Consider the following 51,660-nt stretch of genomic DNA (forward strand, 5'->3'; position numbering starts at 1 on the left):
TGCCGATTTCATGCGGCCCTATGATCTTATCGAACGTATTCTGACCCGGCATGAGGGACGATACAAACTGTTGGCCCGGTTGGGAAATGAGGCCGAGGATGGCATCAATGCCCTGCTGTCACAGGCGCTGGCCTATGAGGCGACAGAGGTGCCCAGCCTGACCGGCTTCCTGATCTGGATGGAAACCGACGATCTGGAGATCAAACGCCAGATGGACAGCGCCGGCGACCGCATTCGGGTCATGACGGTACATGGTTCCAAAGGTCTGGAGGCGCCGATTGTGATCCTGCCGGATACCGGCAAATGGCCGTTGCAGCATCGGGATGCCTTGCTGGCGATGGATGACACAATGGTGTGGAAAACCGCCGCAGGCGACAGCCCTGCCGCGATGGCCGAAGCGCTGGAAGCGGCCAAGGAAAAACAACGACAGGAACGTGATCGCCTGCTCTATGTGGCGATGACCCGTGCCGAAGTCTGGTTGATGGTGGCCGCTGCGGGCGATTTGTCAAAGGATGATCCGACCTGGTATCAATCGGTGGAGGCGGCAATGAAATCCGCCAATGCCGAACGCCATGATTTTGGCTTCGGTGAGGGCCTGCGGTATGAAAGTGGCGATTGGCCGACACTTGCCACGGTGCGCGACGTCCCAGAGGAGGCCCGCCCCGCGTCGTTGCCCGATTGGGCCACCCGGCCCGCAACGCCGCCACCGCCCCTGCCGGTGACGCTGTCGCCCTCGAAACTTGGCGGGGCACATGCCTTGGCCGGTGAGGCCGGGCAGGATGAAGAGGCTGCAAAACGCTATGGCACTCTGGTGCATGACGCGCTGGAACGGCTGGCCGACCTGCCGCCAGAGGCCCGCAAATCACGCAGCGAAGACCCGGAACAGGCCCGCGCCATGGACGAGGCTTGCGCGGTACTGGACGCTCCGGCGTTGGCGCCCCTTTTGCCCCCGGAACCCTGGCCGAAGTGGCGGTCAGCGCCGATGTCGCGGGATTGGGGCGGATGCATGGGGTGATTGACCGGCTGATTGTCGAAGAATCGCGCATTCTGGCGGTGGATTTCAAAACAAATGCGGTTGTCCCGGCGCGCGCCCAGGACACGCCAGAGGCCCTGTTGCGCCAGATGGGCGCCTATGCTGCAATGCTTAAGCAACTCTATCCAAACCATGAAATCGCCACGGCGATCCTGTGGACCGCTTCGGCCGCGTTGATGCCACTGCCACACGATCTTGTGACGGCGGCCTTGGGGCGCACAACATCACCTTGACGCGCTGCAGCGTGATACCTAGGTTTTCCACCCAAGCCCCCGATAGACGACTCACTCAGGAGAAGACCAATGGCCACAGTTGCCGTAACCGACGCGACCTTTGACGCGGAAGTCAAAGAATCCGATGTCCCCGTAGTGGTGGATTTCTGGGCCGAATGGTGTGGCCCCTGTAAGCAAATCGGCCCCGCGCTCGAGGAACTTTCGGCGCAATACGGCGACAAGATCAAGATCGCCAAGGTTGACGTAGACAGCAACCCCAACACCGCCGCCGCAATGGGCATCCGGGCATTCCCGCGCTGTTCCTGTTCAAGGACGGTCAGGTTGTGTCGAACAAGACCGGCGCCGCGCCCAAGGCCGCGCTGCAAAGCTGGATCGACGAATCGCTCTAAGCTGAGGTCGCGCCAAACGCGCGTTCTGCAATGATTTTGAGGCGCTCAAACTCGACAAGAGCTTGGGCGCCTTTTCTGTTTGACGTGCGGTTCCAATCGGTAAGCAGCTGAATACGCAACAGGAACTGCACGCCCGGATCGTCGGGACCGACGAAATCATACCCGTCGAAAAACGCTGTGATCGCTTTGGGTGGCAGCAGGTGACCATCGGGAATCGCCGTCAGGTCCGCCGCCGTTACCGCATAATTCAGCAGCAACCGGGCAATATCATATCCCACCGGCGCGTGGCTGATGGGCATGAAATCATAGCCGGCAACGTCTTTGCCATCGATCAGGATGTTGTGGCAGTTCATATCGCCGTGTTTGGCCGCAACCCGGCTTTCGCGACCTTCGTGATCGGCGACAAAATCCTGAACAAGATGTGCCAGCTGGATAAATCTGTCTTGGCCGCGAATGCGCCGTTCGCCCGCCGTCATCTGGCCCGCAAGGTGCAGCATGTGCCTGGCCATGAAGCGGGGTTGAAACCGGCGGTTTTGTTGAAAAGTGCCGCGATGATACGCGGCAAGCCAACGCCCGGCCTGGCGCAGATAGGGCTGGTGATCTTCGTGGGTCAGGCAAAGATCGCGCAGGGTGTCACCCGGTTGAAATGTCATCAAACAGGCCTTGATGTCGCGATCTTCCGCCAAAATACGCGGCACCGTGACCCCCGGCACGGGTCCACCGCCCGTTGCGCCAAATGTTGCGCATCCAGCATGCCATTGAATTCGCTGGGATCTTCGGGTCGAAACACCTGTTTCAGGATCAGGGGCGCCTGCCCCGGCGCATCAAACCGCATCACCAGATGAAGCCGATCAGGATTGTCCTTCATCCAATGGCGCGTATGGGCATAGGCCCGCGCATCAAACCCGGCTTGCTCGGCGAGATGGTTGAAAACCTCTTGCGCCAGCTCTTGCAGATCAGAAAACGCGTTCAATTCCGGTCCTTTCCCCTGTACACCCTTGCGAAGCCTCAGGCCCATTCACAAGTACTGGCTAAACGGAGATCTATCCATGCAAGAAAACGAGTTCCCCGGCTGGCACGGCACCACGATCATTGGCGTCAAAAAGGGCGGCAAGGTGGTGATTGCCGGTGACGGCCAGGTCAGCCTTGGCCAAACCGTGATCAAGGGCACCGCGCGCAAGGTGCGCCGCATTTCGCCCGGTGGGTCTGATGTGGTCTGTGGCTTTGCCGGATCGACGGCGGATGCCTTTACCCTGCTGGAGCGGCTGGAGGCCAAGCTGGAAAGCACCCCCGGCCAACTGGCGCGCGGCTGTGTCGAACTGGCCAAGGACTGGCGCACCGACAAATACCTGCAGAAACTGGAGGCGATGCTGATTGTCAGCGATGGCGAGCAGATGTTCGTGATCACCGGCGCGGGCGACGTGTTGGAACCCGAACATGATGTCACCGCCATTGGATCGGGCGGCAATTACGCGCTGGCCGCCGCACGCGGGCTGATGGAAACCGATTTTTCCGCCGAAGAAATTGCGCGCAAGGCGATGGCGATTGCCGCCGACATCTGCGTCTACACCAATGGCAACCTGACGGTTGAAACGATTGGGGGCTGATCGGGTTTTCGCCGAAAACCCGCCCCTCAAACGAAAGGACCCCCATGACCGACCTCACCCCCCGCGAAATCGTTTCCGAACTCGACCGGTTCATCATTGGCCAGGCCGACGCCAAGCGCGCCGTGGCCGTGGCGCTGCGCAACCGCTGGCGGCGCAAGCAGCTGTCGGATGATCTGCGCGACGAAGTGTACCCGAAAAACATCCTGATGATCGGCCCCACCGGCGTCGGCAAGACCGAGATCAGCCGCCGTTTGGCCAAGCTGGCGAAAGCGCCGTTCATCAAGGTCGAGGCGACAAAATTCACCGAGGTCGGCTATGTCGGTCGCGATGTCGAACAGATCGTGCGCGATCTGGTGGATGCCGCCATCCTGCAAACCCGCGAAATGATGCGCGAAGACGTCAAGGCCAAGGCCCATCAGGCCGCCGAAGACCGCGTGATCGCCGCAATTGCCGGGGAAGACGCCCGCGACGGCACCCGCGACATGTTCCGCAAAAAGCTGAAGGATGGCCTGCTGGATGATACAATCATCGAGCTGGAACTGACCGACACCTCCAATCCGATGCCGACAATGGACATCCCCGGCCAGCCCGGCAGCCAGATGGGCATGATGAACCTCGGCGATATCTTTGGCAAAGCCTTTGGCGGCCGTACCGTGCGCAAACGCATGACGGTGCGCGAAAGTTATGACATTCTGATTTCCGAAGAGGCTGACAAGCTTCTGGATGATGAAACCGTGACCAAGGCCGCGCTGGAATCGGTGGAACAGAACGGCATCGTGTTCCTGGACGAGATCGACAAGGTCTGCGCCCGCAAAGAGGCCCGCGGCGGGGATGTTTCGCGGGAAGGTGTGCAGCGCGATCTGTTGCCATTGATCGAAGGCACAACCGTCAGCACCAAACATGGCGCGGTCAAAACCGACCATATCCTGTTTATCGCGTCCGGCGCGTTCCACATTGCCAAGCCATCGGACCTTTTGCCCGAATTGCAGGGCCGTTTGCCGATCCGAGTGACCCTGCGCGCCCTGACCGAAGACGATTTCGTCCGCATCCTGACCGAAACCGACAACGCCCTGACCCTGCAATATACCGCGCTGATGGGGACCGAAGAGGTCACCGTGACCTTCACCGATGAAGGCATCGCCGCGCTGGCAAAGATCGCCGCAGAGGTCAATGAAAGCGTGGAAAACATCGGCGCCCGCAGGCTCTATACCGTGATGGAACGGGTGTTCGAGGAGCTGAGCTTTCATGCCCCTGATCGCAGCGGACAATCGGTCACGGTGGACGCGGAATTCGTGGAAAAGAACCTCGGCGAATTGACCCGATCCACAGATGTCAGCCGCTACGTGCTCTGATCACGACCGATGCCCCGTCACAACAGTCACAACTGGCGGGGCATCTTTCGATCGGCGCGTTACACCGCCGACCAGCGTTCCGCCATCCGGGCATTGTCCATCCCCCAGAGACCGCCAATGCGGTCCGGCGTGGTGATCCGGCTGGACACCGCCTCTACCCAATTGGCAAACATCGGGATCACAACCCCACCATCGTCACGCAACATCATCTGCATCTCGCCATACATCGCATTGCGCTTGCCGCTGTCGATCTCGGACCGAGCGGCCAATAGAAGCTGTTGAAAACGTTTGTCTTCCCACTGGCTTTCATTCCACGGTGCGCCAAATGCATAGGCGGTCGCGAACATCCAATCCTCTGTTGCGCGCCCTGACCAGGCCCCGGCACAGAACGGCGTATTCCGCCAGACCTGCGCCCAATAGGCCGTTGGCGGATGATCCACCACATTGATATGTATGCCCGCAGACCGCGCTGCACCCTGATAGAGCCGCGCCGCATCAACCGCGCCGTCAAAGGCCGCCGTCGACACCGTCAGGTCGATATTCAGCGAGGTCAATCCGGCCTTGGCCAGATAAAAGGCCGCCTTGTCCGGATCATACGGCAATTGCGCCAGATCAGCCGCGAAATACTGATTTGCCGGGCCAATCGGACTGTCGTTGCCAATATGGCCATGCCCCAACAACACGCGATCCACCATGTCCTGGCGATCAATCCCGTATTTCAACGCCCGGCGCAGATTGATATCATCAAACGGCGCGCTGCCGCTGCGCATGGGAAAGGTGAAATGCCGATTGCCGGTGGTTTCGATCAATCGCAGCGCCGGGTTATTTGACACGCGCGCCGTATCCGCCAGATCGACACGGTTGATCGCATCAACCTGACCGGACTTTAGCGCATGCATCCGCGCCCGCGCATCGTTCAGCGCAATGAACTCGACCTCATCAAACCAACCGGCCTTGCCGTCCTTGTAATGGCTGTCCACGCGTTTTCCGATGAATCGCACGCCGGGTTCGAACCGCACCGCCCGATACAATCCGGTGCCAATACCCTGCGCCATCGCCAAGTCGACTTGGCCCGCCGGATATATCAGCAGGTGATAATCCGAAAGGAGATACGGCAGATCGGCATTGCCGGTCGCCAGGGTAAACTGCACCTGATGGCTGCCCAGTTTCTTGATCTCGGTCATCGCCGCAACAATGGGCCGCGCTGCGGAATCCGATCCCGGCGCAACATGCAATTGCAGCGATTGAATGACATCATCGGCGCCAAACGGCTTGCCGTTATGGAACGTTACGCCCCGGCGCAGATTGAAAATCCAGCTGCGGGCATCTGTGCTGGCCTCCCAGCTTTCGGCCAGTTCGCCAACCAATGTGCCGTCGGCGCGCACCTCGGTCAGGGTGTCAAACACCGCGCCCTGCCCTGCGGCCTGCATGAAGATGTCGTTGTGGCGCCGCCCGTCCCAGCCATCGGTCGGATCTGCGCCCGCCAGCCCAACCCGAAGCCGCCCGCCACGCCGGGTTTCCGCCTGCAGCGACAGGCCAGACGCCGCAAGCACACCGGCGGCGGCCCCCTTGCGCAGCAATCCCCGTCGCGTCAATCGTGTCATGTCAATCTCTCCAGGGCGGGCCCCGGCCAAATCTACCGGGTGACAGCGGCCAGCATGACAGCGGCAAGAAGATTTGACCAGCAAAGCCTTGCGGCGCGCGCGGCCTTCGATGGGTATTGCGGGATACGGCCTAACTTTCCGCCAATTGATCCATCACCCGCACCAATTCCTCGCTGATACCGGGTTCCGACATGGCATGGCCCGCATTACGGATCATCCGCAATTCCGCGTTTGGCCAGCGTTGCGACAATTTCCAGGCCGTATGCGGCGGACAGATCATGTCGTAGCGGCCCTGAACAATCACACCGGGGATATGGGCGATACGGTCCATTTGATCCAGAATTTGACCATCATATTCCAGAAACCCGGCATTGATGAAATAATGGTTCTCCAACCGCGAAAACGCCCGGGCATATCCACCGGGCGGCACGCCGCTTTGACCAGAAGATTGAACCGAGGCGAGGGCATTTTCCCAAGCCGCCCAAGCCTGCCCATAACGGGTTTCCTCGACCAAATTGCCGGAAAACAGCCGCTTGTGATATGCGGCAATCATATCGCCGCGCTCATCCTCGGGAATCAGGCTGGCAAAACGCGCCCAGGTCTCTGGCCAGAATTGCCCGGCACCGCCGCCATAAAACCAGTCCAACTCCGCCTGGGTCATCAGAAACACACCGCGCAACACCAGTTGGCGCACCGCTTCGGGATGCGCCTGGGCATAGATCAGCGCAAGCGTCGCCCCCCAGGAGCCCCCAAACACAATCCAATTGTCGACCCCCAGCGTGTGGCGAATACGTTCGATATCCGTCACCAGATGCCAGGTGGTGTTGTGACTGACGCTGGCATTGGGCTGTGATCTGCCGCAGCCCCGTTGATCAAACAGGATCACCCGGTAAACGTCAGGGTCAAAATACCGCCGCATCCCCGGGCTGCATCCGCCACCCGGGCCGCCGTGCAACACCACAACGGGAATGCCAACCGGATTGCCCGATTGCTCCACATAGATCTTGTGGCCGTCGCCTACATCCAGCATCCGCTGATCAAACGGGTCGATCGGCGGATAGAGAAATTGCGCTGCGCGTTTTTGACCTGAGAATTTGTCCATGACTTTCTATATGAGACAGAAGCACCGATTGACCATAGCGAGGACACCATGCCAGAGGCCACTGTAACCGTCGACCCCGCGGAAATCGCTAAATTCGAAGCAATGGCCGCCGAATGGTGGGATCCGAACGGCAAATTCAAACCGTTGCATATGCTCAACCCCTGCCGTCTGGATTACATCACGACACAAATCGCGGCGAATTTGGGCGCGATCTGAAATCACCACGCCCCTTTGCCGGGCTGCGTATCCTCGACATCGGCTGTGGCGGTGGGCTGTTGTGTGAACCGATGGCCCGGCTTGGCGCAACAATTACCGGCGCGGATGCCGCCGCCGGCAATATCCCCGTGGCCCAGGTCCATGCCGACCAACAGGGTCTGGAAATCACCTATCGCCATATCACAGCCGAGGCACTGGTCGACGAAGGCGCGCAATTCGACGTCGTTCTGAACATGGAAGTGGTGGAACATGTCGCCGATCCGCTTGCCTATTTGACCGCCTGTCAGCGGCTTCTGCGCCCCGGCGGGATCGAGATCTGTTCCACCATCAACCGCAATCCCAAAAGCTTTGCCATGGCCATTATCGGCGCGGAATGGGTGATGCGCTGGCTGCCCAAAGGCACACATGATTGGGCGAAATTCATAACGCCGGACGAACTTTTTGATCTCCTGGAAAAATCGCATGTGACGCCGGTTGATCGCAAGGGGTTCGTCTTCAATCCGATCACCTGGCAATGGTCGCTCTCGGCCAGCGATCTCAGCGTCAATTATGTCACCACCAGCGTAAAGCCCGCCTGACATCACCGGGCTCACTGAAGACACAGGTGCCCTGAATACACGGGGTCCCGCACTTCTTCTGTTCAAAAATATCCTGGGGGAAGGCCATCGGCCTGGGGGCAAAGCCCCCCGTTCTTCCACTGCGGCAAAGCCCCCCGCCTTTCCCTGCGGCAAAGCCCCCGTCGTCCTTTGCGACGAGGCCCTGCTAGCCCTCTTCTTCCAACTTCAGACGCAAGTCGCGCAGGATGGGCAGGGCGGCGCGCACCTTGTCCGCGCCCAGATCCGCGACCAGTTCCGTGATCAATGGCGTGATTGCCTCAAGCGCCGCATCGCGGGCCTGCACCCCTGCCGGGGAAATCGTCACCAGTTTCGACCGCGCATCATCCCAATCCGGGCGGATATGCACATAACCGGCGATTTCCAGCTTGTTCAACGTGTTGGTCATCGCCCCACGGGTCACATGAAAGGATTTCGCCAATTGCGCCGGCGTGCGTTCCTGTTTGAACCGCGCCAGATGGTTCAGAACCGAAAAATGCGAAAGTTCCATTCCCTTGGGCAACATCCGGCTCAGCCGGTTGCGCAGCATCTGATCGGCTGTAAACAACTCGGAAAACAGCGCAACAGCCAAGGAATTGGCGTTTTGATCGGCCATCAGGGCCCCTTGAATTTTCGGTCGTGGGTTAAGGCGGGCACCTGCCCGCGCGCTTTGTCCACTGCTTCGCGGTCAAGGTCAACAAAGACAATGTCAGGTTCTTCTCCCGCCTCGGCCATGACCACGCCCCAAGGGGACACCGCCATCGAATGCCCATAGGTGCGCCGCGCCTTGCCCTGACGGATCTGATGCTGCCCGCATTGCGCCGCCGCCAATACCCAGGCGCCGGTCTCTATGGCCCGCGCTTGCAAAAGCGCCTGCCAATGCGCAGCCCCGGTCACCGGTGAAAACGCGGATGGCACCAAAAGAACCTCGGCCCCGGCCTGGGCCAAGGCGCGGTAAAGATAAGCAAACCGCACATCGTAACAGATGCTCATCCCGATCCGGGCAAATGGCGTGTCTACAACCACGGCTTGGTCCCCGGGGCGGTATCCGGCGCTTTCCCGATAGGTCTCGGTCTCACTGACCTGCACGTCGAACATGTGAATCTTGTCATATCGCGCCGCAATGCCACCATCGGGGGCAATCAGAAACGACCGATTGGCGAAACGGCCATCGGGATCATCGGTTTTCAACGCAAGCGAACCAATCGAAAGCCATATCCCGCGCCGCGCCGCCAGATCGCGCAATCCGGTCAGCGTGTGATCATCGGCTTCGTGCTGCAACACGTTCATCTGATGTGTGCGACTGGTCGACACACAATTCGTCACCTCCGGCGTCAGGACGAATCCGGCGCCGTCCTCGACAGCCCGGTCGATCATCGCGGACGTGGTGCGCAGATTTTCAACCGGGTCATCAGTGGACGACAATTGCAGCAGCGCCGCCCGCATCACGCGGCTTTCAGCAACGGATCAAGCTTGCCCGCGCGATCAAGCGCAAAAAGGTCATCACAGCCGCCGACGTGGATATCGCCGATAAAGATCTGTGGCACGGTGCGACCGCCATTGGCGCGCTGGATCATTTCGGGTTTGCGATCCGGGTTGGCCAGGACGTCAATTTCGCTGAACGCCGCGCCTTTCTGTTTCAAAAGCCGTTTGGCCGCGTGACAAAAACCGCAGAGCGGCGAGGTGTAGATTTCAATAGTGGACATGATGCGTTCCTTTACGATCTTGTCCGTAACTTAGTCGTCCCGGCTCACCCTTGCCAGTGCGCCAATGCAGAGCGGACCTGCACCTGACGCACGAAGCACCTCTGCACAGGCGCCAAGGGTCGCCCCGGTGGTCAAAACATCGTCAATCAGCAACACTGGCCGCCCGCCCGCCACGCGGCCGCGCCGCCCCCGATGCATCTGGATCGCCCCGTCGAGGATCTTGCGCCGTTCTGCGCCGCTGAATCGGTCAAGACTTCGGGTGCGGCGCACTCGTTTCAACAGATCCGGGCAATAGGCCAACCCCAATTCCCGCGCCAATGATTCGGCCAGCAGGGCGGATTGATTGTATCGCCGCGACATCATCCGCATCCAATGCAGGGGCACCGGCGCCACCAACATATCCGGCAGGATCAGGGGCCCGACCGCCCGCGCCAGCCATTTTGCCCCCACCGGGGCGATATCCTGACGGTCATTGTGTTTCAGCCCCATCACAATCCGCCGCCCGTTGTCGCGATACAACAACGCCGCCCGCCCCCGATCCCAGGCAGGCGGCGCAGAAATGCAGGAATCACAATGGGCAATCTCTTCTGTATTCTCGCCGGGCAGGGGCACGCCGCAGCAATCACAGACCAATCCACCGGTAAACGGTGTATCGCGCCAACAGGCCCCACACAGACCAAAGTCGGTTTCAACCAGATCCCGACAGATCAGGCATTGGGACGGATAGACAACCCGCAAGGCCGTTTGAACAATCTCACTCATACCACTATCTAGGCCCCTATGCAGCCCCGTCTCACTGATCCTGCGGCTTTGATCCGCAACCGTCGCCGCGCCTCTTTGGATGCGCTGTTCCTGTTTGAATCTGCGCGCGAAGATCTTGAAGATCGCCTCAGCTTGGTTAAGAGAACCTTTACCGCGCCAGCAATTGTCACCGGGCAGCCGGAGATCTGGGGCAATCTGGCGGAAAACACCCGCATTGTTGCCGATGACGACACATTGCCGCTGGAGCCCGGCGCGCATGACGCGATTTTGCACAGCCACAGCCTGCATTGGGCCAATGATCCGGTGGGGCAGCTGATTCAATGTCGCCGCGCATTGAAACCGGATGGATTCTTTTTGGCGTCGCTGTTTGGCGGTCAGACCTTGCAGGAACTGCGTGCCTGTCTGGCCAGTGCCGAGACCGAGCTGACCGGCGGGCTGTCGCCGCGCATCGCCCCCATGGCCGAGATTCGCGATATGGGCGCGCTGTTGCAGCGTGCCGGATTTGCCCTGCCGGTGGCGGATGCCTTTCGATTGACGGTGACCTATGAAACACCGCTGCACCTGATGCGCGAACTGCGTGCCATGGGCGAGGGCAATGCGCTGGACGCACGTCTGCGCCGCCCAACCCGGCGCGCGGTGTTGTTGCGGGCAGCGGAGCTTTACAGCCAGCTTCACGCCCAGCCTGATGGCCGTATCCCGGCAACATTTGAATTCATCGTCCTGACCGGATGGGCCCCCGATGACAGCCAGCCAAAGCCGCTGCGGCCCGGATCGGCCAAGGCGCGACTGGCGGACGCATTGAAAGTACCGGAAACCAAGCTGAAAGATTGACCCAACCAGCCACAGGGTTATCTGTCGCTAAATCGACATCGCGGAGACCGAAATGCCCGACACACGCCCAGCCAACAGCCCGGCTGATCATCCCGCCCTGCCGCCACGAAAAATTGGTGTCTTGCTCGCCAATCTTGGGACGCCGGATGGCACCGACTATTGGTCGATGCGTCGGTATCTGGGCGAATTCCTGTCGGACAAGCGCGTGATTGATTACCCGACCTGGAAATGGCAGCCGCTGTTGCAGTTGATTATCCTTACAAAACGGCCGTTTACCTCGGGTGCGGCCTATCGGACGATCTGGAACAACGAAGCGGATGAAAGCCCGCTGATGACCATCACCAAGGATCAGACCGCCGCGATTGCCACCAGAATGGCGGACCAGTTCGGCGACAGCGTGATGGTGGATTTCTGTATGCGCTACGGCAACCCGTCGACCAAATCAAAGGTGCGGGCGATGGTCGAGGCAGGATGCCACAAGATCCTGTTTTTCCCGCTTTATCCGCAATATGCCGGCGCGACATCGGCCACCGCAAATGACGCGTTCTTTCGGGCGTTGATGGACGAAAAATGGCAACCCACGGCGCGGGTCGTCGACCCCTATTTCGAACATCCTGCCTATATTGATGCACTGGCGCAGTCGGTTGAGCGCAAATATACCAGCTTGGACCAACGGCCCGACATCCTTATCTGCTCTTACCACGGCTTGCCGCAGCGGTATTTGCTGGAAGGTGACCCCTATCATTGCCAGTGCCAGAAAACGACGCGGCTGTTGAAGGAACGGCTGGGCTGGGCCGATACCGACATCAAGACCACCTTCCAATCGCAATTTGGCCCCGAGGAATGGCTGAAACCCTATACCGTGGAAGAGGTTGCGCGCCTGGCCCGCGAAGATGGCAAAAAGAATATCGCGGTCATCGCCCCGGCCTTTTCTGCGGATTGCATCGAAACTCTGGAAGAGATCAACGAAGAGATCCGCGAAAGCTTCGAAGAGGCCGGTGGAGAAAAATTCACCTATATCCCCTGTTTGAACGACGATCCGGCCCATATTGATGCGCTGTCGCAAGTGATTTCTGAAAATCTGGCTGGCTGGACGGTATGAGCGCGCTGCATCTGGGCACGGTCAAGATTCCGGTCACCGATCTGGCGCGATCGCTGCCGTTTTACTGTGATGCCCTTGGGTTGTCTGTGTTGTTCACCGTCGAAAAATACGGCTGGGTCCAGCTTTCCGGCGGACAATTTGGCATCGCGCTATACGAGATCGGCAAATCCGACACCAGCAGGGCACCGGGCGGTGATCTCGATTTTCATATGATTTGCGAAGATCGCGCGACCACCCTGGCCCGGGTGCGCCGACAGTGCCCTGATGCGGCATGGGCGGATCATGTCAGCGGGGCCTATGTGCTGCGCTTTGCCGACCCGGACGGCAATCAGCTGCATATCTTTGCACGTGGCGAGAATGAGGATGACAGCCTGAAAACCTATCCCCAGACATAGAAAAAGCGGCGCCGAGGCGCCGCTTTTCCTTGTAGATGTCAGTCCGAATTACTCGGAAGCTGCAACTGCGATAACAACAGCAAGCAGGATCAGCGGGACAATGATGCCAGCCGACGAAGATGCTTGTGCAGTTTCTTCAACGATCACCGGTGCTTCGATGATGACGTCGTCTTTTGCATAGGAACCAGCGAATGCTGTCGATGCTGCTGCGGACAGTGCCGCTGCGAGTGCGAGTTTCTTCATAATCATATCCTCCAGATATTCACCTGCCGCTCATACCAAACTGGTTGCGGCAAGCACCCAAGACTTACCTCGTACTTTTTCTTTGCAGCTATTCTGGCGAAATGCAAACCGATCTTTGCATGTTCTCGCCGCGCCGCCGCCACATGTCGTCAAATTAGCAACACTTGAGTGCCCACTTTTGTCTGGGCGAAAAGCTCGGAGATATGTTGGTTGTAAAGACCGATACAGCCGTTCGAAGACCGGCGTCCGATTTTGCGTGTGTCGTGCGTTCCGTGGATACGGTAATACGTCCAGCTCAGGTAAAGCGCGTGCGTTCCCAGAGGGTTGTCAGGGCCTGGGCCAACAAAGTCCGGCCATTCGGGATTGCGGATTTTCATCGACGGGGTGGGGCGCCACGACGGGCCTTCCACCTTGCGCACCACCGACGTGCGGCCGCGGCGCGTCAGATCCTCTGTCAGGGGAACCGAGGTTGGATAGAGCTTGTAGGTCGTGCCATTGGCCGACCAATAATGCAGCGCCCGGCTGGTGATATCGACCAGAATTGCGCCATTGCTGAGATCGCTGAAATAAGGCCGCCAATCCAGCGACCGAAAGCTGGAGATATTGCGGCGCACGGCGTGCGAAATATCGCCCTCAAGCTCGGTGCTGCCGTCGTTCTGGGCCAAGACCGGGGTTGCGGCCATTGCAGCAGTCCCCGCCAGAAAGGCCCGTCTGTTCCATTTTTGTGTGGATGGTGTCTTCATATCCCACTCCCTGGGTATGCTGCATTGATCACAGTTATTTTAGTGCGCGAAAGCCGCAGTCGCAAATCAAACCACTGTCAAGACGCGGATCATCGCCGAGGTGGGTTTGAAAGGTCACTTTTTTCCGGCTAAGTCTCGCGTAACCAAATTATTGGATGGTCTCACCGATGAAACGTCTTGCTGCACTTTTGCTTCCGCTTGTTCTGATTCTTGCGGCCTGTACGACGACACCGTCGTCCACGACGCCGACCCTGGGCCCGGACGGCAAGCCGCTGCCAAAGGTGTACAATCTGGGGCCGGGGGCAGAGGGACGGGTTCAATTCCGTATGCTTGATTCGATCAATGCATTGCGCCAGGCGCGCAGCCTGCCACAGGTGTCGCTGAATGCCGCGCTCAACGCTGCGGCCGCGACCCATGCGCGCGACATGTCGGTGCAAAACCGCCCCTGGCATTTCGGATCGGACGGATCATCGCCGATCGACCGGGTGGCGCGTGTCGGATATGCGGGCCGGATGTTGGGCGAAGCGATTTCCGAAACCTACGAAACCGAGATCGAGACCCTTGCCGCCTGGATGGAAGAACCGGGCACCCGCGAGGTGATCATGGCAGCGGACGCGCGCGATATGGGATTCGCCTATTTTCAGGAACCCAACGGCAAAATCTGGTGGACATTGGTGATGGGCGCGCCGGGCAATGCGGGTTTTGTCCCCTCGGCCAGCCCCGCCAACAGCCAATCCATCGAAGACATCGCCGCAGCAGCCATTGATCTGAGCGACGGCTGATCGAATTCTGGTCCCCCACCCGCTGATCAGGGATCACTGGATGGGGGGTCTGATTTGTTTCGTCGCGGTTATGCGCGCAGCATCACCTTGCCTGCGCGTCCCGGTGTCAGCGCTGCGGTCATGGCATCGCTGACCTGATCCAGCGAATAGGCTCCGCCGTCTTCCAGCTTCAGCTCGCCATTCGCCGCCAGCATCACCAATTCCGTGATCAGGCGCTTGCGTTCCTCCGGGGCCATTTCGCTACTGACGCGCGATCCCCAGAAGCCTTTTGCCGTGATGTGTTTCATGATCAACGCCCCCGAAGACAGCGGCATGGGCGCGCCTGTGGCTGTGCCGAACACCACCAATTCGCCGTCAACACCAAGCAGATCAACGAGATCGCCGGAAATATCGCCGCCGACGGAATCAATCGCCGATACCGCACCGGCATCGCCGATCAGCGCCTGTGCCTTTTCCTTCCACCCTTCGGACGCGGTCGAAAGCACGTTGTCGATCCCGAGATTTTCCAGCTCGGCCACCGCAGCATCCCGGCGCACGAGGTTCAGCAGATGAATTCCGCGCGATTTTGCCAGAACCGTCATGATTTTGCCGACGGCGCCATTGGCGGCTGTTTGCACGATCCAATCCCCTTTTTTCGCCTTGAGGCTTTCAAGCAGCGACAGGGCGCTGAACGGCATGGCGATCAGCTGCGCGCCAACGGTATCGCTGATCGCGGCAGGAAGCGGCAGAACCCCTTCGGCGGGGGCGGTGAAATATTCCGCCCAGCTGCCATGAATCCCCGCGATGGCAATGCGTTGACCAATCAGCGCGGCATCGACACCTTCGCCGACGGCGTCAACCGTGCCCAACGCCTCTGACCCGCCGGTTGCGCCGGGCAGTTCGGGTTTATAGCCGTAATTGCCACGGATCGTCCAAAGATCATGGTTGTGGATCGGCGACAACGTCATCTTGACCAGGACTTCGCCTGCCTTGGGGGTGGGTTTTTCGGTTTCTGCGGTTTTAAGCACGTCAATGGGTTCACCAAAGGTGTCGTGTACTGCGGCTTTCATTGTGATTATCCTTGTAAGTTGTCTTGAGTGAGAAGACCGGTCGTTTGTTGTAACGCCTGTTCCAGTGGCGTCTGAGAGCGTGAGAGCTTTGCCAGGATCGACGCCCCGAGCCATTGTGCGTAGAGCATTTGCGCCGTTGCGACGGGGTCGGAAAACCGGGGCAATGACCCTTCGGATGCGCCCTGACGCAAAAGCGTTGCGATACGTTGGACAAATTCGGTGATGCCATCGTTCAGGATCACGCGCATCGCGTCAGAAAGGTCGGCCACTTCGGCCCCCAATTTGACGACAAGACATTGCGTGGCAATGCCTTCTGCCCCGGCCTGTGCCAACCAGCCGGACCAGAATGCCCCCAGCTTTTCCGCGGCGGTCCCCGGTCCATTGGCCAATCGGTCAAACCGATCCAGATAGTCCTGAACATAGTCAGCCAAAAGCGCCTGTCCAAAGGCCTCTTTCGACGCGAAGTAGTAATAAAACGACCCCTTCGGGATGTTGCATTCCGTCAACAGGCGGGCAATCCCGACGCCGCCAAACCCGTGTTTGATCACCAGGGCCCTGCCGGTATCCAGAATATGCTGTCGCTTGCGATCTGATTTGGTTTGCTCATCCATAGGGCGGAGTTAATCAGTAATAGACCGGTCGTCTAGGTATCATCACAGCCATGTGACAAGGCGGTAAACCACGAGGTCAAATCCCGAAATCAAAGGTGTTTTGCGTCTTGGGACAGGCAGCATTGACCGGCTACCCACGGGCCGGGCTCTCTCGGCCAGCGTCCCTTGGCCAGTGCCCTGTTCCAGCCCCTAGGCCAGTTCCCGGTGGTTGGCCTGAATATCATCCCAGGCGCGGTTGATGTCGATCAACCGCCGCTCGCTCAGCCGCACGGCCTCTTGCGGCACGCCACGGGCCATCATGCGGTCTGGATGCCCTTCGCGCACCGCTTGACGCCAGACTTTGCGAATGTCGTCCAGTGGCGTATCGGGGCTGACGCCCAGAACGGTATAGGGATCATTCGGCGCATCGGGCACAAAACGCGCCCGAAACGCCAGAAACTGGCGTTCATCCAGACCAAAGATCATCGAAACTTCGCGCAGGAAATCGTCTTCGGCGGGATGATAGCTGCCATCCGCGACCGCGATATGAAACAGCCCCTCCAGCAGGTCGCACAGCGCGGTGCCGGTCTCATCAAACATCGCACGAATGCGGCGGGCGTAATCGGCGTAACCGGCCACATCCTGCCGGGCCAGATTGAACACCCGCGCGGCCTGGTCCTCATCCTCGGGGGCGATGTGAAACACCTCGCGGAACGCCGTCACCTCGTCCCGGGTGACAAGACCATCTGCCTTGGCCATTTTCGCGCCCAACGCGATCACCGCAATGGTAAAGGCGACACTGCGCTCTGGTGGCGTGCGCAGCTGGTCAAACACCTGACTAAGCGGCGCGCCACTGGCGAGGGCCGAAATCGCGGCCGATATGCGGGACCATATGGACATGGGCGAATGTTATACCTCGGTTTGATCTAAGTCAGTGTGACAATCACAAAAATTTTTGCATCAGCACCAGATCAATCCAGCGCCCGAATTTATACCCGACCTCGGGCAGGACCGAAACCTGACGAAACCCGATTGCCGCATGAAAGGCGATGCCATCCGGGTTTTCCCCGCTGACGCTGGCGAACAGGGTGTGAACCCCGGCGGCACGCGCGTGATTTTCCAGCATCGCCATCAACCCGCGCCCGGCGCCAAGGCCACGGGCCTCCGGCAACAACGCAATGGAATGTTCGCAGGTATGACGATAGCCATCCCCGCCGCGAAACTGGAAATAACAGGCATATCCGATAATCTGGCCGTCCCGTTCCGCAACAAAATAGCGGCCACTGTCGCGAATGCCTTCTGCATACTCCTGGACCGGTTTTTCATCGGATCTGAAACTGATTGTCGTGTCACGAATGACCGGGTTGACCACAGCGGCAATTCCCGGTGCATCCCCCACCTGTGCTGGGCGCAAGATCATCTGAAGGCCACGCTCCCCTGCGGTGTCTCGATCGACGCCACAAGATGCGGCGAGCCATGTTCAAACCGCACGCGCGCATCATCCAGATAGGGCGCAAGCCGCTGTTGCAGGCGATCCACCTCTGGGTGGAAAATCGTCAGCGCGTCCAGCGAACAGCCCGTTTCCGGCAACATCCGGCCCGGATGATCCGCGCAATCCCATTCTATCAGGGCCGGAAAACACCCATCATACGACAACATGCCATGCTGCGGAACCGACATCCGCCAGCGCAGATTGCCGCGCTCCAGCTCGACGATCCGGCCCGCCTCTGGCAGGTCACGCACAAGGGTTTCAAGATCTTTGGTCTGGCAAATCCAATTGGTCAGCCGGGGCGGCCCGGAAAAATGGTCCAGCCCGAACCAACGGGCGTGATCCAGCGCCGGCGCAGCGGGATCAATGGCAATCGCCTCGAGATAGAGCCCATCCGACAGGGACATCAGGTGATTATGGGTGCCAAAAAACGGATGTTCGCCGCCCGTCACCATTTCGACGTGCAAATGGTCCTGCACATGCGCGCGACCAATGTCGCGTGACAGCCCCGAAACAGCGATATGGTCTAGGTGCAGCATGGCATGTCTCCCGCTTGGCGTGCCCCGTCAAGAATTGGCCTTTGACCCATCTTTTTATCGGTCATTGCACCGTCATTCCGTCGTCAAGATATATCAGATTTCGTGACAAATGGGAACGCGTCACACAATCCAGACATGCAAAGACCCCCCGGTTTGCACCGAGGGGCAGTTTTCGATCATTTTGGCCTAGTTAACGGATTGTCCGTCAACCACATCCTTGGTGATCGCGGGGGGCGTGCCGACAATTTCGATCCGGCGCGGCTTCAACGCTTCGGGAATCTCACGCTCCAGGTCGATATGCAGCATGCCGTTTTCATGGCTGGCCCCGGTGACGCGCACATGGTCGGCCAGATGGAATTTACGCTCAAAGGCGCGGGCGGCAATACCGCGATGCAAGTAGGATTGCTTCGGTGCGTCGTCAGCCTTGCGGGCGGTGACAACGACGGCGTTTTCCTTGGCTTCGACGCTCAGGTCTGCTGCGGAAAATCCGGCAACCGCAATCGAAATGCGATATGCATCATCAGCGGTTTTTTCAATGTTATAAGGTGGATAGGTCTGGTTTTGGACATCATTGGCCAACACCCGATCCATCAGGTCGGCAATTTGATCAAAGCCGACAGTGGCACGGTGAAGTGGTGCAAAATCATAGCTACGCATGGGTCATCCTCCATTGAGCGATACCATTATGGTGCGTCTTCCCATCGGGACAGACGGTGACATCCGGACCCACATTGGGCGTCCGAACAGCAATGATTTGGGGAGGGGGTTTGCCGGTTTCAAGACCCCGGCGTAAACGGATTTACGCCATCCCGCGCCGACCGCCGATGTGGGCCTTGGCAGAGCTCAGTATCGCCGCGCCTCTGCCGCGAGGCGGTCAAAGGGATCGGGTCTTGTGTCATCAAGCAATTCGGTGTCCGGTTCAAAATCCGGGATATAGATCCCTTGGGTCCAGGACGCGGGCAACCGATCCAGCAGCTTGGCAAACCGGGCACTGGCGTCAGAGGCGCGCTGGCGGATCGCCTCGGCACGATCAGGATCACGTTCGCGCAGCCGGGTGTACCAGCTCACAACCAGGTCACAAACCCGGTCCGGCCCCAGCGAGAAATAGACAACGGCGGCTGTCAGCAGCGCCAAAAGACCCACCGCAACCACAAGCCAGGGTCGCACCAGAACGACAATGACCAGCGCACCCAACGCCAGTGTCCGGGGCGCATCCGGGCGACGCAGAAACCGGCGAATATGGCCCATGATCGCCATCACACCCTCACGGCGCGGGCCAGCATGCGGCCTGTTTCGGCGCTTTGCGGGAGGGTCCATTGCGTCGGTGGGTGCTGACGCCTCTGCCTGCGGCAGCACAACAGGGCGGGAAATGATATCCCGACGGGGGTTTGTCGGCTTGGCCAATGTGGGTTCTGGCTGTGCGGGTTCTGGCTGTGCGGGTTCGAGTTGCGCGGGCGCAGGCTTTGCAGGTTCGGGCGTTGCGGCGTTTTCCTCTGCCATCAGCGCACGAATTGCCAATGTCGTCGGATCATCCACCGGCCCGCCATCATCGGCGCCCGGCCGGGGATCTGTGTTCAACCTATGGCGATTGGCTGTCATGCGCGACCTCCGTGGCGTGTGGCGATGTTGCGTCAGCCAATAATACCAATGCTTTCAGGCCATTTTGTGGCGCGGTTCTGCCCTGTCCGCCCCCGAATTGTTCGCTCCTGAATTGTCCGCCCCCGAAATACTCGTCGTCAAATTCCGAAACCTCAGGGCCGCAGAAATTTGGCCCCCGACGGGCGCTCATCCGTGCCGACCTGTTTGAACAAGGATTGCGCGTTCAATTCCACCTTCAGCAGCGCCAGCGGCTCTTTCAGCGAGGTGCCAAGGGATACCGGCACGCCGCCCGCCTCTGCCTTGGCAGAAATCAGCGCCACAATGCGCGGCACGCCGCCCTCTATCGAAAACACCGGTGCACCCGATGCGCCGAAATCGGCGGCACAAGACATCACAAGAACGCCGCGCCGACGGTCGATCACCTCACAGGCTTCCTGAAGGGAGGGCGCTTCGGCGCGGTCATGCGCATAGCTGACAACCGCAATCCGCGCACCCGGCGCCGGTCGGTCAGTGGTTTCAAACGGCAAAACGCCGGTGTTGCGGATTGGATGCGCCAATTGCAAAAGCGCCACATCATCGCGGACCTGCGATGCTTTGGTGTTCTGTGCAAACCGGTATTTTGGATGCACCACCGCGTATTTCACATTGCGATAGGCCGAGGCCCGGCCATTGCGCAGACCGGCGCTGAACCGGATGTCCGATGCGCCAAACCGCTCGCCTGTGGCCTTGTTGAACAGGCAATGACCGGCGGTCAGCACCAGATCGGGCGCGACCAGCACACCGGTGCAAAATCCGGTGCGCCCAAAATCAATCCGGCCAACCGCTTCCCATCCGCGGCTGTCATCACCGGTGTTCAGCTGTCGCAACTCGCGCATTTCTGCCTGTGCCGTTGTCACGGATAAGATCACAGCGAGTAGCAGATGGAATATGCGCAAAAGTCAGCCCCTGTCGTCCGCCCTTTGGGCTATCAACAAGTTTAGGCAAAATTGCGGCGCCGCCAAGCCTTTTCAATTTGGCGCGTCACGGGCGCAGTGCCTGCGGCTTTGGCCCACCTGTCGCCCAGTCCAGCAATTCGACCGTATGCACCACGGGCACCCCGGTTCCGGAACCGATCTGCATCATGCACCCGATGTTGCCGGCGGCAATCACATCCGGGGTCACGGCCTCCAGCGTATTGACCTTTCGCGCCTTCAACTGCCCGGATATTTCCGGCTGCATCAGGTTGTATGTCCCCGCCGATCCGCAACACAAATGGCTGTCGGCCTGCTCTGCCACGGTGAACCCGGCGCGTTTCAACAGGGTCTTGGGATGGGTCTTGATCTTTTGCCCATGCTGCAACGAACAGGCCGCGTGATAAGCCACCTTAAGCCCCTTGTCCGCCCCTTCGGGCAGGTCCAGTTTCATCAGCACTTCGCTGATGTCCATCGCCACCGCCGCCACCCGCGCGGCATCCGCCGCCAGAGGATCGTTGCGGAACATATGGCCGTAATCCTTAACCGTGGTGCCGCAGCCGCTGGTGTTGATGACAATGGCATCCAGCCCCTTGGTGTCCATTTCGGAGGTCCAAGCCGCAATATTCCGGGCCGCTGCGCCGTGGCTTTCGGCCGTTTTGCCCATGTGATGGGTCAGCGCGCCACAGCATCCCGCGCCCTTGGCCACCACAACCTCACATCCCAGCCGCGTCAACAGCCGGATAGTGGCATCATTGATGTCGGTATTCAGCGCCTTTTGGGCGCACCCCGTCATCAGCGCCACCCGCATCTTCGGGGCGGCCTTGGGGGCAAAGCTCTGCGGATCGTCATTGCGGCTGACCGGCGGGATCTGCTTCGGGGCCATCTCAAGCATCGCGCGCAAACGCGGATCCGGCATGAAACGCGCAAATGGCCGCCCGATCTTGGCCCCCAAAAGCGCCAGCCGGAACCGCCCCGGATAGGGCAGGATTCGCGCCAAAAGCCAGCGCAATGCCCGATCCGACCAGGGGCGGTCGTATTTCTGTTCGATATATTCGCGCGCATGATCCACCAGATGCATGTAATGCACCCCGCTGGGGCAGGTGGTCATACAGGCCAGACAGGACAGGCAACGATCAATATGTTTGACTGTCGTTTCATCCGGCACCCGTTCATTTTCCAACATGTCCTTGATCAGATAGATCCGCCCGCGCGGGCTATCCAATTCATCGCCCAGCACCTGATAGGTTGGGCATGTCGCAGTGCAAAATCCACAATGCACACAGGCGCGCAGAATTTCGTTGGCCCGCTTGGTGCCAGGATCGCGCAGTTGGTCTTCGGTAAATGTCGTTTGCATGATTAGCCCATAAGCCCCGGATTAAGGATACCGCGCGGATCGAATTTCGCCCGCAGACCGGCTTGCAATGCGGCCAGCGGCGCGGGTTGCGGTTCAAACACCGGCACGGTCCGGCGCAGATCCTGCGATCCCCGGAACAATGTCGCATGTCCGCCCAGCGCCGCCACCTGTTGGCGAAGGGCCCCAGCCCCGGCATCACCAGCCCCGGAATCACCGGCCTCCGGCATCAACAACCAGACCAATCCGCCGCCCCAGTCATAAATCGCCGTATGCGTGACACCCCGCTCTGCCAATCCAGCGGTCAGGACCGGCCCGTCGCTCGGCTTGACCGAAACGCGCCAAACCGCGCCCTCCCGCCCGGCAAAGGGCGTCACATCGCGCAGTTCACGCCACAATGCGGCACTTGCCGCGCCTTCGCGTGCCTCAAACCCGGCCAGGACGCCGCTTTGCAACCGCTCCGCACGATAAGAGACCGAGGCCGCCAATCCTTCGATCCGAACCAAGGTACGCGATGTCCCCCCAGCCGCCCCGGCATCCAGATGCGCGGCGCCGGTCACCTCAAACGGCGTGCCAAGCGCGGCACACAGGCTGCGCACGCCGGATTTGGCATCCAATCCGTCACAGACCAGCGTCGTTTCCATTTCTGGCACCGGCATCACTTTGAACGACACTTCGCTGATCACCCCCAAGGTGCCCCAGGACCCCGACAACAATTTCACCAGATCATAGCCGGTGACATTCTTCATCACCCGGCCACCGTTTTTGACGATTTGGCCGATGCCATCGACAAACCGCACCCCCAACATGAAATCCCGTGCCGCGCCGGCCACAACCCGTCGTGACCCGCTGACGTTGGCCGCGACCACACCGCCCAGCGTCGGCACGCCCTCGGTGCCCAGCAAGCCGCGCCAATCCCCCGGTTCAAAGGCCAGCCTCTGACCCTCTGCGGCCAATGCCGCCTCAACGTCGGCCAATGGCGTACCGGCCTCGGCCACCATGGTCAGCGCGCCCGGTTCGTATAACGAAATCCCGGACAGACCGCCGGTTTCCAGAATATCCCCTGCCACCGGACAGCCTACGGCGCGCGTCCCGCCGCCACAAATCCGCAGCGGCCCATCCGCCCCGGCAATCATCTCCGCCAATTCCGCTTCGCTTGTCGGTCGCATATCCAGATCTTCTTCTGTTCAAAAATATCTCGGGGGAGTCACCAAAGGTGACGGGGGCTGGCCCCCTTACTCTGCTGCCACATCCACAGCGCGGCGGGCCTCGGACACCTCCAGCGGAAACACCTTGGCCGGGTTCAACAACCAACCGGGATCAAACACATCCTTGACCGCCATCTGTGCCTCCAGATCCGCCGGAGCATATTGATGCCCCATCAAATCGCGCTTCTCGATGCCAACGCCATGTTCTCCGGTCAGACAGCCACCCACCTCGACACAAAGCTTGAGGATGTCCGCACCAAACCGCTCGCACAGCTCCAGATCGCCGGGCTTGTTGGCATTGAACAGGATCAGCGGGTGCATATTGCCATCCCCGGCGTGAAAAACGTTCGCGACATCCAAGCCATAATCGCGGCTCAACTCGCCAATGCGCCGCAGCACCAAGGGCAGGGCGGTCACCGGGATGGTGCCATCCAGGCACATATAGTCGTTGATCTGCCCCATCGCGCCAAAGGCGCTTTTGCGGCCCAGCCAAATGCGCCCGGCTTCATCCGCATCCTGCGCCTCGCGCAGCTCCAGCGGGTCATGTTTCCGGGCAATCGCCATGATCCGCGCCAGCTGATCGTCGATTTCGGCATCCGACCCCTCGACCTCGACGATCAACAGGGCCTCGCAATCGGGATAGCCCGCATGGGCAAAGGCCTCGCAGGCGCGAATACAGGGGCGGTCCATGAATTCGATCGCCACCGGCAGGATGCCCGCCCGGATGATATCGGACACACAGGCCCCCGCCACTTCGTTGCTGTCAAACGCCATCAGCACCGGCCGCGCCCCTTCGGGTTTTGGCAGGATGCGCAGGGTCGCTTCGGTCACGACGCCCAATTGCCCCTCGCTGCCACAGATTACCCCAAGAAGGTCCAGACCCGCCGCATCCATATGCGCGCCGCCAATTTCAACCACGCGGCCATCCATCAACACCAGTGTGACCCCCAGCAGATTGTTGGTGGTCACGCCATATTTCAAACAATGCGCCCCGCCGGAATTCATCGCGATATTGCCCGCAATGGCACAGGCCAGCTGGCTCGACGGGTCGGGCGCATAGAAGAAACCGTTTTCTTCGACGGCCCCGGTCACCGAAAGGTTGGTGCGCCCGGTCTGCACCCGGACAAAGCGGTTTTCGTAATCGGTGTCGAGCACCGCATTCATCCGCGCCACGCCCAAAATGACCGAATCCGCACTGGGAAGCGCGCCACCGGCCAGCGATGTGCCCGCCCCGCGCGGCACCACCGGCACCGACATCTCATGACAAATCCGCAACACATCGGACACCTCTGCGGTGCTCGACGGCAACACCGCCAGCATCGGCGCACAGCGATAGGCCGCCAGCGCATCACATTCATAGGCGCGCAGCTCCGCCGGGTCCGAAATCACCGCACCCTGCGGCAAACATTGCTGCAATTGCCGCACCAAGGCGGATTTCCGTGCCAGCCGCTCTGGCCGGGGATCAGGCATCTGCATTGCGTCCCTCCAAGATTGGTAAGAAAATATAACCAATTTTGGAAAGTCATGCAAGCCACGTCTGGCGCGCGGCAAAGAAAGTATACAAAGGCTTGAAGAAGCACCCCTTTCGCCGGGAAATTTTCCCGCCGAGGGTGCCCGAATGACATGGACTGATCGCCTTACTCTGTTTGAGCCCCTCGACTACATCGCTGTTGCGGTCCTGATCGTGAGCTGGATTGCCATTGGATTGAGGATCGAAAATCCGGGCAAACATCCTTCGGTTTCGACCTTGACCACCGAATACCGGCGCGAATGGATGAAACAGATGCTCACCCGCGATCCGCGCATCTTTGACAGCCAGATTCTGAGCATCCTTCGCCAAGGGACGGCATTCTTTGCGTCGACCTGCATGATTGCCATCGGCGGTGTGCTTGCATTGATCGGCAATGCCGAGCGGCTGGCGGGTTTGGCACAGGATCTGACTCTGGAATCCGACCCGATTGTGGTCTGGGAATTGAAGCTGATTGCCGTCATCCTGCTGGCGATCAATGGCTTCCTCAGCTTTGTCTGGTCACACCGGCTTTTTGGCTATTGCGCTGTGGTCATGGCCGCGGTTCCCAATGACCCCAACCATCCCGCCGCCCCGACACGCGCCCACAAGGCGGCAGAGCTGAACATCTCTGGCGCACGGGCATATAACAGGGGATTACGATCAATTTACTTCGCGATGGCGGCCACGGCATGGCTTTTGGGGGCCATTCCGCTCATACTGGCGGTATTATTCACTCTGGCGGTTTTGTACCGGCGCGAATTTGCCTCGAACTCTCGCGAGGCGCTATTGCTGCCCGAAACCGGCCCTGAACCGAAACCGGCAAAACACCCGGAGATCTGATGTTTCGTTTTCTTCCGACCCTGGCCCTGCTCGTTTTTCCGGCTCTCTGCTTTCCTGCGGCGGCGATGGCGGGCGACCCTGAAATCGTCAAAGTCAAAGTGACCAAACCCGACATGGGCTGGCGTTTTGAGGTGACGGTGCGCCACGATGACGCCGGATGGGACCACTATGCCGACGCGTGGGAGGTGACCGACCTTGACGGCAAGCGGCTTGGCTATCGCAAATTGCACCACCCGCATGAGCATGAGCAACCGTTCACCCGCTCTTTGCGTGGCCTGATGATCCCGGATGGCATTCGCGTTGTGTTGGTGCGGGCACATTGTTCCGAACATGGCTGGTCCAGCAACCCGGTTGAGGTCAAACTGTCCCCATCCGGGCGCGGCAGCTACTAGCCGGTCGTCCGTTTCCCCGATTTCCGGTTATTTGATGCCGTTGTCCGTAGCAAACAGCGCCGTTGCATCCGCGCTGTTCACCGATTTATGGGCACATCTGCCGGAAATAACGGCTGGTCAGATCAGAACGCGACCCTGTCGCCACCTTTCAGGTCAAGCATTTCGCGCGCTTCATCCGGTGTCGCGACCTCACATCCCAGCGCCTCTACGATCTTGCGAATTTTGGCCACTTGCTGGGCGTTGCTTTCCGCCAGTTTCCCGCGCGAGATAAACAAGCTGTCTTCTAGCCCGACACGCACGTTGCCGCCCATCTGGCTGGCGGTGGTGCCCAGCGACATCTGCGATCCGCCAGCGCCCAGAACCGACCAGCGGTAATCGTCACCAAACAGACGGTCAGCGGTGCGTTTCATGAAGATCAGGTTATCAATCTCGGGGCCGATACCGCCCAGAATGCCAAAGATGAACTGAATGAACACCGGCGCCTTGAACAGCCCGATATCCATACAGAATTTCAGGTTATAGAGATGGCCCACATCATAACATTCATGTTCGAACTTGATGTCATGCGGTGCCAGGGTTTCGGCCGCTTCCTTGATATCGCGAAAGGTGTTGCGGAAAATGTTGCCGTCGGAATTGGCGACATAGTCCTTTTCCCAATCAAATTTCCAATCATCGTCGTTGTAGCGTTTCGCCAGCGGATGGAACGAGAAGTTCATGCTGCCCATGTTCATAGAGCACATTTCCGGACTGAAGGTCTTGGCCGGAGTGATACGCTCCTGGATCGACAGTGTCAGCGAACCGCCGGTCGAAATATTCACCACCGCGTCGGTTGCTTGCTTGATCCGGGGCAGGAAGGGCGTGAAATCCTTCACATCAACCGACGGCGCGCCGGTTTCGTTGTTCCGCGCATGCAGGTGCAGGATCGACGCCCCTGCCTCTGCCGCTTCCATCGCCTGGGTTGCGATATCGTCATAGGTATAGGGCAGCGCGTCTGACATGGTTGGCGTATGGATTGCCCCGGTGATGGCGCAGGTGATGACCGTCTTTTTCTGGCGTGCCATGGATCAGGTTCCTTTGGTTTTGTCTGTGTTGGCAGGCGCAATGACGCGGTATCCCAGCGGAAAGAGTTGAAGATCGAAACGGCTGCGGATCAGGCCCCAGATCCCTTTGGGCGCTTTCAGCATCATCACGATGGCCACCAACCCCAAAACGATCAGATAAATGGTGCCAAGGTCAGCAAGCGTTTCGCGCAGCGCGAAAAACACAAGCGTTCCGATGATCGGGCCCTCGATTGTGCCAATGCCGCCGATCACCACGATAAAGATCACAAAGGCAGTCCAGTCATTGACGCTAAAGGCGGCATCGGGCGAAATACGCAGCTTTTGCAGGAAGATCAGGGCGCCGATCATGGCCGTCAGCGCCGAGGTGACCACATAAACGGTGAATTTTGTGCGCCAGATGTCGATCCCGAGGCTGCCGGCCGCCAATTCATTGTCCCGGATTGCGGTCAGGGCAAGCCCCTTGCGCGAGCGCAGGAACAGATAAACAGCGGTGATGACCAGAACAGCCGCGCCCAGCGCCAGCCAATAGCTCAAGGATTCACGCATCGCGCGTTTCGAGGCGAGGGATTTCACGATCGCCACCGGCAGGGACGACCCCGAACCGCCCCCCAGTGACGAAATCTGGGCAAAGCCCAACCGAAAGACTTCGGCGATTACCCAGGTTCCGATGGCGAAATAGGCCCCGCGCAGACGGAAGATCAACACAGCAATAGGCACCGAGATCAGCGCACCAAGCACGCCGGCCATTGCGATGGCCGCAATCGGAGGCAGGCCTGCGAATATGGTCAGGGCAAACAGCATGTAGCCGCCAAACCCGACAAAGGCCTGCTGCCCAACTGAAACCAGCCCGGCATATCCCGCCATCAGGTTCCACAGTGACGCCAGCGCCAGATAAAGAAACATCTCGCCCAACAGGCGCATGTCGGCGCGCCCCGCCCACCATGGGGCCGCGATAAGCACAACAAGGACAAGTGCACCAAGGATCGCGGCCATGCGGGCGGCCCCGGAGGTTCGGGTGACGTGGTAATCCTGAATATTCATGCCGCGATCCTTGGGAAAAGGCCGTTGGGACGAACGGCGAGGATTAAGAGAAAGGCGATATGCCCGGCCAGAAGCTGCCAGCCGGGGTCGATCTTGGCGCCGATGGTCTGTGCCACGCCAAGAATGACACCCCCAGCCAATGTGCCCCAAAGATTGCCAAGCCCGCCGATGATCACGGCCTCGAAGCCAAAGATCAGACGCCCGCCGCCGATCGAGGGGTCAAAGCTGGTGCGGATGCCCAGAAAATCCCGGCAATGGCGGTGACCCCAAGCGCCAGCGCCATGGCCAGCCCAAAGATATGCCGCCGGTTCAGCCCCATCAGCTGTGCGATATCCTGATTGTCGGATACGGCGCGAAAGGCACGGCCGAGCGCGGTATGATAGAAGGTCCATTGCAAGCCCCAGATCACCGCGATGGCCACCGCAAAGGTCAGAACCGGCAGCACACCCAGCGTCAGCCCCCCGGCCGAAAAGCTGGCCGTTTCAAGCGCCCCGGCAGCCATCTTCTGGGGGTCGGCGGAATAGACTTCGAGCAGGGCATTCTGAAGGATCACGCTTAGCCCGAATGTGACCAGAAGCGGCGGCAAAAGGTCATCCCCCAGGGTTTTGTTCAGCAACCCGCGTTGCAGCGCATACCCGATCAGCGCCATGGTCGGCACGACCAGAACCAAGGCCAGCAAGGGATGCAGACCGGTGGCGGTGGTGACAGTCAGCCCCAGATAGGCGGCCAGAACGATCAGATCGCCATGGGCAATGTTGACCAGACGCATCACACCAAAGATCAGCGACAACCCCGCCGCAAACAGGGCATAGAGACCGCCAAGCAGGGTGCCTTGTACAATTGCATTCAGCCAGTCCATGTCATTCTATCCCGAAATAGGCGCGAGAGATGTCATCGCGCGAAACCTTGTCCGCGTCGCCTTCCAGCGACACACGACCCTCTTGCAGGCAATACACCCGGCTGCTGACAGACAGCGCCTTGGTGATGTCCTGTTCGACAATGATGGCGCTCATGCCCTCGCCGATGATGCCCGGCAGGGCGTCGTAGATGTCCTTGATGATGATCGGGGCCAGCCCGAGGCTGATTTCGTCGAACAGGATCAGATCGGGGTTCGCCATCAGCGCACGGCCAATGGCCACCATCTGCTGTTGCCCGCCAGAGAGCGAGGTCGAGGCCTGATCCTTGCGTTCTTCGAGGATCGGAAACAGCTTGTAGACCGCGTGAATGTCCCAGGGCCCCTTGCGCCCGACCTGTGCGCCAATCATCAGGTTTTCCCGCACCGACAGCGATGGAAAAAGCTGCCGCCCCTCCGGCACCATCGCCAGCCCCCGCGCGGCGACCTCGTCTGCCCGCAGGCGGCTGATGTCCGTGCCGTGATATTTGATCTGGCCGGGACCGTTGCGCAAAAGCCCGGTGATTGACCGCATCAGGGTGGTTTTCCCCGCGCCATTTGCACCGATGATGGCCAGGATTTCGCCTTCGGAAACGGCCATGTCGACGCCATAAAGCGCCTGAAAATCCCCGTAATGGGCATCAAGCCCCTGCATCTGAAGAATGGGTTCAGGCATCGGCTTCAATCCCCAGATAGATTTCTTTGACTTCCGGGCTGTCCATGATCGCCTGTGGGTCGCCCTCGGCAATCTTTCTGCCGAAATCGATCACGATCAGCCGGTCAACCACGGCAAGCAGCGCATGCACCACATGTTCGATCCAGATGATGGTCACGCCCGAGGCATGGATGTCCTTGATGGTCTGAACCAGCGACCGGCACTCGGCCTCGGTCAGCCCACCCGCGATTTCGTCAAGCAACAGCAACTTTGGCATCGCACAGAGCGCCCGCGTAAGTTCCAGCCGTTTGCGCCCCAGCAACGTCAGACCGCCGGCCATGGTATTGGCCTTTGACAACAGCTCGGTCTTTTCCAACACCTCAAGGCAAAGCTGCTCTGCCTCTGGGCCGCGCAGGCCAGCCGATTGGGTGGCCGCAATCATCGCATTTTCAAACACGGTCATATTGGAAAACGGCTGTGGCACCTGAAAGGATCGCGCAATGCCGGAATGGCTGCGTTTTGCCGCGCTCCAGCCGGTGACGTTCTGCCCGGCAAATTCCACGGTCCCGGCATCGGGTGACACGGTTCCGGTGATCAGGTTGAACATCGACGTCTTGCCAGCCCCGTTCGGGCCGATCACGCCCAGTGCTTCGCCTTCGGCCACTTCATAGCTTTGCCCATCGGCAACCTTTACGGCGCCGTAAGCTTTGCAAAGGTTGTCGAGTTTCAGAATGGTGTTCATTCTAGTCCCCTTGGGTGGTGAGCGGTGCAACCGCACCGCTCATACGCATCAGCCAAGCAATTTCAGATCGCCGGTCAACGGAATGTCCGGCGCCGCCGAATTGGCCACGATCTTCAGATCAAAGGAGTCGCCCTCTTTTTGCCATTGGCCGGCAACCAGCGGCGTCTTGGTGACATTGTTGATCGGGCCATTTGCCCAGTTCACATTGCCAACAATGGTGTCGAGGTTGGTTCCAGCGATGGCCGCGACGATGGCCTCGGGATCTTCCAGATCTTCGGACCGCTTCATTACATCTGCCACCACTTCGAACAGCGCGTGTTTAAAGCCGATCGGCTGGGTCCAGGGGCGGCCGGAAGCCGCAGAATAGCCTTCGGCCAGTGCCTTGGACGATGCCCCCGACAACGAGGACGAGAAGGGATGGTTTGGGGACCACCAAACCTCGGACGACAGACCGTCGCCCCGATCCCCAAGCAATTCAATCACCGACGGGAACAACAGCGCCTTGCCGATTGTCACAACTTTGGGGGTGAACCCCTGTTGCGCGGCCTGGCTCCAGAAGGTCGCAAAATCGGGGGCGATCATGTTGCCTGTGACAATCTCGCAGCCCGCCGATTTGAATGCGGCGATCTGGTTCGAAAAATCATCCGACGGCGGCTGATAACGGCCCGGATCAATGAGGTCATAGCCCGCTGCGGCCAGCGGCGTGGGCAGGCCCAGCTCTGGATGGCCCCAGGCGTTGCCGTCCGCGTCGTTCGGAAACAGCCCGCCGACGGTCTTGGCCGCGCCCGATTGCCCCCACATGTCAAGGAACGCGCCGATCACGTCCTCAAGCCCCCAGAAGAAATGATAGGTCGAGGCGAACCCCTCTCCCGGGACACCATTGCGGCCAAAGAAATAAGGCTGCCATGGGCAATCGGTGGTGATGCAGGGCACTTCGTTCACTTCGGCCTGATCGCTGACCGGGTTGACCGTGTCCGGGGTCGAGGCGGCGACGATAATATCGACCTCATCCCCCAGAATCAGGTCTGCGGCCACTTCGGCAGCCCGGTTCGGGTTCGACTGGCTGTCCTTCGAGATGATTTCGACATTCCAGCTTTTGCCGTTGTTTTCGATGCCGCCCGCAAACACCTTTTCGATGCCTGCCAGCACATAATCATCGGCCTCGGCAAATCCTGCCAGGGGTCCGGTGCGGGGGCTGACATGGCCGATGCGCAACGTGGGGTTGGCGGCATAGGCGCGCGTGGCGCTCAGCAATGCCGGGGTGGCCAATGCGGCTGCGGCCCCTCCCAGGAAACCGCGCCGGGTTGGGCGTTGTTTGATGATCTTTGACATTTCTTCCTCCCTTTCATCGGCTTTTCGCCGACCAATCGTTTAATCGTCGAGAATGGTCCCCAGTTTGTTCAGATGGCTGGCAACACGCGCACGCACGGCATCAGCGTCTTCTTTGGTCCATTTCCGAAAACCTTCGCCCGATTTCATCCCCAAGCGCCCGTCTTCGACGAGCTTTGCAAGATAGGGTGACGGTCCTTTGCGGCTTTCGAGGTCGTGCAGAACGTTTTCGTGGATATCGAGCGTCAGGTCGGTGCCAACCAGATCGGCGTTTTCCAACGGGCCAAGAACGGCAAGGCGGCGACCAAAACAGGACTTTACAACCGTATCGACATCTTCTGCTTCGCAGATCCCGTTTTCGACCAGGCTCACGGCCTCGCGCCAGAGGGCGTGCTGCAACCGGTTTCCGATGAACCCGGGCACGTCTTTTTCGACCATCACCGGCGTTTTGCCGGCATCGGCCAGCAGATCAAAGATGGTCTTTGCAACGGTGGGGTCGGTCCATTCGGTTTTGACCACCTCGACCAAGGGGATCATATGTGGCGGATTCCACCAATGGGTGCCCACAGCGCGGTTTTTCAACCGCAGCTTCGACATGATCTGCGTGATCGGCATGACAGATGTGTTCGACGCCAGGATACAGCTGTCTGGCGCGTGCTGCTCAACTTCGGCAAAGATCTGTTGCTTCAGCGCCAGCTTTTCCGGCGCAGCCTCGAACACGACATCCGCCTGCCGCACCGCACCCGCGGTCGAGTTGAACACCTCGATCATCTTCATTGCCTTGGCGGCGGTCTTTTCGTCGTCGCCCATGGCCTCCATACTCTGAAGGATGCGATCGACAACCGATGCGCGGGCCTCTTCGAAAGGATCGGTGATGGCCACATATTGCCCGGCCTTGGCCAGGGTCAGCGCAATGCCATGCCCCATAAGGCCGGCACCGATCACCGCGATCTGCTGTTTCTTGGCAACCATGCTTCAGCCCGCCGTATAGCCACCGTCAGCATACAGAATATGCCCGGTGTAAAAATCAGAGGCTTTTGAGGCCAGGAACAACAAGGGGCCGGCGAGGTCTTCGGGTTCGCCAAGACGGCCCTTGGGCACACGGGCCAGGAAACCATCCCTGACCTTCTTTGCCTCGTCCGTGTCGGCGAACATCCAGGCGGTCAAAGGCGACCGGAACACGGTCGGCGCGATGGCATTCACGGTGATGCCGGACGGCCCCAATTCACATCCCAACGCCTTTGTCAGACCGTCGGTCGCGGCCTTGGACGCGCAATAGGCGGTATAACCGGCCGGATGTCCCAAAAGCCCCCTTGCAGAGGAGACCAGAACAATCTTGCCGCTGCCCTGCTGTTTCATCTGTCCCGCGGCGGCACGGGACAACAGCCAGGTTTGATTGACGTTGGCATCCATGACCGATTGAAAGGTTTCGGGCGTCATGTCGTTGATCAGCGCGACTTTGTTCATCCCCGAGGCCACCACCAGAATATCCAGCCGGCCATAAGCTTCGACCGCTTGGGCGACCAACCCGTTACAGATGTCTTCATCCGTGGGGCGGGTGTTGATGGCGGTCACCTCTGCGCCCATGCTGCGGCATTCGCCGGCAATCTCGTCCAGCGCGGTCTGGTTGCCGGCAACCAGCACCAGCTTGCAGCCGGCACCGGCCAAAATGCGCGCCGCGACCATCCCGAATGCGCCAGAGGCCCCGGTGATCAAGGCGGTGTTGTCTTTGACGTCGAACATGGACAGTGGGTTTTGCATGACATTCATAAGTCAGGCCTCCGCAGGATAGGGGATGACAACCAGCATCTTGCTGGTCAGGTTCGTCCGGTTTTCCAAAAGGCGGATTTCGCCGGCTGGAATGGTGCAGCTGTCCAATGGGCCCAGAACGGTCGCTTCGCCGTCGATGGTCACTGTCATCTCGCCCTCGAGCACGACGTAAACCTTTTCAAACGGTGTGGAATCCGGCCCCGCGCCGCCACCGGGAAGGAATTGACTGAACCCAACCCATTGGTTGGTTGGCCCGCCTTCCTCAAACCCCTGCAATCGAAGTCCGTGACAGCCGAAATGATTTGCGGCCTCATAAGGCTGGGCATCGTGAAAGCGTTTAAGGTGCATGGAAATCTCCTCGGGCGTGTCGGAAGTGGGGCTGAAAATGGTCGCCGGTCCCCCGGCGACCAGTCAGGGAGGATCAGAAGTCGGCGCCATCGTCGATGCGGAAGCCCTGGCTCTTGTCCATCATCGCCACGAGGCGAATGATGCAACCGTCGCCGCGGTCCCAGTTCCAGGGGAAGAACGCAAAGGTACAGCGCTTGCCGGTCACGGCATCAAGATCACCGCCGACGTTTTCAATGCCCAGAATACCGTTTTTGAACAGGATGTTATGAACCGGTTCCCACTCTGGAAAGGCGACGTCCCACGGAATACCGCCGGACCATTCGAGGTATTCCTTCTCCAGATGCGGCAACAGCGGGCCGTTCCGCTGTGGGCCGATGGCGGTGGCCAGCGGGTGGTCATTGGCCTGGGTGTCGTGGCCGACAACCTTGATGCCCTTTTCCACCATCCACTCTGCCGCTGACGGCACCAGCCCAGGGCAATAGGCAAAGTAGTCACCATCCTCATAGTCATGGTGCCAGCCGGTGTTGATGATCAGAACGTCCCCCTTGCGGATCGCTTGACCACAGGCTTTTTCCAGGTCGTCTGCGGTGATCTGTTCCCATTTCTTCTTTGGGATCGAAACAACCAGCCCGGTGCCAAAGAAATGCGGCAGCGGCACTTCGTCGATGAACGGCGTGCCCTGCACCACATGCGCCGGGGCGTCGATATGGGTGGTGGCGTGCATCGTGGTGGTGATGCGTTGGCTCAGCACACCGGATTTCGCCATGTAGTGGATGCGCTCGATCTTGGTGTCCTGAAAATAAGGCCAGTTCGGGTTCTGGAACCCAAAGCGGTGGCTGAGATTGTAGAACTCCAGTCCCATGTCGTTGTCGGTGTTCGATTGGAACTCGATGCCACGGATTTCAACCATTGGACACATCTCCTCTGTTCGCCGGAATCCCGGCGTTTTCGATTTTAAACTGTCAGGATGGCTCCTCCACCTGTCCCGCATATTGATGCACATGCACCGCATTGCGGTCAATAAAAATATTCACGATGCGGTTGACATGTATCGCATTGTGGGACACTGATTGAGTAATCACATCCCGCAACCCGCGCCGCAATTACCGATGGGGACACCCTGTATATGTCTGAAGACAAGACGAAAAATGATAGATCCGGCATCCAGGTGATCGCCCGCGCGGCCTCGATACTCAGGGTGTTGAAGGATGCTCAATCGGGTATGAGCTTGGGGAAAATTGCCGAGCTCGCCGATTTGCCCCGCTCTACGGTACAGAGAATCACCGGCGCATTGGCAGAGGAAAACTTTGTCATCAGCGATATGCAGGGGGGTGGGCTGCGGCTGGGTCCAGAGCTCAGCACGCTGGCGGGGGCGGCGCATTACAACATCGTCGAACACTGCCGTCTGCTCTTGACCGAACTGACACAGAAAACAGGAGAAACGACTGATCTGGCGGTGATGCGCGGCATCGGCATGGTGTTTCTGGATCAGGTGCCGGGAACGCATCGGCTGACCACGGTTTCCAAAGTTGGCGAGGTTTTTCCCCTGACCACGACGGCCAATGGCAAAGCCTGCCTTGCGATGATGGATCAGGAAGACGCCATCAAGCTGATCCGCAATGAATGGGATCGCAATGGGGTGACACAGGATCTGGCGCAGTTTCTTGCGCAACTTGAAGAGATCCGGAACTGCGGCCTGGCCTATGACCTTGACGAACATGCCTCTGGTGTTTCGGCGATTGGATTTGCCTTCCGGGATTGGGGCGGCGACCTGCATGCCATATCGGTCCCGGTGCCATCAACGCGTTTTGGCGACCAAATGAAGACGATTGAAAATGCGCTTATCGACACCAGCGCCAACATTCAGCGCACATTCGAGTAGCGTCTGCGAGCAATTTTGGCCCAAAGACATCGGGCCAGAGTGCCCAAGGCGACCGCAGAGAATGCTGGGCGGCGATATGGGTAATCCGCTTCTTTGACCGGTACAGCGCAAGAATACACGATATTTGGACGCCACGCCCAGCGGTCTTTCCGACACAGACGGAACACCGGGCGAGGCCAGATTGGCCGCACCCCAACGCTGGTTCAAACTTCATCCAATCAAATGGCAATCCGGTGCGTCAAACGTTCCTGAATAAGGCCGGCAATACGCGCGGTTTGGCTGCCCACTGGCTGGCCCTCGCGGCGCATCAGAATCAACTTTTCGGCGGCATCGCTTAATGCGTCGTCATGGGCGATACGTGCGACCCCGCTCAGGAATTGACCGACGTAATCCATGGTTTTGTCATCGGTGCCATCACAGAGGATACCGGCGATATGCGCCATATCGTCCTGAAAAGCGATCTGATCTGGATGCAACTCGACCTCGGTCAGGGGGCGGGGGCCGGTGGGTTGGCGTTCCGGCGGCAGAAGCGACAGGATCAATTCCTGAAAATTGATCAGCGAAACAATGGGTTTCAACATGAACCCATCCGCGCCGGCGGCCACGGCCATATCTTCGGCAAAATCATCGCCACTGGTGCCCAGAATCACCGGGATGCGCGGGCTGCCAGCGGCCAGTTCGGCAATCAATTCTGCACCCGAACCATCGGGCAGGCCAAGATCGACAATTGTCACCGATGGCCGGTACACCCGCAAATGCCGTCGTGCCGAGCGCAGACAATCCGCCCGCCTGATGCGCGCACCGGACCTGAGACACAGCAATCGCATCGCCTCACAGGCGAAACGGCTGTCTTCGACCACAAGAACGGTTAACCCCAACAGGGGTCTTTCCGGTGATGGTGTGCGATCAATTTGCAGATTTTCGAGGTCGTCCATGCCTAGCCCTCCAATTCCCTCCAGAATGCGCATTCGAAGTTACCAAAGGTTTAATGCGCGCTCCTGTCCAATTGCCTGTTGCCGCCACAACGGCGATAACCTTCGCAAATGACCCGCAAACAGGAGCCTCGCCCATGATCGGCCGCCTCAATCACGTTGCCATCGCCGTCCCTGACCTTGACGCCGCTGCGGCGCAATATCGCTCTGCTTTGGGGGCCACAGTCGGCGCACCGCAGGACGAACCGGATCATGGCGTCACGGTGATTTTCATCGAATTGCCAAACACCAAAATCGAATTGCTTTACCCCCTGGGCGAAGATTCCCCCATCCAAAGGTTTCTGGACAAAAACCCGGCCTGCGGCATTCATCATATCTGCTACGAAGTAGACGACATCCTGGCCGCGCGCGACCATTTGCAATCCACCGGCGCCCGGGTTCTGGGCAGTGGCGAACCAAAGATCGGCGCCCATGGCAAACCGGTTTTGTTCTTGCATCCCAAAGACTTCAACGGCTGTCTCGTTGAACTGGAACAGGTGTAATCGAAAATGGCCATCACATCCGCCATCGTGCTTTTTGCTGTTTTGTGGTTCATGACCTTTCTGGTGGTCATCCCGTTTCGCATCCAGACCCAGGGCGATCTGGGCGAGGTGGTTGAAGGCACCCACGCCGGTGCCCCCCAAGTGCATAACCTGAAGCGCAAGGCATGGATCACCACCGCCATCGCCGGCGTCCTCTGGGCGATTTTGACAGCAATCATCCTACTAGAGATCGTGACCGTCCGCGACATCGACAGCTGGATGTTCCAACGGATGCCGCCCGCGACCACGCAATAGGCAAACGCCCCGTTTTCCCGGCATTACCGCCGGGAAAGCGCGTGATAAATATGGGTAAAGGTCGCCGCCCCCAGAATCGGAATCAGCAGGTTCACCAACGGGATACTCAGCGGCATCGCCATCAACACCCCGGCAATCCAGATCGTGCCAAGATGTTTCTTGCGCATCGCGCGCGCGCCGTCGCGGCCAATGCGCCGCATCGCGGCCAGGGTGAAATATTCCCGCCCCAACAAGAACCCGTTCATTCCCCAAAAGATGAACAGCGCGGCAAAGGGCAACATCACGTAAAGGATGATCGCCAGGATATTTGCCGCCACCAATACACCCAGGAAATTCAGCGTATCGCGCAGCGCATCGGCAAAGGGCACCGGGGCAGCGGCGGGCAAATGCGAATAATGTCGGTCTTCGACCGCCTGCGCCACCTCGTCCAAAAACAGCGATGTGATCGCTGAGGCCACCGGCACCATCAAAAACGCCGACAACACCACCATGAAGATCAGCGACCCAAAACTGAGCAGATCGCCAACCCAGGTCACCTCGCCCACCAGCGGCAATGTCGTTGTGTCGCCGGTCATCCATTCGACCAGCCACAACAGCCCGGCATAGGCACCAAACAACAACGCCAACGTCAGACCGATTCCCATGCCAAGGACACGACGAAAGCGCGGATCGCTCAGCTGGGCCAGAGATTTGGTAAAGGCGGCAAGAATCATGTGTCCATCCAGGTTGTCTTGGCTGTCAGATCCGGGCGCGGGCGTTCGGGCGGTGCGGCACGTTCGGTGCCGATATGCAGGATGCCCGCCACCTGTTCCCCGGCGGACAACCCCAGACCCTGTTCAACAAAATCACGGTCATGACTGGCCCAACCCGACAACCAGTTCGCCCCCCACCCCGAGGCCAAAGCCGCATTCAGCAGCGCCAGACAGACCGCCCCGGCGGAATAGAATTGCTCTATCTCCGGCACTTTTTCCGAAGCAACCGGCGCGGCAACCACAACCACCGCCAGCGGGCTGTCGGCAAAGGCGGCCTGGGCCTTGGCAATCTGTTCGCCATCCATCGCCAGCGCCGCACCCCGCGCACCAACCAGCGCCGCCAATCGGTCCAGCGCCGCACGTTCCAACACGATAAACCGCCAGGGTTCCAGCTTGCCATGATCGGGGCTGCGCGCCGCCGCGGTCAGGATCGGGGCCAGTGCCGCACGATCCGGCGCCGGCGCCTGCAATGTCTTGGCCGGGCGGGACCGGCGGTTCAACAGAAATTCCATGGCGGCAGGATTCGGCTGGGGCATCGGATCTCCAATGTATCGCGCGTTATGTCATGCCTTCGGTATGTCACCCGCCCCGTGCCGGGTTTCAAGTGCCCTGCCCCCGGTTTATGCCAGAGAGATGAGGAAGCTGCCCGATCTTGCCCACCTGGCCCAGACCGACACCGACATCGCCGTGCGCGTCACGCCGGGGGCCTCGCGCAATGCGATTACCGTCGCAGAGGGGCTTATTTCCGTCCGCGTTACGGCCCCGCCACAGGATGGCAAAGCCAATGAAGCGGTGCGCAAATTGCTTGCCAAATCTCTGGGTCTGGCCAAATCCCGGTTGACCTTGGTCCGGGGGGCGACATCACGGGACAAGGTTTTTCGGGTGAATTAGTCAAGCGGCTTATCGCGGCGCCAGCCCTTCGGTCGGGGGACGCGGCGAAGAAGCGGTCACAAATTCTGCCCGGCGCTTTTCATAGAACGCGTTGCCGCCGGTGGTCACCACATAATGCATGTTGTTGTAATTGGCCTGATACCAGGCTGCGTGGAAAAACTTGGCAATTCCGACATGCGGGTGCCGTGTCCCGCTGAGCACCGCGCGGGCGGCCTCCTGTGCCAGCGGCGCGCCGCGATCGGTCATCGGTTTCGACATGACGCCGGGGGCAAATTGGTTTTTCTGGCTGACGACACCACAGACGGTGTTCGGGAAAGCATCCGATTTGACCCGGTTCATCACCACACTGCCGACCGCGATCATCCCGTCCCAGCTGGACCTGTTGGATTCAAAATACATCGCCCGCGACATGCATTCCAAATCCGCGGCCTGTGGTTTGGATGGCTTTGATTTCGGGCCGCCACAGGCCGCCAAAACGGACAAACCGACCAAAGCGATGACCCGCAGGCCGGTCATTTGGGTTACGGACATGAGTGCGGCCTTTTCTTGGGACTTTGGGACGGAGCGCATCGCCAGATTTACCCGGCATTCGCCGCCAAGGGCAAGGGGCGGCTTTGCCCGGGACACACGCCCAGACCAAAGCATCACGCCCAGGGATTAAACACCAAAAGGCGCGGCAAAAATCCCGTTAGCAGCCTGATAAAAAACGGAAATCAATCCCGACCGGCGTCTAGTCTTCGCCTTCGTTGCGCCGGTACACCCCTTCGGGCAGGTCGATCGCCGTGGCCAGATCACGCATTTGCGATATGGAAAAGGTGATTTTATGCACCTTGTCTTCGCGCGGATCGTATTGTTCGACGGTGATACATTCCGCAAAGCTGTTGACGACAACATCCTCCTGAAGCGGTGTTTCGCCTTCATCCACCAGTGTGACCACTGTGGCATCAAATTCGTGCTCGATGCTGAACATAGCCGCAGATTAGCCACTGATCCGGCATTTGCAACCGCGGCCCGCCGATAACCGGAATTTGCCGCTTCGTGATCATTCGCCTCTGGCACCTTGCCGGAACCCTCCGTAATCTGGGGTGGATATGATCCGCTATGTACTCTTCATTTCCCTGTTTCTGCTCTCGGCCTGCGCCGAGATCACACCCATGCCGCCCACAGCGCCCGGGGATGAAAGAGACACGCTCAGCGATGTCGAAATCCAACGCTTTGCCGACCGCGCCGCCCGGCAATTCGTCCGTGTGGTCGAAACGGTAGAGCCGGTCGCCGAAGCCGAATGTCGCAATCGCACGCGGGATGTGTCCTGCGATTTTCAGATTGTGGTGGATGATCGGCTGAACCAGCCGCCAAATGCGTTTCACACGCTGGATCGCAATGGCCAGCCGATCATCGCATTCAACCTTGCGCTGATTCTGGCGGTGGAAAACGCCGATGAGCTGGCCTTTATCATGGGCCATGAGGCCGCACACCACATTGCCAGGCCATATTGAACGCGCCCGCCAGAACGCGACCCTCGGCGCGCAGGTCCTGGCCAGTGCGGCGGCGACGATATCCGGTGGCGACAGCGATGCCATCCGCGCCGGGCAACAGCTGGGCGCGGCCATCGGACGCCAGAGTTTCACCAAGGATTTCGAGCTGGAGGCAGATGCCCTTGGCACGATCATCGCCTACCGGGCCGGGTATGATCCGGTGAAGGGCGCGAAATTCTTTAGCCGCATTCCTGATCCCGGCAACCGGTTTCTGGGCACCCATCCGCCCAATGCCGCGCGCATCGAAACGGTGCGCCGGGTCGCGGCGGGGCTACAGGGCAGCTAACGCCAATTCCCCGCTCGCGACAGCGACTTGCGCAGTGACGCTGTGTCGGAACGTCGGTGTTCATGTTCCAACAATGTCGAAAACCCTCTAGACTGCGCCGAAATCACCCGCGGGGACGTCGATTGCCATGGCAGTGACATTGAAAGAGGTCGCAGAACGCGCCGGGGTGTCCCGGTCGGCGGTGTCACGCACCTTTACCGATGGGGCATCGGTGTCGGCGAAAATGCGCAGCAAGGTGGAAAAAGCCGCGCGTGAATTGGGCTATAGCCCGAATGCGCTGGCCTCGTCGCTGACCACCGGGCGCACAAAGCTGATCGGGTTGGTCTCCAACAACTTTCACAACCCGGTGTTTCTGGAGGTATTCGATCTTTTCACCCGTGGCATTCAGGATCGCGGCCTGCGGCCCCTGTTGGTCAACCTGTCAGAGGAAACCGATGCCCAGGCCACGCAACGCATGTTGCAGCAATATTCGGTGGATGGGGTTGTTGTGGCGTCCTCCACCCTGCCACCGGGGTTTTCGCGTGCGTTTCGCGATGTGGATGTGCCGGTGGTCCATGCCTTTGGCCGCGCGACCACCCCGGCCCAGGTGCATATGGTCGGGATAGACAACACGGCCTGCGGGCGCATGGCAGCGCGGGAATTCATCACGCGCGGCTATCGCGCGCTTGCGTTCCTTGGCGGGCCAGAGGCCGCAACATCGACCCAGGACCGGCTGTCCGGCTTCCTGTCTGAAATTGCCCAGCACCCGGACATAACCGCCAGTTTCAGTTTTGCCGAGGCCTATTCCTTTGACGCGGGTCGCGCGGAAATGGAACGTCTTTTGACCTGTGTCCCGGCAGAGGCCTATTTCTGCGGCGATGATGTCCTGGCGATTGGGGCGCTTTCGGCGATCAAGGATCGCGGGCTGACGGTGCCCGGCGACATCGGTATTCTGGGCCTGAATGACATGCAAATCTCAGGCTGGCCCAATATCGACCTGACGACCATCCGGCAGCCGTTTCCACAAATCGTGGCCTCGGCGTTGGACATGATCACATCAATGCTGAAGGCGCCTGCAAGTCTTCCGGAAACCCGGGTTTTTCCCTGTACGCTGGTTGAACGCGGAACACTGCGATTGCCGCCGCGGTGATCCGCGTGCCCTTAGCGAAACATCGGTGGCCGGGCATCCACCCATGCGCCGTCATGCGCGCCGCTGTGCGCCACGGCAAAAACCGCCGCCATCGACCGCAGACCATCCTCGGCACGCGGATATAGATCCGCCGCCGGGTCGATGGGGCGCGCGTCTTTTTCTGCGCGGATCGCCTCGGCCAGATCAGAATAGATATTGGCAAAGGCCAGCGGCATCCCCTCGGCATGGCCGATGGTTACCCGGGTTGTACGATCCGCCTCGGGCGAGAGGCCGGCCTCGCCACGTTCGATCACCTGCAACCGCCCGCCAAGGGGCATATGATAAAGCTGATTTGGCTGTTCCTGCGCCCAGCGCAATCCGCCCGTTTCGCCGAACACCTGCAAGGTCAATCCATGTTGACGGCCCAATGCAATGGACGAGGTCCAAAGCCGCCCAACCGCACCGCCGTCAAACCGCAGATTGACCATGGCGTCATCTTCCAGAACCCGGCTTTGGATGCACGACACCGTATCGGCCGAAAGCTTTGTCACCTCCTGCCCGATCACGAAACTTGCCATATGCAACGCGTGAATGCCGCAATCCGCAAATTGCGCGCTGACCCCGGCCTGTGCCGGATCATAGCGCCAGCGGACCCGCGGATTGTCGGCGTCGCCCGCATCGGCGTGGTGGCCATGGGCGAATTCCGCCTTGATCAGCCGGATTTTCCCCAGATCCCGCCGCGCCACCATCGCCCGCATATGTCGGACCAGCGAATAGCCGGAATAGCCGTAATTGACCGCACAGATCCGTCCGCTGGACTTGGCCAGCCGCACGATTTCCTCGGCCTCTTCCACGGTCATCGTCATTGGCTTTTCGCACAGCACGTGAAACCCGGCTGACAAGAAACCCTTGGCAATTTCAAAGTGGGTGGCATTTGGCGTGGCGATTGTCACAAGATCAACCCGGTCATCGCGGCCCTGTTCGCCCGCCAGCATCTCTTGCCAACTGCCATAGGCGCGATCCGCCGCCAGCCCAAGCCGCTGGCCATACTCCCGCCCGACGTCCGGGCGGTGATCCAATGCGCCAGCGACAAAGTCAAACGCGCCATCAAGCCCGGCACCCAACCGATGCGCAGGCCCGATTTGACTGCCCTCGCCGCCGCCGATCATACCCCATTTCAACTTTGCCAATTCCGGTCCCCCCCTCAGGTAAAGCCAATGGATCGAAGGTATTCGCGATTCTTGCAAGCATCACCCAGCGGATCAGGGTCAAGCGCAGGATCGCAATCCTGTTCCACCGTACACCAGCCGCTGAAATCTGCATCCAGAAGCAGCTGTCGGACAGCGGCCAAATCGACATCCCCCGCGCCGAGATTACAGAATATGCCCTGCCCGCACGCATCGTAGAACCCGGTGCGGTTGGCAATGACGCGGGATTTGACGGCTGGGTCTATATCCTTGAAATGCACATAGGAAATCCGGTCCATATGGCGCTTCATGAACGCAACCGGATCGTAACCGGCATAGGAATGGTGACCGGTATCCAGGCAGATTTTCAACAGGCTGTCGTCGACTTCGGCCAACAGCCGCTCCAGCTCTGGTTCGAAATCAATAAATCCGCCAGCATGTGCATGGATGCCAACCGTCAAGCCGTATTCCTGCGTCGCAATCCGCGCCGCTTCTGCGATGCGATCGCGAAAGGCGACCCATTCAGCGGGCTCCATTTGCTCGGCCTCTTGCGCGCGGCCCGCCGTCGGGGCGCGTCGTGGCGAAATCGAGTCAATCAAAACCAGATGCTGCGCGCCATGCGCCCGCAAGGCCCGCGCGGTGCGGTGGGTTGCATCCAGCACGTCATCCCAGGCCCCCGGATCATGAAACGGGCGAAACACCACGCCGCCAATCAACGTCAGATCATGATCGGCCAGCGCCGCGCCCAACACCGCCGGATCCTCTGGCATATAGCCAACAGGGCCAAGTTCGATCCCGCGAAACCCGGCGGCGGCGCAATCGCGCAGCACGTCCTGCCAGGTTGGATTGCGCGAATCCTTGGCAAATTCCACGCCCCAGGAACAGGGCGCATTGCCGATCTGAATGGTCATTTTCGGCCCCTTTATGATCGTGGTGCACCAATCAATTGCCAATGCAACCGGTTGCAAAATTTGTAGCCCCGGCTATGCTGCCGCGCAAGTAACATCCCGCCAAACAGCGCGTTTTGCAATCATGAGGGGAGCGCCGCATATGACAGATCAGGTCCGGGAAACCGGCCAGGGCCGCCTGATTGATGGTATCCAAAAGGGTCGCTTTGTGGTCTTTGGCCGTGCAGGAATGGATATGTTTGCCGATCCCCCCGGCACCCCCGCGGATGAGGCCGAAAGCTTCCGTGCCGATCTGGGCGGGTCATCGGCCAATATCTGTGCCGGGCTGTGCAAGCTAGGGTTGCAGGCGGCTTTGGTGACCTCGGTGTCCCATGATGCGGCCGGGCGGTTTTGCGTCAACCGGCTGCGCCATTACGGGGTGAATACCGATTATGTCCGGGTTCTGGACGGCGAGCATCGGGTGTCACTGGCGGTCTATGAAAGCCGGATCGAGGATTTCCAACTGGTGATCTATCGCAACAATGCGGTGGATTTTCAGGTCAGCAACGCGGATGTCGACCGGGTGAATTATGCGGATTTTGGCGCATTGATCACGGCGGGCACCGTCTTTGCCGCCGAACCGTCGCGCAGCTCGACCTTTCATGCGTTTTCCAATGCACGTGCCGCCGGGGTGCCGGTGATTTTTGACATTGATTACAGGCCGTACTCCTGGCCGTCGCCGGAAATTGCCTCTCAGGTTCTGACCCGTGCGGGCGAAGAAAGCGACATGATTGTCGGCAATGACGAGGAATTCGGCTTTATGGCTGGCGGGATCGAACGTGGCTTGGACAAGGCCCGCGCGCTGGCGGCACAGAACAAATTGGTGATCTACAAGCGGGGCGAAAAGGGCGCGATTACCCTGATGGGGGATCAGGAGATCCACACCGGCATTTACCCCGCCACCCCGATGAAACCGGTTGGCACCGGTGACAGTTTCATGGCCGGGCTGCTGGCCGCCTTGGCCGAGGGGCGCCCGCTGCGTGACGCGGTGTTGCGCGGGTCTGCCTGTGCTTCGATCGTGGTGGGCCAACCCGGTTGCGCCCCCGCGATGCCGACCTTGGCCGAATTGAACGCCTATCTTGGGTCGCATCCCGGCCCCACAGACCCCGACAAAGGATGAAAGATGCATATCGCCCCCTATGACAACGCCAACACGCCCATCGTCGATGTCGATCACGACCTGGTGCCGCTGAATTATTTCAATATCGTCAAACTGAAAGCGGGCGACACATTCGAATACGACGTCGCGGGGTATGAAACCTGCGTTGTGCCCGCGACCGGCACTGTCGATGTCGATGTCGAGGGCGCGGTGTTTTCCCAGATCGGCAATCGCGGCGTAGATGTCTGGGACGGCGAGCCAGAGGGCGTCTATGCGCCCACCGGCACCAAGGTGCGCCTGAGCTGTACCCGTGATGCCGAAGTATTTGTTGCCGGCGCAAAATTTGACCGCGTGCTGGAACCGTTCGAGGTCCGGCCAGATGCGCTGGACAAGGTGCAATACGGCTCTGACGACACCAAGACCCATCGCAAGATCAAACATATTCTGGGCGCGACGGATCATGACCGGGTGGGCCGTTTGTTGGTCAGCGAATTGTTTACGGTTGGCACCGGCGGCTGGTCGGGATTTCCCAGCCACAAACACGACACGGACCGTTTGCCAGAGGAAACCCGCCACGACGAAACCTATAACTTTCGGTTCAAGCCGGACTACGGCTCTGGGCTTCAGATGCTGCAACGGGTCGATAATGAGCCCGGCGATGCCTATCATATCGTGAATGGATCGACGGTTCTGATCGACAAGGGATACCACCCCTGCGTCGCGCTGCCGGGGTATGAGATGTATTATTTCACCATTCTGGGCGGGCTGACCCAGCGTTCGCTAAAGCAATATTTCCAACCCACACATGCCGAGCAATTACACACCATCCCCGGCATCATGGATATGGTGGCCAAGTTCAAATGACCCTGGCGACCTTGGCTCAGGTGCTGCAACCGGCGCTGCACGGCGGCTCTGCCGTGGCGGGTCTGGTCACGCTTGGCTGGGAAGATATGTGCGCCTATGTCGCCGCCGCCGAGGCCGAGGGCGTGCCGGTGATCCTTCAGGCCGGGCCGGGATGTCGCGATCATACCCCCCTGCCGGTCCTTGGCGCGATGTTTCGGCATTTGGCCGAAGGCGCATCTGTGCCGGTGGTGGCGCATCTGGATCATGGTTATTGCACCGAGGATTGCCGCATCGCGATTGACTGTGGCTTTACCTCGGTCATGTTCGATGGGTCGGGCGGCCCCCTGCAACAGAACATTGACGAAACCGCCGCGATTGCCGAAATGGCCCATGCGGCGGGGGTGTCCTGTGAGGGGGAAATTGGGTTCGTCGGCTATGCCGACGGTGCAGCCTCGACCGGCACCGCCCCGGACGAGGCCGCGCAATTCGCAAGAGAGACCGGCGTAGATGCCATGGCAATTTCGGTCGGCAACACGCATCTGCAACAAAAAACCGGCGCCGGATTGGATGAAGACCGCATTCGCGCGATTGAAGCCGTCACAGACGTGCCCCTGGTCATCCATGGCGGGTCTGGCGTGCCGCTGGACCAGCGCCGCCATCTGGCCCGGACGTCAAAGATCTGTAAATTCAACATCGGCACCGAATTGCGGATGGTGTTCGGTCAATCGCTGCGCGCGGCATTGGCAAATGACCCCGCTGTCTTTGACCGCAATGCGATCCTGCGCGCAACGCAAGATCCGATGATTTCGGCCGCCCGGCAGGTGCTTCGGGCGTTCAAACCGACCTGACCCAGTTTTTGATACACATCAAAGTTCCGTGCGACCCCGGCCCCTATGCTGACACCCAACAGCCAGAATCGGGAAGGACAGCAGATGCTTTCGTCGGAACAGATCAAACGCCACGCGATCCTGATGGACCGCATGGGCGATGCCCGCGGGCTGGATATGGAAGAGCAGGTGCTGCGCGGCAAAATCACCAGCGCGGAACTGGCCGATCGGGTGCTGAGCTGTGCCAATTGCACCGGACCACAGGATTGCGCGCATTGGCTGGATACCCGCACCGGCGTAGAGGGTGAAAGCCCAAGCTATTGCCGCAATGCGGATCTGTTCGACGACCTTTCAAAACGCTGACAACTGTTCCCAAAGGGCGCAGGTTGTGGGGGAACCGGCACCCGGAGGGCGGGGAGGTGTGATGGCCATCCAAAGAGGTGGCCATCACCGTTCAGCGCCATTCAGTTCAACGCCATTCAGTGAAAAATGAAGCTGCGCATGGATATGCTGGACATATCAATGTTTTCGGTCATGAAGGTCAGCTGATCCGCAGTATTTGCCGCCCCGGCCACCGCCAATGCAGGCAAATAATGATCAACCGAAGGGTGTGCCATGGTCAGCAGGTTGCCCAACCCACGGCGGTCCGTCAATGCGGCCAGATCGCGCTCTGCCAGACGATCGGCGAACAGCGTGTCGAATTCTGTGGCCCAATCATGCGCCGATGCGCCCGGACGAATCTGCCGCAAGTTGTGCACCACATTGCCACTGCCAAGGATCAACACACCGCGATTGCGCAGCTCGGCCAGCTTCTGACCAATCTCCAGATGCCAATCCAGATCTTTGGTCATGTCGATCGACAATTGAAACACCGGCACATCGGCCAGCGGATACAGGAATTTCAACACCTGCCAGGCCCCGTGATCCAGACCCCAGGTTTCATCACCCTCGGCATGATGGCTGGCCAGCAGTGAAATCACGTCTTGCGCCAAGGCCGGATCGCCCTTTGCGGGATATTGTTCACGGTACAGCGCCTCCGGAAAGCCGTTGAAATCATGGATCGTGCGCGGCATCGCCGATACATCGACCAGCGTGCTGCCACGGGTCATCCAATGCGCCGACACCACCAGAATCGCCTGCGGCCGGGGAAGAGTGCGACCCAGCTCAGCCCAGCTTTTGGCATAGGGGTTGTCTTCGATGGCGTTCATCGGGCTGCCATGGCCAAGAAAAACCACCGGCATCCGATCCGAAACAGCAAATCGGTCTTGTAACGATTGCAGTGATTGAGCGACGCTCATGTCTGGCTCCTTTTGAAATGCAGCTCCTGTGCCGCCTTGCAAAAAATATAGCCCAGCGCGGGGCTTATACCTATGGCGATAGGATCACAGACAATGTGCAGGAAAACGCGACTACCGGCAGAGCATGGCCGATATGCAAAAATTTCGGAAACATTTGAAACTCAAGTCTTGCCCGACTCAGAATGATGGCCTAATTGCGATTCTAGAGAGACAGGTAAACCAACGGCCAATTTGGCCACATGACGAGCGACAGGAGGCCACCATGCCGACGACCCGCGACGAATGGATCCGCGACGTACGCAGCCGGGCAGCAACACTGCCGGCGGTGTTTATCGTGTATGGTTTTCTTGTGATCACGATGATCGCCACCGGGATGGCGATGACCTAGGATCGGCTTGACGCCCCCGGGCTGTCGCCGTTTTCAGCAATCTTGACCGATGACACACGCCCGGCTTTTGCCGGACGCATTTTGATTTCCCGCGACTGACCTAAACCTCGGCCCCTTCGCCAAGGTTTTCTATGCCGCGTTCCTCCAGCAAATCGGTCAGCCAATTCGGATCCATTTCCGGCACTGAGCTTAGCAACAGATCGGTATAGGGATGGTGCGGCGGGGTGAACATCTGGTCTTTGGCCCCCTGCTCAACTACCTTGCCCTGCTGCATCACCACAACCTCGTCTGCGATTGAACGCACCGTTGCCAGATCATGGGTGATGAACATATAGGCCAGATCCAATTCGCTCTGAAGCCGGTCGAGCAGTTTCAGAATGCCTTCGGCCACCAGCTGGTCAAGCGCCGAGGTCACCTCGTCACAGATGATGAACGTCGGTTCCGCCGCCAATGCCCGGGCAATACCGATCCGCTGTTTCTGACCGCCCGAAAGCTCTGGCGGGTAGCGGTTGTAATATTTCGACGGTTCCAGCTCGATCAGATCGAGCAATTCATCCACCCGATGTTTCAGCGCCGCGCCGGACAGGCCCGAATAAAACTGCGCCGGACGGCCAATGATTTCACTGATCCGTACCTTCGGATTCAGCGCGGTATCGGCCATCTGATAAATCATCTGTGCCTGACGCAACTGATCCTTGGACCGGTTCAGGTAGCTGGGCGGCAGGGCCTCGCCTTTGAACAGGATCTCACCCGACATTGGCGGCAAGAGGCCGGTGATACAGCGCGCGGTGGTCGATTTGCCCGATCCGCTTTCGCCGACAACCGCAACCGTCATGCCCTTGTAGATATCGAATGACACGTCATCCAACACCTTGGCGCCGCCGGTATAAGCCGCGCTGACGTTTTTGACCGAAATCAGCGGGCCTTCGTCCGTTGGCCGGGATTTTTGCGGCTTTTCAAAGCTGCGCACCGCCCAGAGCGATTTGGTGTAATCCTCTTGCGGGTTTTCCAGCATGTCTTCGGTCGAGGCCTGTTCGACCTCTTCGCCCTTGAGCAGCACCTTGATGGTATCTGCCATCTGCGCCACGACCGCCAAATCATGGGTAATATAGATCGCGGCGGTGTTGAACTGATCAACGATGTCGCGGATCGCGGCCAGAACCTCGATCTGGGTGGTCACGTCCAGCGCTGTGGTCGGTTCGTCAAAGATGATCAGATCGGGACGACAGGCCATCGCCATCGCGGTCATCGCCCGCTGCAACTGACCGCCCGACACCTGATGCGGATACCGAAAGCCGATTTCCTGCGGATTGGGCAGGCGCAGACGTTCGTACAGATCCATCGCATCTTCTTGCGCCTCGATGCGTTTCTGGATGCGATATTGCAGCGGCGCTTCGGTATGCTGATCAATGATCTTATGCGCCGGATTGAAGGATGCCGCCGCCGATTGCGCCACATAGGCGATGCGCGATCCGCGCAACGCCCGTTTTTCGCCCTCTGTCGCGGTGGTCAGCTCCATCCCGTCGAATTCAATCGACCCGCTGGAAATCCGCGTACCATCCCGGGCATAGCCCATGGCCGCGGCCCCAATGGTGGATTTGCCAGCCCCGGATTCCCCGATCAGGCCCATGACCTCGCCACGGTGCAATTTCAGGTCAACGCCCTTGATGATCGGCACCCAGTCTTCGCCGGTATAGCCCTCAATGCGCAGATCTTCGATGTCGAGAAGGACAGATTTATCATGTACCATTCTTATTGCTCCTTCAGACCAGAGGACCGGAACAGCATCCAGTCGACCACGAAGTTGACCGCCACAGTCAGCAGCGCAATCGCCCCGGCCGGGATCAGGGGGGTGATATCGCCAAAGGAAATCAGCGTCGCGTTTTCACGCACCATCGACCCCCAATCGGCGGTGGGCGGCTGAATGCCAAGACCCAGGAACGAAAGCCCCGCCACCAGCAGGAAGACGAAACAGAATTCCAACCCGAACTCTGCCACCAGAGGCGCGGAACAATTGGGCAGGATTTCCTTGCGGATCAGATACCAGGTCTTTTCACCGCGCAGCTTGGCCGCTTCGATATAATCCATGACGACAACATTGCCCGCCACCGCCCGTGTCAGACGGAACACCCGTGGCGCATAGATGATGGCGACGGCCACGATGATGACAATGGTCTGCGGACCAAAGATCGACAGCATCAACAGGGCAAAGATCAGTGACGGGATCGACATGATCACATCGGCGAACCGACCCATCAGCTGGTCGAACCAGCCGCCTTTGGTTGCGGCCAGAAGTCCGGCAAACGCCCCCATGCCAAAGGCAGAGATCGTCGCCAGAAGCGCGAGACCCACGGTATTGCGGGCGCCGTAAATGATCCGGCTGAACATATCGCGGCCCAATTGATCGGCACCAAGCAGCATGTTTTCATCTGCCGGGGCAAAGGAGGATGCGATCACCTCGCTTTCGCCAAAGGGCGCGATCCACGGCGCAAAGATACCGGCAATCGCATAGGTAAAGATGATGAACATGCCAAAGGCCGCGGTCAAAGGTGCGGTCTTCAGCTCCTTTGACAGGTTGGTGGGCGTGATCAACACCAGAAATTCGCGGAAACAATAGGACGTCGCCGCCGCAAATCCCAAAAGACCCGCCGCAATCGCCACATTGCGCAGCGGCCCAACGCCGCCGACAATGCCCAGCACGAAACTGACCAGTGTCAGCGAAAACAACAGCATGAATGCGCCGCGCTTTTCAATATGCCGCCAGACAGGAGGCGATGATCAGACAGGCGAAGTAGAGA

General features: G+C 59.5%; 62 protein-coding genes and 3 pseudogenes. 23 read left to right on the plus strand and 42 right to left on the minus strand.

Annotated elements, in window-relative coordinates:
• The 3 genes and pseudogenes from AC0L4F_RS22930 to trxA all read left to right on the plus strand — a co-directional run.
• The coding region (locus AC0L4F_RS22930) for a 3'-5' exonuclease (protein WP_280520747.1) at positions 1-1,015 on the plus strand (1,015 nt) is incomplete at its 5' end.
• The gene (locus AC0L4F_RS22935; protein ID WP_244691740.1) at positions 1,003-1,266 is read left to right on the plus strand and encodes a PD-(D/E)XK nuclease family protein; all 264 of its coding nucleotides are present in this window, start codon (positions 1,003-1,005) and stop codon (positions 1,264-1,266) included. The genes AC0L4F_RS22930 and AC0L4F_RS22935, both read left to right, overlap by 13 nt.
• A gap of 69 nt (positions 1,267-1,335) precedes the next feature.
• Positions 1,336-1,655, plus strand: a pseudogene (gene trxA, locus AC0L4F_RS22940) (thioredoxin).
• Here the strand turns inward: trxA and AC0L4F_RS22945 are convergent.
• Positions 1,652-2,308, minus strand: a complete 657-nt coding sequence (locus AC0L4F_RS22945) for a phosphotransferase (protein ID WP_244691742.1) — start codon at positions 2,306-2,308, stop codon at positions 1,652-1,654. The pseudogene trxA and the gene AC0L4F_RS22945 sit on opposite strands and share 4 nt — an antisense overlap.
• Positions 2,308-2,628, minus strand: coding sequence for a hypothetical protein (locus AC0L4F_RS22950; protein ID WP_244691744.1), 321 nt, complete (start codon positions 2,626-2,628; stop codon positions 2,308-2,310). The genes AC0L4F_RS22945 and AC0L4F_RS22950 overlap by 1 nt, the downstream gene beginning before the upstream one ends.
• 76 nt (positions 2,629-2,704) lie before the next feature.
• On the opposite strand from AC0L4F_RS22950, the gene hslV reads away from it, so the two are divergent.
• Entirely contained in the window at positions 2,705-3,262 is a 558-nt protein-coding gene (gene hslV / locus AC0L4F_RS22955; protein ID WP_244691746.1) for an ATP-dependent protease subunit HslV, read from the plus strand.
• Positions 3,263-3,306: 44 nt separating this feature from the next.
• Positions 3,307-4,614, plus strand: a complete 1,308-nt coding sequence (hslU, locus tag AC0L4F_RS22960; RefSeq protein ID WP_244691748.1) for an ATP-dependent protease ATPase subunit HslU — start codon at positions 3,307-3,309, stop codon at positions 4,612-4,614.
• Positions 4,615-4,673: 59 nt separating this feature from the next.
• Here hslU and AC0L4F_RS22965 read toward each other — a convergent pair whose 3' ends face one another.
• On the minus strand, positions 4,674-6,218 hold the full coding sequence (locus AC0L4F_RS22965) for an ABC transporter substrate-binding protein (RefSeq protein ID WP_244691750.1): 1,545 nt from the start codon (positions 6,216-6,218) through the stop codon (positions 4,674-4,676).
• Between the two features lie 130 nt (positions 6,219-6,348).
• Positions 6,349-7,320 (minus strand): prolyl aminopeptidase, encoded by a 972-nt coding sequence (gene pip / locus AC0L4F_RS22970; RefSeq protein WP_244691752.1) that lies wholly within the window; start codon positions 7,318-7,320, stop codon positions 6,349-6,351.
• A gap of 48 nt (positions 7,321-7,368) precedes the next feature.
• Between pip and ubiG the strand changes: the two are divergent.
• Positions 7,369-8,114, plus strand: a pseudogene (gene ubiG / locus AC0L4F_RS22975) (bifunctional 2-polyprenyl-6-hydroxyphenol methylase/3-demethylubiquinol 3-O-methyltransferase UbiG).
• Positions 8,115-8,298: 184 nt separating this feature from the next.
• Here the strand turns inward: ubiG and AC0L4F_RS22980 are convergent.
• Genes AC0L4F_RS22980 through AC0L4F_RS22995 form a run of 4 tightly spaced genes read right to left on the minus strand, consistent with a single transcriptional unit; the run spans position 8,299 to position 10,597 of the window.
• Positions 8,299-8,745, minus strand: a complete 447-nt coding sequence (locus AC0L4F_RS22980) for a MarR family winged helix-turn-helix transcriptional regulator (RefSeq protein ID WP_244691754.1) — start codon at positions 8,743-8,745, stop codon at positions 8,299-8,301.
• Positions 8,745-9,575, minus strand: coding sequence for a carbon-nitrogen hydrolase family protein (locus AC0L4F_RS22985; RefSeq protein ID WP_244691756.1), 831 nt, complete (start codon positions 9,573-9,575; stop codon positions 8,745-8,747). Before AC0L4F_RS22985 ends, AC0L4F_RS22980 begins: the two co-directional genes overlap by 1 nt.
• Entirely contained in the window at positions 9,575-9,835 is a 261-nt protein-coding gene (grxC, locus tag AC0L4F_RS22990; protein WP_244691758.1) for a glutaredoxin 3, read from the minus strand. Before grxC ends, AC0L4F_RS22985 begins: the two co-directional genes overlap by 1 nt.
• A 30-nt stretch (positions 9,836-9,865) precedes the next feature.
• Complete coding sequence (locus tag AC0L4F_RS22995) at positions 9,866-10,597, minus strand: ComF family protein (protein ID WP_244691760.1); 732 nt, start codon at positions 10,595-10,597, stop codon at positions 9,866-9,868.
• A gap of 18 nt (positions 10,598-10,615) precedes the next feature.
• Here AC0L4F_RS22995 and AC0L4F_RS23000 point away from each other — a divergent pair, with 18 nt between their 5' ends.
• The 3 genes from AC0L4F_RS23000 to AC0L4F_RS23010 are packed head-to-tail and all read left to right on the plus strand — an operon-like array spanning position 10,616 to position 12,925.
• Positions 10,616-11,428 carry a methyltransferase domain-containing protein gene (locus AC0L4F_RS23000; RefSeq protein ID WP_244691762.1) on the plus strand — a complete coding sequence of 271 codons (813 nt, stop codon included), beginning with the start codon at positions 10,616-10,618 and terminating at the stop codon, positions 11,426-11,428.
• 52 nt (positions 11,429-11,480) lie between these two features.
• Complete coding sequence (gene hemH / locus AC0L4F_RS23005) at positions 11,481-12,530, plus strand: ferrochelatase (protein ID WP_244691765.1); 1,050 nt, start codon at positions 11,481-11,483, stop codon at positions 12,528-12,530.
• Entirely contained in the window at positions 12,527-12,925 is a 399-nt protein-coding gene (locus tag AC0L4F_RS23010; RefSeq protein ID WP_244691767.1) for a VOC family protein, read from the plus strand. Before hemH ends, AC0L4F_RS23010 begins: the two co-directional genes overlap by 4 nt.
• A 48-nt stretch (positions 12,926-12,973) precedes the next feature.
• On the opposite strand, the gene AC0L4F_RS23015 is transcribed toward AC0L4F_RS23010, so the two are convergent.
• Together AC0L4F_RS23015 and AC0L4F_RS23020 are read right to left on the minus strand one after the other, a co-directional pair.
• A complete protein-coding gene (locus AC0L4F_RS23015; protein ID WP_244691769.1) occupies positions 12,974-13,168 on the minus strand; it encodes a ferrochelatase in 195 nt (64 codons plus the stop codon).
• Positions 13,169-13,317: 149 nt separating this feature from the next.
• The gene (locus AC0L4F_RS23020; RefSeq protein WP_244691771.1) at positions 13,318-13,911 is read right to left on the minus strand and encodes a L,D-transpeptidase; all 594 of its coding nucleotides are present in this window, start codon (positions 13,909-13,911) and stop codon (positions 13,318-13,320) included.
• Between the two features lie 167 nt (positions 13,912-14,078).
• On the opposite strand from AC0L4F_RS23020, the gene dalA reads away from it, so the two are divergent.
• Positions 14,079-14,693 carry a divisome-associated lipoprotein DalA gene (gene dalA, locus AC0L4F_RS23025; RefSeq protein ID WP_244691773.1) on the plus strand — a complete coding sequence of 205 codons (615 nt, stop codon included), beginning with the start codon at positions 14,079-14,081 and terminating at the stop codon, positions 14,691-14,693.
• A gap of 68 nt (positions 14,694-14,761) precedes the next feature.
• Here the strand turns inward: dalA and AC0L4F_RS23030 are convergent, their stop codons facing one another.
• The 11 genes from AC0L4F_RS23030 to AC0L4F_RS23080 form a co-directional block, all read right to left on the minus strand.
• On the minus strand, positions 14,762-15,742 hold the full coding sequence (locus AC0L4F_RS23030; RefSeq protein WP_244691776.1) for a zinc-binding dehydrogenase: 981 nt from the start codon (positions 15,740-15,742) through the stop codon (positions 14,762-14,764).
• 5 nt (positions 15,743-15,747) lie between these two features.
• Positions 15,748-16,353 (minus strand): TetR/AcrR family transcriptional regulator, encoded by a 606-nt coding sequence (locus tag AC0L4F_RS23035; RefSeq protein WP_244691777.1) that lies wholly within the window; start codon positions 16,351-16,353, stop codon positions 15,748-15,750.
• A 189-nt stretch (positions 16,354-16,542) separates the two neighbouring features.
• Positions 16,543-17,232: a molecular chaperone DjiA gene (locus tag AC0L4F_RS23040; protein ID WP_244691779.1), complete on the minus strand. Its 690-nt coding sequence runs from the start codon at positions 17,230-17,232 to the stop codon at positions 16,543-16,545.
• Positions 17,233-17,275: 43 nt separating this feature from the next.
• Positions 17,276-17,749 carry a GNAT family N-acetyltransferase gene (locus tag AC0L4F_RS23045; protein WP_244691866.1) on the minus strand — a complete coding sequence of 158 codons (474 nt, stop codon included), beginning with the start codon at positions 17,747-17,749 and terminating at the stop codon, positions 17,276-17,278.
• A complete protein-coding gene (locus AC0L4F_RS23050; RefSeq protein ID WP_244691781.1) occupies positions 17,749-18,360 on the minus strand; it encodes a VOC family protein in 612 nt (203 codons plus the stop codon). Before AC0L4F_RS23050 ends, AC0L4F_RS23045 begins: the two co-directional genes overlap by 1 nt.
• A gap of 186 nt (positions 18,361-18,546) precedes the next feature.
• A complete protein-coding gene (locus AC0L4F_RS23055; RefSeq protein WP_244691784.1) occupies positions 18,547-19,017 on the minus strand; it encodes an Hsp20 family protein in 471 nt (156 codons plus the stop codon).
• Positions 19,018-19,203: 186 nt separating this feature from the next.
• Complete coding sequence (locus AC0L4F_RS23060) at positions 19,204-19,959, minus strand: hypothetical protein (RefSeq protein WP_244691786.1); 756 nt, start codon at positions 19,957-19,959, stop codon at positions 19,204-19,206.
• Positions 19,960-20,111: 152 nt separating this feature from the next.
• A complete protein-coding gene (locus AC0L4F_RS23065; RefSeq protein WP_244691788.1) occupies positions 20,112-20,855 on the minus strand; it encodes a trypsin-like serine peptidase in 744 nt (247 codons plus the stop codon).
• Positions 20,856-20,979: 124 nt separating this feature from the next.
• A complete protein-coding gene (gene glcF, locus AC0L4F_RS23070; protein ID WP_244691790.1) occupies positions 20,980-22,266 on the minus strand; it encodes a glycolate oxidase subunit GlcF in 1,287 nt (428 codons plus the stop codon).
• Positions 22,267-22,268: 2 nt separating this feature from the next.
• On the minus strand, positions 22,269-23,432 hold the full coding sequence (locus AC0L4F_RS23075) for an FAD-binding protein (protein ID WP_244691792.1): 1,164 nt from the start codon (positions 23,430-23,432) through the stop codon (positions 22,269-22,271).
• Between the two features lie 66 nt (positions 23,433-23,498).
• Positions 23,499-24,947: an FAD-linked oxidase C-terminal domain-containing protein gene (locus AC0L4F_RS23080; RefSeq protein WP_244691795.1), complete on the minus strand. Its 1,449-nt coding sequence runs from the start codon at positions 24,945-24,947 to the stop codon at positions 23,499-23,501.
• A 142-nt stretch (positions 24,948-25,089) separates the two neighbouring features.
• Between AC0L4F_RS23080 and AC0L4F_RS23085 the strand changes: the two genes are divergently transcribed.
• Together AC0L4F_RS23085 and AC0L4F_RS23090 are read left to right on the plus strand one after the other, a co-directional pair.
• Complete coding sequence (locus tag AC0L4F_RS23085) at positions 25,090-25,821, plus strand: DUF599 domain-containing protein (RefSeq protein ID WP_244691797.1); 732 nt, start codon at positions 25,090-25,092, stop codon at positions 25,819-25,821.
• On the plus strand, positions 25,821-26,213 hold the full coding sequence (locus tag AC0L4F_RS23090; RefSeq protein ID WP_244691799.1) for a hypothetical protein: 393 nt from the start codon (positions 25,821-25,823) through the stop codon (positions 26,211-26,213). Before AC0L4F_RS23085 ends, AC0L4F_RS23090 begins: the two co-directional genes overlap by 1 nt.
• A 122-nt stretch (positions 26,214-26,335) precedes the next feature.
• Here the strand turns inward: AC0L4F_RS23090 and kce are convergent, their stop codons facing one another.
• From kce to AC0L4F_RS23145, 11 genes are all read right to left on the minus strand, one after another.
• Complete coding sequence (gene kce, locus AC0L4F_RS23095; RefSeq protein WP_244691801.1) at positions 26,336-27,274, minus strand: 3,5-dioxohexanoate:acetyl-CoA acetone transferase; 939 nt, start codon at positions 27,272-27,274, stop codon at positions 26,336-26,338.
• Between the two features lie 3 nt (positions 27,275-27,277).
• Positions 27,278-28,315 carry a branched-chain amino acid ABC transporter permease gene (locus AC0L4F_RS23100; protein ID WP_244691803.1) on the minus strand — a complete coding sequence of 346 codons (1,038 nt, stop codon included), beginning with the start codon at positions 28,313-28,315 and terminating at the stop codon, positions 27,278-27,280.
• The gene (locus AC0L4F_RS23105; protein WP_244691805.1) at positions 28,312-28,491 is read right to left on the minus strand and encodes a hypothetical protein; all 180 of its coding nucleotides are present in this window, start codon (positions 28,489-28,491) and stop codon (positions 28,312-28,314) included. The genes AC0L4F_RS23100 and AC0L4F_RS23105 overlap by 4 nt, the downstream gene beginning before the upstream one ends.
• 17 nt (positions 28,492-28,508) lie before the next feature.
• Positions 28,509-29,174, minus strand: a complete 666-nt coding sequence (locus AC0L4F_RS23110) for a branched-chain amino acid ABC transporter permease (protein ID WP_244691807.1) — start codon at positions 29,172-29,174, stop codon at positions 28,509-28,511.
• Between the two features lies 1 nt (position 29,175).
• Positions 29,176-29,883 (minus strand): ABC transporter ATP-binding protein, encoded by a 708-nt coding sequence (locus AC0L4F_RS23115; RefSeq protein WP_244691809.1) that lies wholly within the window; start codon positions 29,881-29,883, stop codon positions 29,176-29,178.
• On the minus strand, positions 29,876-30,604 hold the full coding sequence (locus AC0L4F_RS23120; protein ID WP_244691811.1) for an ABC transporter ATP-binding protein: 729 nt from the start codon (positions 30,602-30,604) through the stop codon (positions 29,876-29,878). Before AC0L4F_RS23120 ends, AC0L4F_RS23115 begins: the two co-directional genes overlap by 8 nt.
• Before the next feature lie 48 nt (positions 30,605-30,652).
• On the minus strand, positions 30,653-31,936 hold the full coding sequence (locus AC0L4F_RS23125) for an ABC transporter substrate-binding protein (protein WP_244691813.1): 1,284 nt from the start codon (positions 31,934-31,936) through the stop codon (positions 30,653-30,655).
• Positions 31,937-31,975: 39 nt separating this feature from the next.
• Positions 31,976-32,905 (minus strand): 3-hydroxyacyl-CoA dehydrogenase family protein, encoded by a 930-nt coding sequence (locus tag AC0L4F_RS23130; protein ID WP_244691815.1) that lies wholly within the window; start codon positions 32,903-32,905, stop codon positions 31,976-31,978.
• A gap of 3 nt (positions 32,906-32,908) precedes the next feature.
• Complete coding sequence (locus tag AC0L4F_RS23135; protein ID WP_244691817.1) at positions 32,909-33,703, minus strand: SDR family NAD(P)-dependent oxidoreductase; 795 nt, start codon at positions 33,701-33,703, stop codon at positions 32,909-32,911.
• Between the two features lie 3 nt (positions 33,704-33,706).
• Complete coding sequence (locus AC0L4F_RS23140) at positions 33,707-34,051, minus strand: cupin domain-containing protein (RefSeq protein ID WP_244691819.1); 345 nt, start codon at positions 34,049-34,051, stop codon at positions 33,707-33,709.
• A gap of 73 nt (positions 34,052-34,124) precedes the next feature.
• Positions 34,125-34,961: a cyclase family protein gene (locus AC0L4F_RS23145; RefSeq protein WP_244691821.1), complete on the minus strand. Its 837-nt coding sequence runs from the start codon at positions 34,959-34,961 to the stop codon at positions 34,125-34,127.
• Positions 34,962-35,177: 216 nt separating this feature from the next.
• On the opposite strand from AC0L4F_RS23145, the gene AC0L4F_RS23150 reads away from it, so the two are divergent.
• A complete protein-coding gene (locus AC0L4F_RS23150; protein WP_280520749.1) occupies positions 35,178-35,933 on the plus strand; it encodes an IclR family transcriptional regulator in 756 nt (251 codons plus the stop codon).
• A gap of 218 nt (positions 35,934-36,151) precedes the next feature.
• Here the strand turns inward: AC0L4F_RS23150 and AC0L4F_RS23155 are convergent, their stop codons facing one another.
• The gene (locus AC0L4F_RS23155; protein ID WP_244691826.1) at positions 36,152-36,868 is read right to left on the minus strand and encodes a response regulator; all 717 of its coding nucleotides are present in this window, start codon (positions 36,866-36,868) and stop codon (positions 36,152-36,154) included.
• Positions 36,869-37,002: 134 nt separating this feature from the next.
• On the opposite strand from AC0L4F_RS23155, the gene mce reads away from it, so the two are divergent.
• On the plus strand, positions 37,003-37,407 hold the full coding sequence (mce, locus tag AC0L4F_RS23160; RefSeq protein ID WP_244691829.1) for a methylmalonyl-CoA epimerase: 405 nt from the start codon (positions 37,003-37,005) through the stop codon (positions 37,405-37,407).
• 6 nt (positions 37,408-37,413) lie between these two features.
• On the plus strand, positions 37,414-37,701 hold the full coding sequence (locus AC0L4F_RS23165) for a DUF1467 family protein (RefSeq protein ID WP_244691831.1): 288 nt from the start codon (positions 37,414-37,416) through the stop codon (positions 37,699-37,701).
• A gap of 23 nt (positions 37,702-37,724) precedes the next feature.
• On the opposite strand, the gene AC0L4F_RS23170 is transcribed toward AC0L4F_RS23165, so the two are convergent.
• On the minus strand, positions 37,725-38,414 hold the full coding sequence (locus AC0L4F_RS23170; RefSeq protein WP_244691833.1) for an EI24 domain-containing protein: 690 nt from the start codon (positions 38,412-38,414) through the stop codon (positions 37,725-37,727).
• Positions 38,411-38,989, minus strand: coding sequence for a nitroreductase family protein (locus AC0L4F_RS23175; protein ID WP_244691835.1), 579 nt, complete (start codon positions 38,987-38,989; stop codon positions 38,411-38,413). The genes AC0L4F_RS23170 and AC0L4F_RS23175 overlap by 4 nt, the downstream gene beginning before the upstream one ends.
• 97 nt (positions 38,990-39,086) lie before the next feature.
• On the opposite strand from AC0L4F_RS23175, the gene AC0L4F_RS23180 reads away from it, so the two are divergent.
• Entirely contained in the window at positions 39,087-39,344 is a 258-nt protein-coding gene (locus tag AC0L4F_RS23180) for a DUF167 domain-containing protein (protein WP_244691838.1), read from the plus strand.
• A gap of 9 nt (positions 39,345-39,353) precedes the next feature.
• Here AC0L4F_RS23180 and AC0L4F_RS23185 read toward each other — a convergent pair whose 3' ends face one another.
• Both AC0L4F_RS23185 and AC0L4F_RS23190 read right to left on the minus strand, forming a co-directional pair.
• A complete protein-coding gene (locus AC0L4F_RS23185) occupies positions 39,354-39,875 on the minus strand; it encodes a cell wall hydrolase (RefSeq protein WP_244691840.1) in 522 nt (173 codons plus the stop codon).
• Between the two features lie 199 nt (positions 39,876-40,074).
• A complete protein-coding gene (locus AC0L4F_RS23190; protein WP_244691842.1) occupies positions 40,075-40,314 on the minus strand; it encodes a hypothetical protein in 240 nt (79 codons plus the stop codon).
• 121 nt (positions 40,315-40,435) lie between these two features.
• Here AC0L4F_RS23190 and AC0L4F_RS23195 point away from each other — a divergent pair.
• A pseudogene (locus AC0L4F_RS23195) lies at positions 40,436-41,165 on the plus strand (M48 family metallopeptidase).
• A 127-nt stretch (positions 41,166-41,292) separates the two neighbouring features.
• Positions 41,293-42,294 (plus strand): LacI family DNA-binding transcriptional regulator, encoded by a 1,002-nt coding sequence (locus tag AC0L4F_RS23200; RefSeq protein ID WP_244691844.1) that lies wholly within the window; start codon positions 41,293-41,295, stop codon positions 42,292-42,294.
• Between the two features lie 11 nt (positions 42,295-42,305).
• Here AC0L4F_RS23200 and AC0L4F_RS23205 read toward each other — a convergent pair whose 3' ends face one another.
• Positions 42,306-43,463, minus strand: a complete 1,158-nt coding sequence (locus AC0L4F_RS23205) for a Gfo/Idh/MocA family protein (RefSeq protein ID WP_244691846.1) — start codon at positions 43,461-43,463, stop codon at positions 42,306-42,308.
• A 14-nt stretch (positions 43,464-43,477) separates the two neighbouring features.
• Positions 43,478-44,371, minus strand: a complete 894-nt coding sequence (locus AC0L4F_RS23210; protein WP_244691848.1) for a TIM barrel protein — start codon at positions 44,369-44,371, stop codon at positions 43,478-43,480.
• Positions 44,372-44,510: 139 nt separating this feature from the next.
• Between AC0L4F_RS23210 and iolC the strand changes: the two genes are divergently transcribed.
• The 4 genes from iolC to AC0L4F_RS23230 all read left to right on the plus strand — a co-directional run bounded on the left by iolC (position 44,511) and on the right by AC0L4F_RS23230 (position 47,539).
• Positions 44,511-45,527, plus strand: coding sequence for a 5-dehydro-2-deoxygluconokinase (iolC, locus tag AC0L4F_RS23215; protein WP_244691851.1), 1,017 nt, complete (start codon positions 44,511-44,513; stop codon positions 45,525-45,527).
• 3 nt (positions 45,528-45,530) lie between these two features.
• The gene (locus tag AC0L4F_RS23220; protein ID WP_244691853.1) at positions 45,531-46,370 is read left to right on the plus strand and encodes a 5-deoxy-glucuronate isomerase; all 840 of its coding nucleotides are present in this window, start codon (positions 45,531-45,533) and stop codon (positions 46,368-46,370) included.
• Positions 46,367-47,197, plus strand: coding sequence for a class II fructose-bisphosphate aldolase (locus tag AC0L4F_RS23225; protein ID WP_244691855.1), 831 nt, complete (start codon positions 46,367-46,369; stop codon positions 47,195-47,197). Before AC0L4F_RS23220 ends, AC0L4F_RS23225 begins: the two co-directional genes overlap by 4 nt.
• An 84-nt stretch (positions 47,198-47,281) precedes the next feature.
• On the plus strand, positions 47,282-47,539 hold the full coding sequence (locus tag AC0L4F_RS23230) for a DUF6455 family protein (protein WP_244691857.1): 258 nt from the start codon (positions 47,282-47,284) through the stop codon (positions 47,537-47,539).
• Positions 47,540-47,655: 116 nt separating this feature from the next.
• Here the strand turns inward: AC0L4F_RS23230 and ygiD are convergent, their stop codons facing one another.
• On the minus strand, positions 47,656-48,474 hold the full coding sequence (gene ygiD, locus AC0L4F_RS23235; protein ID WP_244691859.1) for a 4,5-DOPA-extradiol-dioxygenase: 819 nt from the start codon (positions 48,472-48,474) through the stop codon (positions 47,656-47,658).
• Between the two features lie 262 nt (positions 48,475-48,736).
• On the opposite strand from ygiD, the gene AC0L4F_RS23240 reads away from it, so the two are divergent.
• Complete coding sequence (locus AC0L4F_RS23240) at positions 48,737-48,862, plus strand: hypothetical protein (RefSeq protein WP_280520750.1); 126 nt, start codon at positions 48,737-48,739, stop codon at positions 48,860-48,862.
• Positions 48,863-48,962: 100 nt separating this feature from the next.
• Here the strand turns inward: AC0L4F_RS23240 and AC0L4F_RS23245 are convergent, their stop codons facing one another.
• Both AC0L4F_RS23245 and AC0L4F_RS23250 read right to left on the minus strand, forming a co-directional pair.
• Complete coding sequence (locus AC0L4F_RS23245) at positions 48,963-50,612, minus strand: ABC transporter ATP-binding protein (protein ID WP_244691862.1); 1,650 nt, start codon at positions 50,610-50,612, stop codon at positions 48,963-48,965.
• A 2-nt stretch (positions 50,613-50,614) separates the two neighbouring features.
• Positions 50,615-51,595, minus strand: a complete 981-nt coding sequence (locus AC0L4F_RS23250) for an ABC transporter permease (RefSeq protein ID WP_244691864.1) — start codon at positions 51,593-51,595, stop codon at positions 50,615-50,617.
• Positions 51,596-51,660 lie beyond the last annotated feature (65 nt).

Source organism: Marinovum sp. J2-8 (assembly GCF_055808435.1).

Coding starts and splice junctions, on each gene's coding strand:
- AC0L4F_RS22935 (WP_244691740.1), top strand. CDS start 1,003: ATGCATGGGGTGATTGACCGGCTGATTGTCGAAGAATCGCGCATTCTG.
- AC0L4F_RS22945 (WP_244691742.1), bottom strand. CDS start 2,308: ATGACATTTCAACCGGGTGACACCCTGCGCGATCTTTGCCTGACCCAC.
- hslV (WP_244691746.1), top strand. CDS start 2,705: ATGCAAGAAAACGAGTTCCCCGGCTGGCACGGCACCACGATCATTGGC.
- hslU (WP_244691748.1), top strand. CDS start 3,307: ATGACCGACCTCACCCCCCGCGAAATCGTTTCCGAACTCGACCGGTTC.
- AC0L4F_RS22965 (WP_244691750.1), bottom strand. CDS start 6,218: ATGACACGATTGACGCGACGGGGATTGCTGCGCAAGGGGGCCGCCGCC.
- pip (WP_244691752.1), bottom strand. CDS start 7,320: ATGGACAAATTCTCAGGTCAAAAACGCGCAGCGCAATTTCTCTATCCG.
- AC0L4F_RS22980 (WP_244691754.1), bottom strand. CDS start 8,745: ATGGCCGATCAAAACGCCAATTCCTTGGCTGTTGCGCTGTTTTCCGAG.
- AC0L4F_RS22985 (WP_244691756.1), bottom strand. CDS start 9,575: ATGCGGGCGGCGCTGCTGCAATTGTCGTCCACTGATGACCCGGTTGAA.
- grxC (WP_244691758.1), bottom strand. CDS start 9,835: ATGTCCACTATTGAAATCTACACCTCGCCGCTCTGCGGTTTTTGTCAC.
- AC0L4F_RS22995 (WP_244691760.1), bottom strand. CDS start 10,597: ATGAGTGAGATTGTTCAAACGGCCTTGCGGGTTGTCTATCCGTCCCAA.
- AC0L4F_RS23000 (WP_244691762.1), top strand. CDS start 10,616: ATGCAGCCCCGTCTCACTGATCCTGCGGCTTTGATCCGCAACCGTCGC.
- hemH (WP_244691765.1), top strand. CDS start 11,481: ATGCCCGACACACGCCCAGCCAACAGCCCGGCTGATCATCCCGCCCTG.
- AC0L4F_RS23010 (WP_244691767.1), top strand. CDS start 12,527: ATGAGCGCGCTGCATCTGGGCACGGTCAAGATTCCGGTCACCGATCTG.
- AC0L4F_RS23015 (WP_244691769.1), bottom strand. CDS start 13,168: ATGAAGAAACTCGCACTCGCAGCGGCACTGTCCGCAGCAGCATCGACA.
- AC0L4F_RS23020 (WP_244691771.1), bottom strand. CDS start 13,911: ATGAAGACACCATCCACACAAAAATGGAACAGACGGGCCTTTCTGGCG.
- dalA (WP_244691773.1), top strand. CDS start 14,079: ATGAAACGTCTTGCTGCACTTTTGCTTCCGCTTGTTCTGATTCTTGCG.
- AC0L4F_RS23030 (WP_244691776.1), bottom strand. CDS start 15,742: ATGAAAGCCGCAGTACACGACACCTTTGGTGAACCCATTGACGTGCTT.
- AC0L4F_RS23035 (WP_244691777.1), bottom strand. CDS start 16,353: ATGGATGAGCAAACCAAATCAGATCGCAAGCGACAGCATATTCTGGAT.
- AC0L4F_RS23040 (WP_244691779.1), bottom strand. CDS start 17,232: ATGTCCATATGGTCCCGCATATCGGCCGCGATTTCGGCCCTCGCCAGT.
- AC0L4F_RS23050 (WP_244691781.1), bottom strand. CDS start 18,360: ATGCTGCACCTAGACCATATCGCTGTTTCGGGGCTGTCACGCGACATT.
- AC0L4F_RS23055 (WP_244691784.1), bottom strand. CDS start 19,017: ATGCGTAGCTATGATTTTGCACCACTTCACCGTGCCACTGTCGGCTTT.
- AC0L4F_RS23060 (WP_244691786.1), bottom strand. CDS start 19,959: ATGACAGCCAATCGCCATAGGTTGAACACAGATCCCCGGCCGGGCGCC.
- glcF (WP_244691790.1), bottom strand. CDS start 22,266: ATGCAAACGACATTTACCGAAGACCAACTGCGCGATCCTGGCACCAAG.
- AC0L4F_RS23075 (WP_244691792.1), bottom strand. CDS start 23,432: ATGCGACCGACAAGCGAAGCGGAATTGGCGGAGATGATTGCCGGGGCG.
- AC0L4F_RS23080 (WP_244691795.1), bottom strand. CDS start 24,947: ATGCAGATGCCTGATCCCCGGCCAGAGCGGCTGGCACGGAAATCCGCC.
- AC0L4F_RS23085 (WP_244691797.1), top strand. CDS start 25,090: ATGACATGGACTGATCGCCTTACTCTGTTTGAGCCCCTCGACTACATC.
- AC0L4F_RS23090 (WP_244691799.1), top strand. CDS start 25,821: ATGTTTCGTTTTCTTCCGACCCTGGCCCTGCTCGTTTTTCCGGCTCTC.
- kce (WP_244691801.1), bottom strand. CDS start 27,274: ATGGCACGCCAGAAAAAGACGGTCATCACCTGCGCCATCACCGGGGCA.
- AC0L4F_RS23100 (WP_244691803.1), bottom strand. CDS start 28,315: ATGAATATTCAGGATTACCACGTCACCCGAACCTCCGGGGCCGCCCGC.
- AC0L4F_RS23110 (WP_244691807.1), bottom strand. CDS start 29,174: ATGGACTGGCTGAATGCAATTGTACAAGGCACCCTGCTTGGCGGTCTC.
- AC0L4F_RS23115 (WP_244691809.1), bottom strand. CDS start 29,883: ATGCCTGAACCCATTCTTCAGATGCAGGGGCTTGATGCCCATTACGGG.
- AC0L4F_RS23120 (WP_244691811.1), bottom strand. CDS start 30,604: ATGAACACCATTCTGAAACTCGACAACCTTTGCAAAGCTTACGGCGCC.
- AC0L4F_RS23125 (WP_244691813.1), bottom strand. CDS start 31,936: ATGTCAAAGATCATCAAACAACGCCCAACCCGGCGCGGTTTCCTGGGA.
- AC0L4F_RS23130 (WP_244691815.1), bottom strand. CDS start 32,905: ATGGTTGCCAAGAAACAGCAGATCGCGGTGATCGGTGCCGGCCTTATG.
- AC0L4F_RS23135 (WP_244691817.1), bottom strand. CDS start 33,703: ATGAATGTCATGCAAAACCCACTGTCCATGTTCGACGTCAAAGACAAC.
- AC0L4F_RS23140 (WP_244691819.1), bottom strand. CDS start 34,051: ATGCACCTTAAACGCTTTCACGATGCCCAGCCTTATGAGGCCGCAAAT.
- AC0L4F_RS23145 (WP_244691821.1), bottom strand. CDS start 34,961: ATGGTTGAAATCCGTGGCATCGAGTTCCAATCGAACACCGACAACGAC.
- AC0L4F_RS23150 (WP_280520749.1), top strand. CDS start 35,178: ATGTCTGAAGACAAGACGAAAAATGATAGATCCGGCATCCAGGTGATC.
- AC0L4F_RS23155 (WP_244691826.1), bottom strand. CDS start 36,868: ATGGACGACCTCGAAAATCTGCAAATTGATCGCACACCATCACCGGAA.
- mce (WP_244691829.1), top strand. CDS start 37,003: ATGATCGGCCGCCTCAATCACGTTGCCATCGCCGTCCCTGACCTTGAC.
- AC0L4F_RS23165 (WP_244691831.1), top strand. CDS start 37,414: ATGGCCATCACATCCGCCATCGTGCTTTTTGCTGTTTTGTGGTTCATG.
- AC0L4F_RS23170 (WP_244691833.1), bottom strand. CDS start 38,414: ATGATTCTTGCCGCCTTTACCAAATCTCTGGCCCAGCTGAGCGATCCG.
- AC0L4F_RS23175 (WP_244691835.1), bottom strand. CDS start 38,989: ATGCCCCAGCCGAATCCTGCCGCCATGGAATTTCTGTTGAACCGCCGG.
- AC0L4F_RS23180 (WP_244691838.1), top strand. CDS start 39,087: ATGAGGAAGCTGCCCGATCTTGCCCACCTGGCCCAGACCGACACCGAC.
- AC0L4F_RS23185 (WP_244691840.1), bottom strand. CDS start 39,875: ATGTCCGTAACCCAAATGACCGGCCTGCGGGTCATCGCTTTGGTCGGT.
- AC0L4F_RS23190 (WP_244691842.1), bottom strand. CDS start 40,314: ATGTTCAGCATCGAGCACGAATTTGATGCCACAGTGGTCACACTGGTG.
- AC0L4F_RS23200 (WP_244691844.1), top strand. CDS start 41,293: ATGGCAGTGACATTGAAAGAGGTCGCAGAACGCGCCGGGGTGTCCCGG.
- AC0L4F_RS23210 (WP_244691848.1), bottom strand. CDS start 44,371: ATGACCATTCAGATCGGCAATGCGCCCTGTTCCTGGGGCGTGGAATTT.
- iolC (WP_244691851.1), top strand. CDS start 44,511: ATGACAGATCAGGTCCGGGAAACCGGCCAGGGCCGCCTGATTGATGGT.
- AC0L4F_RS23220 (WP_244691853.1), top strand. CDS start 45,531: ATGCATATCGCCCCCTATGACAACGCCAACACGCCCATCGTCGATGTC.
- AC0L4F_RS23225 (WP_244691855.1), top strand. CDS start 46,367: ATGACCCTGGCGACCTTGGCTCAGGTGCTGCAACCGGCGCTGCACGGC.
- AC0L4F_RS23230 (WP_244691857.1), top strand. CDS start 47,282: ATGCTTTCGTCGGAACAGATCAAACGCCACGCGATCCTGATGGACCGC.
- ygiD (WP_244691859.1), bottom strand. CDS start 48,474: ATGAGCGTCGCTCAATCACTGCAATCGTTACAAGACCGATTTGCTGTT.
- AC0L4F_RS23240 (WP_280520750.1), top strand. CDS start 48,737: ATGCCGACGACCCGCGACGAATGGATCCGCGACGTACGCAGCCGGGCA.
- AC0L4F_RS23245 (WP_244691862.1), bottom strand. CDS start 50,612: ATGGTACATGATAAATCTGTCCTTCTCGACATCGAAGATCTGCGCATT.
- AC0L4F_RS23250 (WP_244691864.1), bottom strand. CDS start 51,595: ATGCTGTTGTTTTCGCTGACACTGGTCAGTTTCGTGCTGGGCATTGTC.